A 56292-nucleotide genomic window follows, 5' to 3' on the forward strand; every position below is an offset into this window, starting at 1 on the left:
GACCGTGGTGGCCCACGACGGCGCGGAGCGGAGGGAGTTGATGACTGTGGGCGCCGGACACAGGGCCGCCCACCACCATCACCACCACGACGGTGTGGAACACACCCATGGAGACCACGCACACCCCCACGACCACGACCACGGTGGTCACAGCCATGGTGGCCACACGCACACCCACGGCGGCCACACCCACACCCACCCCACCGCGCCCACACTCCGCGGCACGATCCTGCTCGGGTTCGCCGGTGGGCTGGTGCCCAGCCCGTCCGCCGTGGTCGTGCTGGTCGGCGCCACCGCGCTCGGCAAGGCCTGGTTCGGACTGCTGCTCGTCGTGGCGTACGGGGCCGGTCTCGCGCTGACGCTCACCGCCGCCGGGTTCGCCGTCGTACGGCTGGGTGCGGGGGCGGTACGGGTTCTCCAGCGGCGCCCGCGCTGGAGCGCCCATCCGGTGGCCGTCCTGGCGCGCCGGACCCTGCCGCTCGGTTCGGCCCTGGTCGTGCTCGCGCTGGGCATGGGACTGGTGCTCAGGGGGGCCGCATCCGTGCTGGGCTGAGCTACCTTTGGGAAGGATTCGCACGAGATGCCTTGGGGGGCGCCCGTGTCCGAGGAGCCGGGCCCGGAACGTGTGATCGCGGGCCGCTACCGTCTGCTGTCCCCGCTGGGCGAGGGCGGCATGGGGACCGTGTGGCGCGCCCGGGACGAGGTGCTGCACCGCGAGGTGGCCGTCAAGGAGGTGCGGGCGCCGGCCGGGCTGCCCGGCGACGAGGTCGAGCGGTTGTACGCGCGCCTGGAGCGCGAGGCCTGGGCGGCGGCCCGGGTCGCGAACCGCAACGTGGTCACGGTGTACGACGTGGCGCTGGAGGGCGGCCGGCCGTGGATCGTGATGGAGCTGGTGCGCGGGCTGTCCCTCGCCGACCAGTTGGAGGCGGAGGGTCCGCTGCCACCGCCAAGGGCCGCGCACATCGGTGCCGAGGTGCTGTCCGCGCTGCGCGCCGCGCACGCCGCCGGGGTGCTGCACCGGGACGTGAAGCCGGCCAACGTGCTGCTGGCCAACGACGGCCGGGTGGTGCTCACCGACTTCGGGATCGCCACGGTGGAAGGCAGTTCGGCGCTGACGATGACCGGCGAGGTGATCGGTTCGCCCGAGTTCCTGGCGCCGGAGCGGGCGTTGGGGCGGACTCCGGGTCCCGCGTCGGACCTGTGGTCGCTGGGGGTGCTGCTGTACGCGGCCGTCGAGGGCGTCTCCCCGTTCCGGCAGGACACCCCGCTCAGCACGCTGCGGGCCGTGGTGGACGAGGAGTTGCCGCCGCCGCGGTGGGCCGGGCCGCTCGCGCCCGTCATCGAGGGGCTGCTGCGCAAGGACCCGGCCGAGCGGCTGCCGGCCGGACAGGCGGAGCGGGAGCTGCGGCTGGTCGCGGCGGGCGGGTCGGTGCCGGCGGACACCGCGCCCGGTGTGTCGCCGTACCCGCCGGCGGCCGTGGCCCCGCCCCCGGAGCCGTCGCGGACCGCGCCGCTGCCGCTGCCGCTGCCCACCGGTTACCCGGACCCGGGCACCACGGCCGCCGGGCCGGACCGGCGGCCGGAGCGCGACCGCCGGGCCGCCGTCGTGCTGGTGGCAGGTGTGCTCGCGGTCGTCCTGGCGCTGGCGGGGCTGACCTACGCGCTGCTGCATCGCGACGGCGGGGGCGGACACGGGACCGAGGGCGCGCACACCGGCCGGACGAGCGGCCCGGCGCACTCCCCCACGCCGAGCGGCAGCACGGACGCGGGCACCCCGACCCCCTCTCCCTCACGGAGCAGCGCGTCGGGGAGCGGACGGCCGGCGCAGTCGGTGCGGGTGACCCTGACCGGGGCGCACACGGAGTACTCCGGGACCTGTCCGCCGCCCGCCGCGCAGGCGCCCGCGTTCACGGCGGAGTTCACGGTGGGCCGGTTGCCCGCGCGAGTGGAGTACCGGTGGGTGTCGGCGCACGGGTCGGTGGCGGACCCCGGGTGGAAGACGCTGTCGTTCCCGGCGGGCGGTGCGCGCACGCGGGAGCAGCGGGTGACGGTGACGACGTACGCCGAGGGCGGGACGATCGAGAACGAGATCGGCGTCGAGGTGCGCGGTCCGGTGCGGACGACGTCGAACTCGGTGCCGTTCTCGGTGACCTGTACGACGGCGGCGGAGACCCCGTCGTCCGGGACCTCCGCCTCCGCCTCGCCGTCGGGCTCACCCTGAGAACGGCACCCTGAGAACAGCACTGGGGAACCTCACCCTGCCGGGCGAGCCCGTACGGGTCATGCCGCGTTGTTCAGCACGGGCAGGTAGCCGCCGGACTGGCCGGACGCGGTCGGGTGGTACGACTCGCCGATGTTGAGCCAGTTGACGCTGTGCAGCCAGGAGTTGCTGGAGCAGATCTCGTGGCCGGAGAACGTGGTGCGGACGTCGCCGAAGACGAAGTTGTGGGCGGTGGCGCGGGCCTTGATGGTGTTGTCCATGTAGTCGGCGGCGTCGTTGATCGCGGAGCGCTTGGTCTCGGAGAGGCCGAGGCAGGCCTGGCCGAGCAGGTAGAAGCGGGGGTAGCCGATGACGACCACCCGGGCGGACGGGGCTTTGGCGCTGATCGCGTTGTAGACGGTGTCCAGCTTGCCGGGGAGCGTGTTGGTGACGTACGCCTTCGCGGTGTTGATGCGGGACAGACAGGTGCTGTCCGAGCTGGTCACACAGGTGGTCATGACGTCGGCGAAACCGGCGTCGTTGCCGCCGATGGTGATGGACACCAGCGAGGTGGAGGAGTTCAGCGAGCCGAGCTGGCCCGCGAGCACGTCGTCCGTCTTCGCGCCGGAGCAGGCGTTGAAGGCGAACGAGGAAGGGCTGTGGGCGGCGTTCCACAGGTAGGGGTAGGCCTTCGTGCTGCGGTCGCAGTCGCCGCTCGAGCTGATGTAGCTGCCGGCGCCCACCCCGGAGGAGTAGGAGTCACCGAGTGCGACGTAGCCGCCGGCCGCGGCGGTCGAGGACGCCTGTGCCGAAGCGGCCCCGGTGAGACCGAGGCCGACGGCGAGGAGGAGCGAGGTCACGAATCCGGTAAGTCGGGAACGTCTCATGGAACCTCCCTTTAGCAGGATCTCTGCCTCAACTGTGGTAGCAGCTACGCGTGTTGACAGGAAGTGTTCATGCCAAGACTTTTGTCATCTCGACAGGATCGGCCCAAGACGTTCACCGCTCATATATTGCGCATGCATGCCACATCTGTTGACGCCACGTCACCCTTCGACTCCTGGAGGCCCGGACACCGTCGAGCCGCGTGCCGGGCGCCTCTTGGGAACACCCGGGACAACAGGCGGAAATGCCGTGCGCGGAGTGCATCCGTGACGGATCATGGCGGCATGTCTGCCAACCCACACGACGCTCTGCCGATCCGGCTCCACGTCGACGACTCCGACTCGCCGTCCGACGTCGTCGACGCGCTGTTCCTCGGCCGCTTCGCGACGGGCGAGCAGCCGTACTCGCACGCCGCGAACATCGACCGGGTGCGCTCGGGCGCGACCCTGCTGCCGGAGGGCGCCCGCGTGCTGCGGATGGCCCGCGACGACGACCGCAGCGCGACCCTCGCCGAGGGGGACGGCTGGACGCTGCTGGTCTCCCGCTGGAACCGGGGCGCGGACGTCACGGTCACCGCGACCAGCGCCGAACTGGCCAAGCGGGTCCTCGACCAGGCCACGGACGGCGCGGCCGACGAGCCGGAACCGCAGCCGGAGAACGTGACGATGGGGTTCTGGTACGTCTCCCCCAGGCGCGGCCCGCACCGCACCACCCGGCAGATCTCCGCGGGCACGTGGGACGAGGTCCGGCCCAACTACACGGCGCCGGTGGCGGACGCGATGGACCGCCTGATGAAGACGACCCCGGAGGACATCGCGGGCCGGCTGTTGCTGCTCCACGGCCCGCCCGGTACCGGCAAGACCTCCGCCCTGCGCACCCTCGCCCGCTCCTGGCGCGACTGGTGCCAGGTCGACTGCGTCCTGGACCCGGAGCGCCTCTTCTCCGACGTCGGCTATCTCATGGACATCGCCATCGGGGAGGACGACGGCGCGGGCAAGGGCCGCTGGCGGCTGCTGCTGCTGGAGGACTGCGACGAGCTGATCCGGGGCGAGGCCCGGCACACGGCGGGCCAGGCCCTGTCCCGGCTGCTGAACCTCACCGACGGGCTGCTCGGCCAGGGCCGCAACGTCCTGGTCGGCGTCACCACCAACGAGGACCTGGAGCGGCTGCACCCGGCCGTGGTCCGCCCCGGCCGCTGCCTGGCCCGCATCGAGGTCGGCCCGCTGACCCGCCCGGAGGCGGTGAAGTGGCTCGGCACCGATGAGGGCGTCGCCCGGGACGGCGCGACCCTGGCCGAGCTGTACGCGCTGCGCCGGGGCACCGCGCCGACCTCGGTGCCGGGGGCCAGGGAGGGCGCGGACGCGGGCCTGTACCTCTAGTGCTTTGATGAGGGTATGACCCTGTTCGTCGGCACGTCGGGGTGGCAGTACAAGGACTGGCGGGACCACGTCTACCCGGCCGGGGTGCCGGCGCGGCTGTGGCTGGAGGAGTACACCCGGCTGTTCGCGACCGTGGAGATCAACAACGCGTTCTACCGGCTGCCGTCGTACGACACCTTCGCCGCCTGGCGCGACCGCGTCCCGCCGGACTTCGTGGTCACGGTCAAGGCCAGCCGGTACCTCACCCACATCAAGCGGCTCAAGGACCCCGAGGAGCCGGTGCACCGCCTGATGACCCACGCGGCGGGCCTCGGCGACCGCCTGGGCCCGGTCCTGCTCCAGCTCCCGCCCACCCTGCGCGCCGACCCGCTCCTGCTGGACGCCTGCCTGGCCTGTTTCCCGGCCGGTACGAGGGTCGCGGTGGAACCCCGCCACGACTCCTGGTGGACGGGCGAGGTCCGTGCGGTGCTGGCGTCACGTGGCGCGGCCCTGTGCTGGGCGGACGTCCTGGCCCGCCCGGTCACCCCGCTGTGGCGCACCGCCGACTGGGGCTACGTCCGCTTCCACCAGGGCCGCGCCCAGCCCTGGCCGCGCTACGGCCGCCGCTCCCTGGACACCTGGGTGGACCGTGTCGCGACGACCTGGTCGGACACGGAGGACGTGTACGCGTACTTCAACAACGACCCCGGGGGCGCGGCGGTCCAGGACGCGGTGACGTTCGGCCGGGCGGCGAGGAGGGCGGGCCTGACGGTGACCAGGACGCCGGAGCCGGCGAAACTCTGACACGTGTCCCGCTCGTCGTTCCCGCCGCGACGGCGCTCGGCCGCGGCGGCGGAGCGCCGCGGTGCCGGACTCGCTCAGGCCTCCCCGTAAGCCGCCCGCAGCGCGTCCCGCACAGCACCCAGTGCCTCGTCCTCGGCGAGCCCGAGCCGCCGCACCCGCTCGACGTACGCCTGGGCGGCCAGGGAGGCCTCCCGCACCGCGGCCGAGCCGGCGGCCGCCACGAACGTGCCGTTGCGCCCCCGCGTCTCGATCACCCCGTCGCCCTCCAGCGCCCGGTACGCCTTCGCCACCGTGTTCACCGCGAGCCCCAGGGACTCGGCCAGCCCCCGCACGGTCGGCAGCCGGTACCCGACCGGGAGCGCGCCGGACCGCGCCTGCTCGGAGATCTGCGCCCGCACCTGCTCGTACGGGGGCGCGCTGTCATCGATGCGGATCTTCAGGCTCACAGGGCCGATTGTCGCGCACCCGCCGGAAAATGAGAGGCACCCGGCCCTCCCGGCCCGTACGGTGCCTGATCATGACAGTCCTCGTGCGCGCTCTGCGCCCCGACGTCCCGGCGGACGCCGAGGGCTTCGCCCGTGTCCGCCGCCTCGCTCTGCCGTACATCCTGTTCACGCCGGACTCGGTCCGGCACACGGTGGCCCATACGCACCCGGACGCCCGGTTCCGGCCGCTCGTCGCGGAGGAGGACGGCGAGATCATCGGCACGGCGCAGGTGCATCTGATCCCCGAGAGCCCCGACCCGGGCCAGGGCGCCCTGAACGTCTACGTCCGTCCGGACCGGACGCACCGCGGTGCCGGCCGGCTGCTGGTCCGGGCCGCCGAGGAGTACCTCGCGGAGGCGGGCGCGACCAAGCTGTTCGCCTGGGCGCTGGACGAGCCGGCCAACCAGGCCTTCGCCGAGCGGCGCGGCTACCGGCGGGGCCGTACCGCGCACTTCCTCCGCCTCGGCCTGGCGGACGGCACGCTGCCGCCGCTCCCGGAGATCCCGCCCGGCGTCGAACTGCGCACGGCCGCCGACTTCGCGGACGACCCCCGGCCGCTGTTCGAGCTGGACGCGGAGACGGTGCTCGACGAACCGAGCGACGTGGAGTACGCGTTCACGGACTACGACGTCTGGCTCGCGGAGAACTGGAACCACCCGCTGCTGGACCGGGAGCTGACCACGGCCGCCTGTGTCGACGGCCGTCCGGTCGCCTTCACCGTGGCCTACACCGACGGCGAGGGCCGCTACTCCACGGCGATGACCGGCACCGCCCGGGCCCACCGCGGCCGTGGCCTGGCCAAGCTCGCCAAGGTCCACTCCCTGCACCGGGCCCGCGCCGCCGGTGTCACCGAGGCCTTCACGGGCAACGACACCGGCAACGCCCCCATGATCGCGATCAACAAGTGGCTCGGGTACGAGGTCTGCGCGACGGAGGTGCGCTATGTCCGTGGACTCGGCTGAGCCGGCCCGGCTGGAGGTCGTCCTGGTCAAGGCGGGCCGGACGAAGATCCGTTACCCGGCGGAGCTGCTCGGGGACGACGGCAACCGGATCGCCGTACGGGCGCCCTGGGCGGGCTCCGGGGTCCGGGACTTCGGGTTCGTGCGGTTCGAGCCCGGTGACGTGTTCACCGAGTACTACTGGCGGGACCGGTGGTACTCGGTGAAGGAGGTGCGCGCGGCGGACGGCTCGGTCAAGGGCTGGTACTGCGACGTCACGCGCCCCGCGCTGCGCTCCGGGACGGAGCTGGTCGTGGAGGACCTCGACCTGGACCTGTGGCGCTCCGCTGACGGGCGGGACGTACGGCGTCTGGACGAGGACGAGTTCGCCGAGAGCGGCCTCGCGGAGACGGACCCGCAGGCCGCGTCCGCCGCGGTGGCCGCACTCGACACGCTGGAGGCGCTGGCGATCCGCGCCGACGGCTTCGCGGAGTTGCTGGCCTGACCGGCCCCGGCGCCCCGGTGTCAGACGGTGGCCACCACCGCGTACCGCTCGTCGTCCACGTCCTTGCCCCACAACACGGAGTCGTCGGACAGTCGCTCCAGCCGCACGTCCCGGCTCAGCGGCTCCAGCAGGGCAGTGAGCCGGGCGGCCGGGACGCCGACCGGGCTGAGGGTCCCCCACACGCCCTCGATCAGCACGAATCCGCCTCCGGGGCGCAGCAGGCGCCGCCAGTGCCGCAGCGCCCCGGCCGGGTCCGGCAGCGCCCACAGCACATGCCGTACCAGGACCACGTCGAAGCGGCGCTCCCCCACCGGCGGGGCCACGGCGTCCCCGCACAGGATCGTCGCGGGGCGTCCGGCGAGCTTGGCCCGGGCCCGCTCGACCATCGCCGGGGACCGGTCGACACCCGTCACCCGGTGCCCCTGCTCGACGGCGAGGAGTGACAGGCTGCCGGTACCGCAGCCGAGGTCGAGGACGTCCGCGGGGTGGTCCGGGAGCCAGGTCCGCAGCCGGTCCGCCCAGGCCGCACGCACCTCCGGGTCGCGCAGGCCGTGGTCCGGCTCGTCGTCGAAGGCGGCGGCCTGCGCATCCCAGTCCGCTTCCGGGGCATCCGCAACCGTGTGCGCGTTCTCGCTCGTCATGCCCAGAGAGTGACACACGCCACTGACAGTGCGGACGTGACAGCCGCCACTGACAAACCGGCACCGATGAGGAACTCTCCCCGAAAGCGTCTACCTCCGTGACAACGCGGAACTCGGTGGGCACTGAAGGAGGCAGTTATGCGCCGTACGACCGTGCAGAGGCCCCTGAAGAGGACGGACAGCCGCCGGATCCGCGACGAGGCGGAGGAACGCCCGGCGGGACGCCCCGAGGTGCGCAAGGACATCGCCCGCACCTGGTGGCCCGAAGGCTGACACGACGACACCTCAGCGCAGCCGCTTGCGGTAGTGGATCCGGTCGTAGGGACCGTCGACCCGGCGCTCCACGACCTCGTAGCCGTACTTCGGATAGATCTTCTGGTTCTCCCACATCATCGCGTTCGTGTAGAGCCTGATCTCGTCGAGCCCCAGTTGACGCGCGCGTGCGTCGACGAAGCGCAGCAGCCGCCGTCCGACGCCCGTGCCGTGGGCGTCTGGGTGGACGGCGATGCTGTCCAGGAAGAGGTGGTCGGCGAACGCCTCGACCACCACCAGCCCGACGACGGGCTCACCGGTGACGAACACCTTGCCGGCGGCCACGTCCGCCATGTGGTCCGCCTCCATGGGCTGGGGCACCACACCGATGCGCGCGACATAGGGGTGGTAGGCCGCGTCCGTCACCGCTCCCACGGCCGGTACGTCGTCGGTGGCGGCGGGCCGGACCTGTTCCGTGTCGTTGTCGGTCATGTCCGCACGCTATCCACCTGAGCGCAGCCTGAGCGCTTCCTTAAGCGGACCATAAGGATCTCCTCCACCCGCTCCCAGCAGGCGATCCCACGGTTTGCTGGGGTTAGTTTCGGATCACCCCACGGGATCCGAAGCCCGCTGCGTCCAGCCACCCCACGGACCGTCCGGAGGAGTTCCGCATGCCCGCACGCCGCGTGCCCGCACCCCGTCAGGCCGCCGCCGTCACCGTCACCGCCCTCGGCATGACCGTGCTCGCCGCGTGGCCCGCGTCCGCGCACGGCTCGATGGGCGACCCGGTCAGCCGCGTCTCGCAGTGCTACGCGGAGGGACCGGAGAGCCCTGACTCTGCCGCGTGCAGGGCGGCCGTGGCGGCCGGCGGCACGCAGGCTCTGTACGACTGGAACGGCATCCGGATCGGCGACGCGGCCGGGCGGCACCAGCAGCTCGTCCCGGACGGCGAGCTGTGCAGCGCGGGCAACGAGGAGTTCAAGGGGCTCGACCTGGCCCGCGCCGACTGGCCGGCGACGAACGTGCACGGCGGGTCGTACACCTTCACGTACCGCGTGACCGCCCCGCACAAGGGCACCTTCCGGGTCTATCTCACCAGGCCCGGATACGACCCCGCGAAGCCGACGGCCTGGTCCGACCTGGATCTGGAGCACCCGGTGGCGACGGCCACCGACCCGGTCCCGTCGGGCGGTTTCTACACCTTCACCGGCACCCTGCCCGAGCGGTCCGGCCGGCACCTGCTGTACGCGGTCTGGCAGCGCTCGGACAGCCCGGAGGCGTTCTACTCCTGCTCGGACGTCGACTTCGGCGGCGGCAGCAGCAGTGACGGCGGCAACGGCGGTACGGCCCCCGCGCCGGGCGCCACCGCGCCCTCGGACGAGCAGATCGCGGCCGGTGCCGACAAGTCGACGATCGAGCACCACGGGCACGGCGACGACGACGCGAACACCTCGGCGGAGCCGTCCGCGCCCCCGGCCGCCGGCCGGCCCGTGGCGGCGGCGACCCCGGCCAACCGGCCGAAGGCGGCCGGGACTTCGGCGGATCTCGCCGAGACGGGCGCGTCCGCCGGCACCTCGTACCTCGCGGTCGGCGGCGCGGCGGCCCTGACGCTGGGTTCGGCCGCGCTGTTCCTGTCGGTGCGGCGGCGCGCGGCGGGTGGCGGTCACCGCCGGTGAGGGTTCCGGGGCCTGTCCGGCGGCTCAGGCCGGACGGGCCCCGGCGGCACGTCAGCTGAAGGCCGACGCGCAGGTGGTGGCGGTGGCGTGGGCCGAGTCGAGCGCGTTGGCCACCTCGTGGAAGGCGATCCGGTCGAACAGGCCGATGGCGAGGTGCTCGGAGAGGTCGAGCGGGCACAGGTCCTGGAGCAGGACGTTGCGGACGCCGGAACCGCTCAGGTACTGGGTGCGCCAGGGGGTGACCACCTCGTCGTACTTCGTGGCGATGACCGTGTAGCGCACCCCGGGGACGGTGTCGCCGCCCGCGTTGAGCTTGGTGAGGAAGGCCGAGCCGGTGATCTGGTCGGCGAGGCCGGGGGTGGTGGCCTTGAGCAGGTCCTCGGCGCCGGGGAAGTACGGCAGCAGGTGGGTGAGGCCGTCCAGGTCGGTGCCGTGGTTGTCGGGGGCGAGGCCGACGAGGGCGTCCACCTTGGCGGCTCCGCCGAGGAACTTCAGGTAGTAGCGGGGCATCATGCCGCCCTGGGAGTGGCCGACCAGGTCGGCCTTGGCGGCTCCGGTGGCGGCGAGCACCTTGTCGACGAAGACGGCAAGCTGTTCTGCCGACTTGTCGATGGGGCCGAGGCCGTGGAAGAGGGGGACGCCGGGCAGTTGGCCGTAGTCGAGGGAGTAGACGCAGTATCCGCGGCTCTTCAGGTAGGGGGCGAGGCCGAGCCAGTTGTCGACCGAGTTGCCGAGCGTGCCGTGGACGAGGACGACGGGGCGGGGGTGGGCGGCGGAGGGCTTGCAGGTGTAGTCGTTCCAGCCACTGCTGGGCGCAGTGGTGTCCGAGGCGCTGGCGGTGGCGGCCGGTACGACGGCGACGGCGGCGGTGAGCAGCAGCGCGGCGAGGGGTCTGAGCGCTCGTTTCCAGGGCAGCATCGTGTGATCTCCTTGCGGCTCACGGGAGGTGCACGGCCTAACCCTGTGATCCGGATCACGGGATGCTGTTCACTCGTCAAGTTACGAGCGAGTAGTGCAAGTGTGAAGTTACGCGTCAGTAAAAACTTCCAGTGATAACCGGGGCCTCACCGGGACGTTGACGAAGCGTCACCAGGCCGGTCGGATCGGGCCCCGGGGAGCGATCCGCACCAAGCGCTCCACAAGACCGCGCACTTCACCCTCACCCAGCAGTTCGGCCCACCCCCCGACCACCTCGGCGGCCGCCTCCTCCGCCGCCCTGGTGCAGGCCCACCCCCGCTCGGTCAGCACGACCAGCCGGGCCCGCGCGTCCTCGGGATGCGGCCTGCGCTCGGCGTACCCCTTGCGGACGATCTCGTCCACCAGCTGACTCGCCGCCTGCTTGGTCACCCCGAGGTGCGCGGCCAGGTCGGTGGCGGTGGCCCCGTCCGGGGCGAGCCGCGCGAAGGCGAAGCCGTGGGCGGGCCGGAGGTCCGCGAAGCCGCGGGCGACCACCCCGTCATGGATGCGCTGGGTCAGGTCGCCCGCCACGGCGAGCAGGGCGGCGGACAGGGCCAGGGCGTCGGAGTTCTGCACGGAGGCATTGAAACACCCTTGACAGCAAGGTCAAGCTGCTTGACCATGTAGTCAATCTACTTGACCATCTATGCGCACCCCCGGCCTGAACGGAGATCGTCACCATGCCCGTCGTCCGCTCCTCGGAAGCCGTCACCCACGAGATCCACGGCGCCCGCTTCGTCTCGTACGCCACCCCGCTCACCGGCAGCAGGGAACTGTGCGCCTGGCGCGGCGAGATCCCGCCCGGGACGAAGGCACCCGCCCACACCGTCAACCGGGAGGAGATCTTCCACCTGCTCGTCGGGGAGTTGCTGATGACACTCGACGGTCACACCGAACGGGTCGCGGCGGGCGACACGGTGATCGTCAATCCCGGTGCGACCCTGGCCGTCGAGAATCCCACCGACCACACCGCGATCTCCTGGGTCACCACCTCGATCGGCCTGGAGGCGCACCTGACCGACGGCACGCGCGTCACGCCGCCGTGGGCCAACTGAGCGCGCACACCATGGCCAGCGTCCCCGGTATCACCGCCCGTGGCCCGAACTTCGCCCGCGCGCGGTCCGCGACCTCCTCGACCCGGCGGACCTTCTCGTCCACGGGGTCGAAGGTGAGCTGGTGGGAGGCCTGGTCGGCGGGGGCCAGGCCCTCGGCGCGCAGGGCGAGCGCGCGGACCCGGGCGCGTTGCAGGCCGCGCCTCGTACAGGCCGTAGGCCGCCCTGGTCAGATCCGCGGAGTGCGCGGTCGGCTCCCGCAGGGTGCGGCTGCGGGTGGTCGAGGACCGGTCGGCGTAGCGCACGGTGAGGGTCAGGGTGCGGCAGACCCTCTCCACCGCGCGCAGCCGGGAGCCGATCTCCTCGGCGGCCGACAGCAGCGCCCGGCGGTGCCGGTCGGGGTCCAACTCGTCGATGCCGAAGGCCCGTTCCGTCACCAGCGACCGTGAGACGGCGTTCGGGACGACCCGGCCGCGGTCGAGGCCGCTCGCCTTCTCCCGCAGCTCCCGGCCCGCCTTCGCGCCGATCAGCCGCTGGAGCGTGGACAACGGCGCGGCGGCGACCCGGCCCAGGGTGTCCAGGCCGTACTCGTCCAGGGTGCGGGCGGTCGCCGCGCCGACGCCGGGCAGCACGGAGACCGGCTTGTCGGCGAGGAACTCGGCGACGGCGTCCTCGGGCACCGCGCAGGTCACCCCGGGCCGGGCGGCGCGCAGCGCCACGCGGGCCAGCATCGGGCCCGGCCCGGCACCGATCGCGCAGTCGACGCCGTACCGCGCGAGGGCGCGTACCCGGATCACCGAGGCCAGCTCCACCGCGCTGCGCCCGAAGTACCGCTCGGCACCGCGCAGATCGGCCAGCGCCCCGTCCGGCGGCAGCGCCTCCACGACCGGGGTGAACTCCTCCAGCAGCCCGAGCAGTTCCGGCAGGGCCGCCTCGTACACCGGCGGTAGCTGGAAACGTACGCAGAGAATGGTCATCCCGCACTCCCCGGACTCTGGTGCCACAACTTCCGTACCGCAGCAGGCCCTTGTGCGGCCTCCTGCCCCGCGGGCCGCAGATCGGCCCACGGATGCATCTCGTATCCGGTCGACAGCTGGATCCGCCGCCCACCGGTCGGGTCGCCGTCCGCGCCCCGCGCCACCGGCTCGGCGAGCCGCGCCGCCACCTCGTCCAGGCCGCCCCCGGCGCGCAGTTCGACCAGTTCGGCGAGGTTCCAGGCGGCGGAGCCGACCACGCTCAGGCTGCGCGGGCCGCGCCGCTGCACCACTCCGCGCACCAGCAGCAGCCAGGAGTGGAAGACGGTGTGCGCGCACGCGTCGTGCGAGTCGTCGAAGAACGCCAGGTCCACCAGTCCCGTCCCGTCGTCCAGGGTGGAGAAGATGACCCGCTTGCCGGAGCGGATCGGCGGGGTCTGGGTGGCCGCCTTGGCGCCCGCGACCAGCACGGTCTCGCCGTGCCGGGCCTCGCGCAGCCGGCGCGCGGAGACCACGCCCAGCTCGTCGAGGAACGTGCGGTAGTCGTCCATCAGATTGCGCGAGGCGTCCATGGACAGCACGCCCAGCTCGGCGCTGAGCTTCTCCGCCGAGGTCAGGTCCGGCAGCCCGGCCGGCGCGGTCTTCCGTCCGCCGGCCAGCGGGAGCTGACCACCGCCGCTGGTCCGGGCGCCCCGGTGCAGCTCGGTCAGATGCAGTTGCAGATCACGCCGGTTGGCGCCGAAGGCGTCCAACGCGCCCACCTGCGCGAGCCGCCCGGCGAGCGGCCGGCTGGGCCGGGCCCGCTCCCAGAAGTCCACCAGCGAGGAGTACGGCTGCCCGTCCGCGATCCGCTTCGCCTCGGCCTCGCTGATGCCGTGGACGTCGGAGAGGGCGAGCCGCAGTCCCCACACCGCCGGTGATTCAGACACCAGTTCGATCCTGTGTGCGACTCCGGAGACGTTCACGTCCAACGGCAGGATCGGCACCCCGCGTCGCCGCGCGTCGGCCAGCAGCAGCCGCTTCGGGTACATCCCGGGGTCGTGCGTGAGCAGCCCGGCGTAGAAGGCGGCCGGATGATGGGCCTTCAGCCACGCCGACTGGTAGGTGGGCACGGCGAAGGCGACGGCGTGCGCCTTGCAGAAGCCGTAGGAACCGAAGGCCTCCACGATCTCCCAGGTCCGCCGGATCGTCTCCGCGCCGTACCCCTTGGCCGCCGCCTGCTGGGCGAACCACACCCTGATCCGCCCCTGCGACTCGGGGTCGGACAGCCCGCGCCGCACCCGGTCGGCCTCTCCGCGCCCGCAGCCGGTCATGATGGAGACGATGTCGATGATCTGCTCGTGGAAGACGACGACCCCGTACGTCCCCTTCAGCGGCTCCTCCAGATCCGGGTGCGGGTAGCGCACCGGCGCCCGCCCGTGCCGCGCCTCGATGAACGGCCGCACCATGTCGGCGGCGACGGGACCGGGCCGGAACAGCGAGATGTCGACGACCAGGTCGTGGAAGGTGCTCGGCTGCAGCCGCCCCACCAGGTCCCGCTGACCGGGCGACTCGATCTGGAAGCAGCCCAGCGTCTCGCTGGACCGGATCAGCCGGTACGTCTCCGGGTCCCCCGGCTCCACCGCGTCCAGGTCGATCCGCTCCCCGCTCACCCGCTCCACCTCGGCGACCGCGTGCGCCATCGCCGACTGCATCCGCACGCCCAGCACGTCCAGCTTGAGCAGCCCGAGATCCTCCACGTCCTCCTTGTCGAACTGCGACATGGGCAGGCCCTCACCGCTGGTCGGCACCACCGGCGTACGGGCGAGCAGGGAGGCGTCCGACAGCAGCACCCCGCACGGGTGCATGGCGACCCCGCGCGGCAGGGCGTCGAGCGCCTCGACCAGCTCCCACAGCCTGCCGAACCGTTCCCCTTCCCGCTGAAGCTCGCTCGCGAGCCGCTTCAGCTCGGGCAGCTCCTCCAGCGCCGCGCGGGCGTCGCGCGCCCGGATGTGCGGGAAGGACTTGGCGACCCGGTCGATCTCGGCCGGGTCCATGGACAGCGCGGCGCCCACGTCCCGGATCGCGTGCCGGACCCGGTAGGTCTCCGGCATGGAGACGGTGGCGACCCGCTCGCTGCCGAACCGGCCGATGATCGCCCGGTAGACCTCCAGCCGGCGCGCGGACTCCACGTCGATGTCGATGTCCGGCAGCACCACGCGTTCCTTGGACAGGAAGCGCTCCATGAGCAGCCCGTGCTCGACCGGATCGGCGTGCGCGATCCCGAGCAGGTGGTTGACGAGCGACCCGGCCCCGGAGCCGCGGGCGGCCACCCGGATCCCCATCTCCCGTACGTCGTCGACCACCTGGGCCACCGTCAGGAAGTAGGAGGCGAAGCCGTGGTGGGCGATGATGTCCAGCTCGTCGTGCATCCGCTCCCAGTACGCGCGCCGCCCGCCGTACCCGAGCCGCAGCATTCCCTCCGCCGCCCGCGAGGCGAGCGCCCGCTGCGCGGTGCGCCGGCCTGCGCCGACGAGGTGCGCCTCGGGGAAGTGGACGGTACCGATGCCGAGGTCGCCCTCGGGATCGACCCGGCACTCGGCGGCCGTCGCCAGCGTCTGCTCCAGCAGCCGGTGGGCGGTGTCCCGCCGGAACCCGGCGGCCTCCACGACCCGCTCGGCGACGCCCAGCATGGTCTGCGCGTCCTTCAGCCACGCCTCGCCGGAGTCCAGCTCTCCCCGGGGGTCGATCGGCACCAGCCGTCGCGCGGCGTCCAGCACGTCGGCGACCGGCCCCATCCCGGGATCGGCGTACCGGACGGCGTTGCTGAGCACCGGCCGCACCCCCTGCTCGGCGGCGAACCCGACGGTGCGGGCCGCCAGCCGCAGGGAACCGGCACCCGTACCGGTACGGCCGTGCCAGACGGCCTCCAGCCGCAGCGCGTCACCGTGGATCTCGCGCCACGGCACGAGCAGCTCGGCCGCCCGGTCGGGCCGCCCGGCGGCGAGCGCACGCCCCACGTCCGACCCGGGCCCGAGCAGCACCACCAGACCGTCGCCGCGGTTGCCGGCCCAGGGAAGCAGCGCAGTACCCTCCCCCGCGTGCGCCGCGGTGACGAGCCGGCACAGATCGGCCCATCCACGGGCGCCGTCCCGGGCGAGGAAGGTCGCGCGAGGAGCCGACTCGTCCACGAAGGCGCCCCCGCGCACCGGCGTCCGCCGCCGGTCACGCCGTACGCCCTCGGGCGGCGCCACCGCGAGGTCCACCCCGAACAGCGGACGGACCCCCGCGCCGGCGCAGGCCTTGGCGAAGCGCACCGCCCCGGCGAGGGTGTCGCGATCGGTCAGGGCGAGGGCGTCCATCCCCCGCTCGGAGGCACGCTCGGCCAGCCGCTCCGGATGGGACGCCCCGTACCGCAAGGAGAACCCGGAGACGGTGCGCAGATGCGCGAAGCCCGGCACGCACACCTCCCGCACTCGTGAGCCCCGAACGGCTCTCGAACATCAGTTCCCAGTTTCCCCACCACCACCATACCCCCATTCCCGAACATGTGTACGACATCCGTTCGAGCGCCTCTCACCTGCGCAAACGCGCCACGAAGCCCCCGCACGCGGTGCGCGTGCGGGGGCTTCCCGGTGTCGTCCGTCAGCGGGGGCGAGGCGTCAGTAGACGTGCACCCCGTAGGCGCTCAGCGCCTCGGTGACGGGCTGGAAGAACGTCGTACCGCCCGAGGTGCAGTTGCCGCTGCCGCCCGAGGTCAGACCGTAGGCCGTGGTGCCGCCGTACAGCGGGCCGCCGGAGTCGCCGGGCTCGGCGCAGACGGTGGTCTGGATCAGGCCGGAGACGATGTCTCCGCCGCCGTAGTTCACCGTGGCGTTGAGCGCGGTGACGCGGCCGCTGTGCGTACCGGTCGTGGACCCGCGGCGGTAGACGGTCGTGCCCACGGAGGGCGTGGCCGCGCTGGTGATGTCCTGGCTGCCCACGGCACCGGACTTGGTCACCGAGCTGTTCGTGTACCGCACGATGCCGTAGTCGTTGCCGGGGAAGCTGGAGCCGGCCGTGGTGCCGAGCGTGGTCGTGTGCGAGGAGTTCGACCACCAGGTGCCCGCGCCGTCGGTGCAGTGCCCGGCGGTCAGGAAGTAGTAGTTGCCGCTGGAGTCCTGGACGTTGAAGCCCAGCGAGCAGCGCCAGCTGCTCGCGTAGATGGCGTCGCCGCCGGAGATCAGCTTGTTGAACTTGCCCGGTGTGCGCTTGACGACCAGGGCGTCGGCGTTGGCGCCGGCCTGCTTCTTGATCTTGGCGATCTCGGCCTGGGACACCGTGCTGTCGGCGGTGACGACGACGCGGCCGGACTTGCTGTCCACCGCCCAGGCGGTGCCGGGGACGTCGGCCTGGCGGACGGAGTCGCTCGCCTTGGTGAGCTGGGTGGCGCTGAACGTGTGGACGTCGCTGGCGTTCGCGGTGGGGGCGGCGAACGCGGCCGCGGCCAGGAAGCCGGTGGCCACGGCGGTCAGCCGGACCCGTCTCGCCGTACCGCCACGGGGAGTGGTGCGCTTGATCCTCACTTGTCGTTCCCTCCTGGGGAAGTCGGGGGCCCGCGTGGGGTCGGGGCCCGTGAGGCGCAGCCAGGGGCTCGACCGGATGTGAATATGCATGCCCCTGACAAGCGCTGAGGGGGAGTATTCGGCCGAACGGCCGGTCGGCACAAGGGTGCCTTTCGGCCGTCGGACCGGTCCCGCACGTTCGGCTGAGGCCGGCTACGCCGGCTGCGGCCCGCTCAAGTGGCGCTCCCCCGCCTCGATCGCCACGTCCAGCGTGTTGCCGGGGGGCGGGAAGGGGCAGATGAAGTGGTCGGCGAAGGCGCACGGCGGGAGTTGGGCGCGGTTGAAGTCGACGGTCGTGCGCCCCTCGGCGTCCGGGGCAGGCGAGAAGAGGAAGCGGAACCGGAAGCTCGTGGCACCGCTGGTGGCGTCGGCGAACACCGCCCACAGCAGCCCGTCGCCCTGCCGTGCGACCTTCAGCGTCCGTTCCTGTCCGGCCAGGGTGAAGGCGAGCTCGCCGGCGAGCTCGAAGGCCCGCTCGCGGCCGTCCGCGTTGCCGAGCCGGATGGTCCGCGTGCCGTCGTACGGCGTGAACCGCCCCGGCACCGACCAGCGGGGGTCGTAGGGCCCGGCCTCGATGCCCCGGAAGGCCTGCCGGGCGGCGGAGCCGGGGTCGTACACCCGTACCCCCCAGACGCCCTCGCGCACCAGCACGACCAGCCGCTTCGCGCCGAAAGCGACCCTCGCCGCCGCCTCCGGGCCACGGTCGGCGGCCAGCCTGGTCTCACCCGCGAAGGGCCGGTCGTCCACCGTCAGGCCGTCGGTCCCGGCGGCGGTGAGCACCACCCCGCCCTCGTCCGCCACCCACTTCCCGGGAATGTCCGGAATTCGACCATCCGGATAGTCCTCGATCCAGTGCGTCGCGGTCAGCGCGAGCGGCCCGTAGGGCGCCGAGACCCGCTCCACGCGCTGCTCGTGCCACCGCTTCCAGGCGTCGGACGCGTCGGTCGTCATGCCATCGGTTCCTTTCATCGATGATCAGCCTTCCCCCACCGGAGGTACCGGCGAGGACGGCCCGAGAGGGGAGCGGTGTGCGCCGCCCCGGTATTCCGCGCGGAACGCGCCGCGCCCGCGGGCGAGTTCGTACGGCCCGCCGAAGACGGCGTCCACAACGGGCCGCGCCCGGCGGCACGGGCGAGCCGCTGCGAGGAGGCGAACACGAGCCGCGACCCGGCGGGCGCACCGGCCCATACGGCGCCGTACCGGGCCCTGCGACCGGGCCGGCCCCGCAGGCGTCGTCGGCCCCGGGACGCACGACCCCCGATCGCACGCTCCCCGGATGCAGGTCCTCCGCTCGAACGGCCCCCCCCCCGGATGCGCGACCGTCAGATGCGTACGCCGCCGTACGGTCACGACGTTCCCCCCGTCACGGCCGTCGCCCCGGGCGCGGCGCACCGGTGGGCGGGCCGGGGCAGGCCCAGGTGCTCGCGCAGGGTGCTGCCCGGGTAGAAGGTGCGGAACAGACCGCGGTGCTGGAGCAGCGCCACCGTGCCGTTGACCAGCCGCTCCAGATCGCGGCGCGGTTCGACGGGGACGAGGTGGAAGCCGTCGGTGACCCCGTCGGCGTGCCAGGCGGCCACCAGCTCCGCGAGGTCGACCGGGCCACCCCGGTACAGCGGGCCCCGCCCGGTGGGCCGCGGACCGCCGCCCCCGTGTCCCGGCTCGGCCGCGTGCTCGCCGTCGCCCAGATCCACCAGCAGGCTCACCAGGACCCGCAGGGCGTCCGGGTTGCGCCCGGACGCCCGCGCCCGCTCCCGCAGTTCGTCCCGTACACCGGCGGCCTGGGCGGGGGCGGCGACGCGCACCAGGGCCACGTCCGCGTAGCGGGCGGCGACCGCGCGGGCGGGGCCGTCGGTGGCGTCGGCCACGCGGACGGGGTGCCCCCGCGGTGGCAGGGGCGCGGTCGACGGGCCCCGGACCGGGACGGCGGGGCCGGTGACGTCGGCGCGGTGCGGCCGGTCCCGGTCGAGGGAGGGGCCGTCGGCCACGTCCCGGATCTCGGCGTCGTCCTCCCAGCCGTCCCGCAACCTGGCCGCCACGTCGGCGACTTCGCCGTCCTCCTGCCACAGCGTCCCGGTAGGTGCGGCGTGCCGGCGGCCGAACAGCCGGGCCTCGCCCTCGGCGCCGGACACGTCGGCCCGCCAGCCGGCCCGGCCGCGGCTGACCCGGTCCAGGGTGGCCACGGCGGCCGGGACCCGGAAGGGCTCGGTGTGCGTGGTGGTGACCGTCGGCACGAGCCCGATCCGCCGGGTCGCGGACGCCACCCGGGACAGCACGCCGAGCGCGTCGGGCCCCGGCCGCGCGAAGGAGTCGTCCAGCGTCACGAAGTCCAGGCCCCCGCGTTCGGCGAGCCGGGCCAGCTCGACGTAGGCCCCGGCGTCGGCGTCGAGAACCCCTGGCAGATCGAGCGCGGCGGCAAGATGCGGCAGCCCGCTCATACCGGGCACCTCCGCACCGCCGGGCACCACCGCACCCCTGGTCGCCGCCCCAGCCTGTCGCACCACCGCACCCCTGGTCGCCGCCGGACCCCCGAGCACCACCGCACCCCCGGCCGCCGCAACTGCGAGCACCACCGCCCGCTTTGTCGTCGCCGCAACGGCGAGTCGCCACGGCGGCGCGGGCCGGCGGTGCCGGACCCACCGCGCCCGACGGCCACAGCCCGCACCTCAGAGCACCTTCGCCAGGAACGCCCGAGTCCGCTCCTCCCGCGGAGCGCCCAGCACCTCGTCCGGTGCCCCGCGCTCCACGATCCGCCCGTCGGCCATGAACACCACCGTGTCGGCGACCTCCCGGGCGAACGCGATCTCGTGCGTGACGACGATCATCGTCGTCCCCCGCGCCGCCAGGTCCCGGATGACGTCCAGCACCTCCCCCACCAGCTCAGGATCGAGCGCCGAGGTCGGCTCGTCGAACAGCAACAGCTTCGGCTCCAGCGCGAGCGCCCGCGCGATGGCCACCCGCTGCTGCTGCCCGCCGGACAGCTGCCGCGGATAGGCGTCGGCCTTGTCCCCGAGCCCGACCCGTTCCAGCAGCCGGTGCGCGCTCTCCAGCGCCGCCTTCCGGGGCCGCTTCAGCGCGGACACCGGCGCCTCGACGACGTTGTCCAGGACGGTGAGGTGCGGAAAGAGGTTGAAGTTCTGGAAGACGAACCCGATCCGGGTGCGCTGCCGGAGCACCTCGCGCTCGGGCAGCTCGTACAGCTTGTTCCCGGCCCGCCGGTACCCCATCAGCGCGCCGTCCACGCTGATCTCGCCCCGGTCCACCTTCTCCAGGTGGTTGACGGTGCGCAGCAGCGTGGACTTGCCGGAGCCGGAGGGGCCGAGCACGACGGTGACCTCACCGGCGCGCACCTGGAGGTCGATGCCCCGGAGCACGTCGAGCGAGCCGAAGCTCTTGTGCACCGACCTGATGTCGACCATGACACTCATCGCGCGAGTTCCTTTACGAGTGAGCCGCTGAGGAAGGCCAGCACCGCCCGGGCGGTCGCGTCGTTCTGCCGGAACGCGGGCCCGCCGGTGCGGGGGCGGGTGAAGGCGCCGGGGGCGCGGGTGTCGGTGTACGGGCCGAGCGCGAAGCGCCGGGGGTGCGGGCGCCCGGCACGGTCGAGGACGCGGCCGTCGCCGGGCTCGACGCGGAGCAGCCCGTCGGGGGTCTCGGCGGCACCGTCGGCGTGCAGTGCGCGCAACAGGCTGTCGCGGGCGCGCCGGACGGTGGGCGCGGGCAGCCGGGCCTCCACCAGCGCCCGGGCCTCTACGGAGAAGCCCGGCACGGTGGGGCTGGTGGCCCGGAACACCCCGTCCCCGGCGGTGACGGCCATGCCGGCCCCGACGAACCGCAGCAGTCCGGCCCGGGACAGGGCGAGCATCTGCCGCAGCCGGGGCCCGGGCGGCCCGGACGCCAGGTAGCTGAAGAACCCGTGCCACCAGGACCCGATGTCCCCGAGCCGCACCAGCTGCCCGTAGACGGAGAGCAGCCCGAGGAAGACGGCCAGGTCGGGGCTGTGGGCGGGATCGTGGCGGCGTCGCAGGTCGTCCTCGATGTAGCCCCTGAGCCCGTCCTGGAAGGCGTCGTGCGAGGCGTACCGCACGCCGTCCAGGGGGTGGTCGAGCGCGGTGAGGTCGAGCCGGTCGGCCGGGTCCGGTACGGCGGCGGCGACGAGCGCCCGGATTTCGGCGGGGTCGCCGGCCGCCGCGTACTTCTCCTCGAAGTCGGCCCAGGCCATCGCCGTACGCTTGGGGTGGGCGGTGAACAGCCGATGGTAGTGGGCGAAGCCCAGCTCCTTCTCGGCCAGGGGCCACACATCGCGCCGGAAGTCGAAGCCTTGGGGCCGGGCCAGCAGCTCCGCCACCTCGGCGGGACCGAGGAAGCGGGGCAGCGGGGGCCGGTCGCCGGTCCAGTCGTAGCCGATCTTCGAGTGGTACGGCACTCCGCGCCGCGAGCCGACGTACAGCACCGGTTCCCGCCCCGAGGGACGGTACGTCCCGCCCTCGTACCGTCCGCCGCGCCCCTCGGTGAGCAGCACCATCAGGTCCACGAAGGCCAGTCCGAAGCCGCGGACGAGGACGGGTTCGCCGGGCGCCAGCGCGGACAGGTCGCTGTCGGCGGTGAAGTCGGGCGGCAGGTGCACCAGGCCGTGCTCACGGGCGTACGCAGCCAACTCGCTCTGTTGTGCGTCGAGTTCGCTGTCAAGGTGGCCCAGGGCGAGGATCACCAGGTCGGCCGGGAGCGGGTGCCGGCGGCCCTCCAGCCACACCCGCTGGCGGCCCTTACGGGGGCCGTCGACCCGCAGCGCGCGGTGGGGGTGGTGGTGGACGGTGACGTTCGGGGGCAGGTCGGCGACGGCCCGTTCGTACACCCAGCGCAGATAGCGGCCCTGGAGCTGCCGGTCGGGGAAGGTACGGCCGTCCAGCCGGGCCCACTCGTGCAGGGTCGGACCCTCGCGCACCGGTCCGGCCATGGCCACCGTGTCGTCGGTGAACATGGTGACGTCCTCGGCCTGCGAGTTCATCCACAGCAGCGGCGACTGCGCCTGCCGCCATATGCGCCCGCCACCGGGCGGATGGGGGTCGACCAGGTGGATGTCGAGGCCCGGACCGGCGTACAGGTCGGGCGCGTTGGCGGCGAGGCGTTCGAGGAGGCCGGTCCCCCGCGGCCCGGCTCCGACGATGACGAGCTGCTGCCTCATCGCGCGTTCTCCGTGCCGCGCGCGTAGTGCTTCTCCACGTAGTGCTGGGCGATGCCCAGCAGGGAGGTGACGACGGCGTACCAGAGGGTGGCGACCATCAGCAGCGGGATCACCTGATAGGTGCGGTGGTAGATCAACTGGGCGGAGAACAGCAGGTCGTCGACGGCGATGACGCTGACGATCGAGGTGCCCTTGAGGGTGCCGATCAGCATGTTGCCGGCGGGCGGCACGATGGCGCGCATCGCCTGCGGCAGCACGATCCGCCGCCAGCGACGCCACCGGCTCAGACCGAGCGCCTGGGCGGCCTCGATCTGCCCGCGGTCGACGGAGAGGATGCCGCCGCGGACGACCTCGGCGGCGTAGGCGGCCTCGTGCAGGGTGAGGCCGATGATCGCGACGGCGACCGGGGTGAGCAGGTCGACGGTCCTCACGCCGAACACCCGCGGGTACAGCGCCCCGATGTTGAACCACAGCAGCAGCTGCACCAGGATCGGGATGGAGCGGAACAGCCACACGTATCCCCGGCTGACCGCCCGGAGCACGGGGTTGGCGGAGAGCCGGAACACGGCGAGCAGGGTGCCGAGGGCGAAGCCGAGGACCATCACGACCGCGGTCAGCCACAGCGTGAGCCACAGCCCGCGCAGGACGGAGTCCGAGGTGAAGTAGTCGCCGACGACGTCCCATTGGAACGCCTCGTTGTGGACGACGGAGTTGACGGCGAACCCGAGCAGCGCGAGGACGACGACGGCCGCCGCCCACTGGCCGTACCGGCGCTGCGGGACGATCCGCGGGGCGTCCGCGGGCTCGGGTGTGTCCGGGACCGCGGGGATTTTGGCGAGGGTGTCGGATGACATGCGAAGGCTCCGTGACGCGCGTCGCCGAGGACGCGCTGAGTCGTCAGAACGGGTGGTGCCTTCACACGGGGCGCGCCGTGCGGCGCGGTACGGCCGAGCCCCTCAGCAGGGCCGTGCGTCGAGAGTACGTGGGCGTTTCCGCCCGCTGTCAAGGTTGTCCAGACTGTGAGCCGTACATCTCAAGTCGGTTGACGCGGAACCGGATGCCTGTTCCACTTGGCCCATGCGTCCACAGCAGTGGCTGGTCACCCGCTCCCACATCGACTTCGGTCGCGTGTGGTCCTCGTCCTGTTGAGCTGACCCCCTGCTCCCGCCCGCCCACCGGGCGGGCCTGCTCGCGTTCTCCCGCCGGTTCCCGGCCTGTTCTCCGCCTTCACACGCGCACCCCTCCCCTCGCGTTTCCGCACACCCTTCCGCCTCAGGAGACCGCTACCCGATGCGCACGCCCACTTATCGCCATTTCATGCCCTTTGTCGCCATCACCTCGGCCGCGCTGCTCCTCACCGCCTGCGGCTCCGGGTCCGGCGGTACGGGCGGTACGGACGCCTCCGGGGTGGCGGCCGAGACCGACGAGGTGCCCACCACGGACGTCGTCTCCGCGGTGCGGAAGGACGACGCCGCGGCGAAGCTGCTGCCCGCCGGCACCACGAGCCTCACCGTCGCGGTCAGCGTCGGCGGCACCCCGCCCGGCACCACCTACCTCGCCGACGGCACGACCCTGACCGGCCAGGACGTCGACTTCGCCAAGGCGGTCGCCCGGGCGCTCGGCATCAGGCTGAGGATCGAGCAGGCGAGCTTCGAGGCGATCCTGCCCGCCCTGGACAGCGGCAAGTACGACTTCGGCGCGAGCAACTTCGGCGTCACGGACGAGCGCCGCAGGACCATCGACTTCGTCACCTACGTCAACGACGGCCAGGGCTTCGCCACCCGCGAGGACAGCAAGCTTGCGAAGATCACCGATCTGAAGCAGCTGTGCGGTCTGAACGTCGCGACCGGTGCCGGCACGACGTTCGAGGCCACGCTGGAGGCCGGCAAGCACGTGTGCGCCGACGCGGGCGAGAAGCCGTACCGGGTGCAGACGTACGCCGAGTCGAGCGCGATCTGGTCCTCGCTCCAGCAGGGCCGCAGCGACATCGTGATGTCCACGATCAACGGCCTGCGGTACGCCGTGGCGCACCAGCGGGGCCTGAAGTTCCTCAACGAGTACCACCGCCTGGACGTCGGTTTCGCCTTCAAGAAGGGCACGAAACTGGCGCCGGCGTTCCAGGCGGCGGTGAACAAGCTGCTGGCCGACGGCACCTACGACAGGATCCTCGAGAAGTGGGGCACCACGGGTTCAGCGATCGAGAAGTCGCGGATCAGCCCGCCGGAACTGAGGAACTGACGTCTCCCGCTCTCAGGCGTCGCACGATCAGGTCCTTTTAGGAGAAGCCGAGGCGCGGGCGGGCGACGGCCGGGGTGCACTGCCCCCGGTGGGCGTCGGCAGCGGTCTCAGCAACCGTCGCACGGGCAGCAGCAGTCACAGCCGTCGCAGGCACAGTCGCAGTTCCGGCAGCAGCCCTCCCGCTTCTTCCGGGACCACGGTCCTTCGTACTCCTCGGCGCAGCACATCTTGCAGGTGCAGCACAGCGCGAAGAACATCCCGCAGCCCGCCCAGAAACCGCGGCGGCCCTTGACCGGCTCGGGCGGCGGCCCGAAGCCGCCCCCGAAACCACCGCCGCCTCCGCCGAAGCCGCCGCCCCCGCCGGGAGAACCGCCGCCGGCATACGGATTGCCCGGGAGCGGGGCACCGGCGCCCTGCGGATTGCCGGCGCCGTACGGCTGTTGCGGTACTCCGGCACCGTACGGCCCCGGGGCGTACGGACCCTGCGGCGCGCCCGGCTGGTGCGCCGCGCACACCGGTGCCGTGCCGAAAGCGTGGTCCACCGAGCGGCGCAGTTCGTGGACGAGGAGGAGGTGGACGAGCCGGCCGTCGCGGAACTCGGCCTCCCGGAGGGCGAGCCGGATGCCGTGCAGGGCGTCGTCGGCGAGCCGGCGCGCCTCGGTGAGGGGCGTGCCGGTGGCGGTGAGCGGGTTCCAGGCACCCGACAGGGCGTCGGCCCGCTGGTCCTCCACCGCGTCCAGCAGGTGGGCGAGGCGGCCGAAGAGGCGTCCGGCCTCGGCCAGCGGCCCGGCGTTGTCCGGCCGCCCGGCCAGCACCGCGGTGTGGGCGAAGGCCGCGGCGGTCGCGGTCTCGGTCGGCTCGGTGACCGTCAGGACCGGAGTGCCGAGTCCGGCCAGGGCCTCCACGCCGGGCTGCCGGTCGACGGCGTCCACGAGGACGCCGGTGTCGAAGCCGACCGCCGCCCCGCCGCGCTCCCCGGCCCGGCCCCAGTTCGCGGCGACCCGGCGCGCGGCGGCGGCGACCGGCGCCCGGGCCAGCAGTCCGTCACGGTCGGCGACGTGGTCGCGCACCTTCGCGGAGGCGAGCACGAGGGAGACGGCGGCGGCGAGCCGAGCACCCTCACCCTGGGCGACGGACGCGGTCCGCATGCCACGCAGCGCACACGGCCCGGCCGTACGGCGGGTGCCGCTCAGCGGGCCCGTCTGAGCCTCTGTCAGGACCGATATGAGAAGCCCGTCGTAATTTGTCACGATTCGTGCGAGCTGACCGTGGTCGCGGCGCAGGGACAGGCACAGCCCGCACAAGTGCGCCATCCAGTCGGCCTTGAGCCGCTCACCGAGCCGGTGGGCGCAAGGCCTGACGATTCCGAACACATCATCCCCCGTACTGTGATACGACGTTGGCGTTCACCCGTACGCACCGTGCATCACCCGTCCGCCGCAGACAATCATATTTCACTCTCAGTCAGCAGCCGTATGAGTCTCGACCCTTGGGGCACAAGGACTCTCGACGGATCCGCTGTGCACCAGTACCGTCACAAACCCCCCGCGCGGCGTCTATCCACTTGGCGCGCCGTCCGCATCATGGATGACCATAGGGATGCGGAAAGCAAGAAAGACCGCTGTGAGAGGAGGCGTCCATGGGATCGGTACGCAAGGCGAGTGCGTGGCTCGGCCTCGTCGACGACAACGATGACGAGCGCTACTACGACGACGACTACTCCGAGGGCACCGAGTCCGGGGACGCCTGGGTCACCGACCCCCGGGTGAAGGTGGCCACGGACACGGCCGAGGAGAAGGGCCGCCGGATCGGCACGGTGACCCCGGACAGCTTCCGGGACGCCCGCGCCATCGGCGAGCTGTTCCGGGACGGGGTCCCGGTCATCATGAACCTCACCAACATGGAGCCCGGCGACGCCAAGCGGGTCGTGGACTTCGCGGCGGGGCTCATCTTCGGTCTGCGCGGCTCGATCGACCGCGTCTCGAACCGGGTGTTCCTGCTCACCCCGGCCGACACCGAGATCATCAGCGGCGATGCGTCCGCCCACCGCTCGGACGGCTTCTTCAACCAGAGCTGAGGCAGGGCCGCCGCACCGGCCCCGCCTCCCCACCGGGCCTCACCGGAAGGCGTCGAGCCCGGTGAGCGCCTTGCCCAGCACGAGCTGGTGCATCTCGACGGTGCCCTCATAGGTGAGGACCGACTCCAGGTTGGTCGCGTGCCGCATCACCGGGTACTCCAGGGAGATCCCGTTGGCACCGAGGATCGTCCGCGCCGTACGGCAGATCTCGATGGCCTCGCGGACGTTGTTGAGCTTGCCGAAGCTGACCTGCTCGGGACGCAGGCGGCCGGCGTCCATCCGCCGCCCCAGATGGTGGGCGAGCAGAATCCCCTTGTGCAGTTCGACCGCCATGTCGGCGAGCTTGGCCTGGGTGAGCTGGAAGCCGCCGATGGGCCGCCCGAACTGCTCCCGTGACCGCGCGTAGTCGAGGGCCGCCTCGAAGCTGCTGCGCGCGGCGCCCATCGCTCCCCAGACGATGCCGTAGCGGGCGTGCGACAGACAGCTGAGCGGTCCGCGCAGACCGGTGACCTCCGGCAGCACGGCCGTGGCGGGCAGCCGTACGTCGTCCAGGACGAGTTCGCTGGTGACGGAGGCGCGCAGGGACCACTTGTGCTTGATCTCCGGTGCCGAGAAGCCGGGACTGTCGGTGGGGACGACGAAGCCGCGGATGCCTTCCTCGGTCCGCGCCCAGACGACGGCGACCCCGGCGACCGAGCCGTTGGTGATCCACATCTTGCGGCCGTTCAGCACCCAGTCGTCGCCGTCCCGCTTGGCGTGGGTGCGCATCGAGGCGGGGTCGGAGCCGTGGTCGGGCTCGGTCAGCCCGAAGCAGCCGATCACCTCGCCGGCCGCCATGCGGGGCAGCCATTCGAGCTTCTGCTCCTCGCTGCCGAACCGGTGGATGGCGTACATCGCGAGGGAGCCCTGCACGGAGACCAGCGACCGGATGCCCGAGTCGGCCGCCTCCAGCTCGAGACAGGCCAGGCCGTACTGGACGGCGCTCGCGCCCGCGCAGCCGTAGCCGGTGAGGGACATGCCGAGGGCGCCGATCGAACCGAGTTCGCGGGCGAGGTCCCGGATGCCGGGCAGTTCGCCCTGCTCGTACCAGTCGGCGACGTACGGCAGCACACGGTCGGCCGCCCAGGTGCGGACGGTGTCCCGGACGGCCAGGTCCTCCGGCTCCAGCAGGTCGTCGATCCCGAGCGGGTCGGCGGCATCGAACGGGGGCAGCTTCGCGGACGCGGACATGGAACACCCTCCGGGACACGGAACGTCGGCAAAACTAGCAGCGCTAGTCACGGCTCTCCGGCCGACGTTACGGTGCAGTGTCCCGCACGTCCAGAGGAGGTCAGGCGGTGACCCGCGGCTTCCCGGCCGCGGTCTCCGCCTCGCGCGGCGAAGGCAGCGCGGGCTCGCCGGCCGCGGGTTCGCCGCCCGCCGACTCCCCGCCCGCCAGAGCCTCGTCCGTCGGAGCCTCGCCGCACTGCATGAGCCACGGCAGCCGCAGCGCCATCACCGCGCCCAGCAGCAACAGACCCGCGCTCACCAGCAGCGTGACATGCAGCCCGTGCACGAAGGAGTCCCGCGCCGCGCGGCGCAGCGCCGCCCCGGCCGTGCCGCCGAGCCGTCCGGCGACCTCGTAGGCCTCGCCGAGCGAGTGGCCCGCCGCATCCGAGGCGGGCCGTGGCACGCCCGGCACCGACCGCAGCCCCGGCGTGTAGGCCGCGTTCATCACGCTGCCCAGCAGCGCGATGCCGATACCGGCCCCGAGCTGGTACGACGTCTCGCCGATCGCCGCCGCGCCGCCGGCCTGATCGGGCGGGGCCTCGCTGAGCATCGACTCGTAGGCCCCGAAGAGCGTGGTCTCCAGACCGAAGCCCAGCAGCACGAAGCCGGCCAGGAGCAGCGTCGGGTCGTCGGTGCCGCCCATGCCCGTCAGCGTCAGCACCGCCGCGGCCGTCAGGCAGAAGCCGAAGCACACCATGCGGCGCGGACCGAAGCGGCGCAGCATGCGCGCCCCGGCGAGGCCGGCCGCCATCGCGGCGAGGGTGAGGGGCAGCAGTCTCAGGCCGGTCTGCAGCGGGGACAGGCCGAGCACCAGTTGCAGGTACTGGGCGGCGATCAGCTCCAGGCCGACCAGCGCGAGCATGGCCAGCACGATGCAGCCCACCGAGGTGCTGAACGCGGGCCGGCGGAACATGCACAGGTCCACCAGCGGATGCGGGAGCCGCTGCTGGCGCCGTACGAAGAAGAAGAGGAGGGCGGCGCCGATCAGCAGGGGCAGCACGGTCAAGGGGCTCGCGACCGCCTCCCCGCCGCCGAGCCGCTTCACGCCGAAGACCACGCCGAACAGCCCGGCCGCCGCCATCAGTGCGCCGGTCACGTCCCAGGGGCCCGCGCCGTCGCCCCGGGACTCGGGCAGCAGCACCCGGCCGACCGGGAGGCTCACCAGCATCAGCGGGATGTTGACCAGGAAGACGGCGCCCCACCAGAAGTGCTCCAGCAGGAAGCCGCCGAGCAGCGGTCCGACCGCCGCGCCGACCGCCGCGACCGCGCTCCAGACGCCGATGGCGAGGGCGCGCTCGCGCCGGTCGGGGAAGACCTGGCGCAGGATCGACAGGGTGGCCGGCATGATCATGGCGCCGCCGACGCCGAGCAGCGCGCGGGCGACGATGAGCATCTCGGCGGTCGGCGCGAACGCGGCCACGGCGGAGGCGACCCCGAAGAGGGCGTAGCCGAGCAGCAGGACGCGTCTGCGGCCGACCCGGTCGCCGAGGGTGCCGAAGAGGATCAGCAGCGAGGCGCAGACCAGCGGATAGACGTCGACGATCCAGAGCAGTTCGATGGCGCCGGGCTTGAGGTCCTCGGTGACGGCGGGGACCGCCACGTGCAGCACGGTCGCGTCGAGCGCGACGAGCAGCAGGCTGACGCAGAGCACGACGAGGACGACCCAGCGGTTGGCACCTGCCCCGGGCGCCCGACGGCGCGGCCGTACGGCAGCCGTGGTCGTCCCGGACATGTACGTACCTCCCAGATGATCCCTCGTGTGGGGCGGACCGACGGGGGTGGGGACTCCCTGTCGTACGGCCGGAGAGGAGCGGTGTCTCCGGCCCGCGCGAACCCACGCGGGTGACTCGTCAGCGTACGCGAGTCCGCCCCGCGGTCACGTGGCGGACCTCTCACCCACCGGAGGGAACCCGTGTGGCGTACGCCACGTCGGCCCCTCTTGACCGTGAACCGGCGACCGGTCCGGTGGGGCACGCGGTCGATAATCGAGCCCGTGACCGATCTTGCGACGCGCGTGGCCCCGCCCCACGCCACACTTCCGCGCCGGGCGGCCCCGGCCCTCCTGGGCTATGCGGCGGTCCGCGCCCTGGGGCTGGTGGTGCTCGCGGTGTGGAGCGCCGCGCGCGGCAAGAACGCGTTCACCTTGCTGACCGCGCGCTGGGACTCGCTGTGGTACGCGCGGGTCGCCGAACTGGGGTACGGCTACGAGGTACGGCTGCCGAACGGGGACGTCCACTCCAACCTCGCGTTCTTCCCGTTGCTGCCGTGGCTGGAGCGGCTGCTGCACGCGGTCACCCCGCTGTCGTACGCGGGCGCCGGGTTCGTGGTGAGCCTGGTGGCCTCGCTCGCCGCCGCGGCCGGGATCTTCGCGGTCGCGGACCGGGTGTACGGCCCCCGGGTCGGGATGTGCGCGGTGTTGCTGTGGGCGGTGCTGCCGGTCGGGATCGTGCAGTCGATGGCGTACAGCGAGTCGCTGTTCACGGCCCTGGCAGCCTGGTCGCTGTACGCCGTGCTGACCGGGCGGTGGGTGGGCGCGGGCACGCTGGCGGCCCTGGCCGGGCTGACCCGGCCGGTGGGGGCGGCGGTGGTCGCGGCGGTGTGGGTCGCGGGCGCGGTCTCGTTCGGGCGAGAGCGCGGCACGAAGCACGCGCCGGGCGCGCACCACGACGAACACGCTCCCGCGCCCGGCCCCGGCGCGTCCGCCACTCCGTACGCCCCCGCTTGGCGGCGCGCGCTCGGCATGCTGCTCGCTCCGCTCGGGGCCGCGGGCTACGTCCTCTGGGTCGGCCATCGCACCGGCGGGGGCCCGCTCGGCTATCTGGACGTGCAAGCCGGATGGCGCAACGGCTTCGACGGCGGCTACGCCTTCGCCCGCTTCGTGGCCGACAAGTTCACGTCATTCCCGTCCGCCCTCGCCGGTCTCGGCCTGATCGCCGGGGTGGCCCTGCTGATCTGGCTGTACGTCACCGGCGTCCGCGCGCGCCAGCCGGTCGAACTGCTGGTCTACACGGGCGTCGTGCTCGCCCTCGCCCTGTGCGCGTCGAGCTACTTCGGCTCCAAGCCACGGCTGCTGATGCCCGCCTTCCCGCTGCTGCTGCCGCTCGCCCGTGCCCTGGCCCGGCCACGCACGCCCCGATCGGCCCTGCTCACGGCGGGGTTGGCGGTCGCGGCGGCGGTCTACGGGGCGTTCTGGCTGAACGGTTCCGGCCCCCCATGATCGACCGGGCCGTCCGATGACGCCCCGGAGAATTCCGCGCCATGACCGGGTTAACACATTCATAAGCGCCATATAAACAACACCCGGCATGATCAAAGGAATTGGCCCGATCGGACTCACCGGATTGCGGAATCCCGGGAATTCAGGCCCCCCTTGAGAGGTTTCCCACATCACATCGTCATCACAAAGACGCTGTTTCGACCGGGAACACCGCTCACTCGCTGTAACGTCGATTGGGTGCGTACCGAACGAAACCTCACCCGGCGTCTGGACCGGGTGTTCGCCAGGCTGGACCGTGAGCCGGAACGACCGGCCCACATCGATGTGCCGAGGATGAGCCGGCACCGGGTCGTTCTGTTCTCCGCGACCCTGGCTTTCTACCTGGCGATCGTGTGGGCCGTGGTGACGACCTCCTGGCTGGTCCGGCTGGACTGGCAGGTCATGTTCTTCCGGCCGTACCAGCAGTGGCCCGAGATCCACGCGTTCCTCGACTACTACGTGGTGCTGGGCCAGCGCGGCCCCACCGCCGTGATGGTCGCGGCCTGGCTCGGCTGGCGCTCCTGGCGGCAGCACACCCTGCGCCCGCTGCTCACCCTGGCCACCTCGCTGCTCCTGCTGAACATCACGGTCGGCGCCGCCAAGCTCGGGATGGGGCGGCTCGGTCCGCACTACGCGACCGTGATCGGCTCGAACGAGATGGGTCTGGGCGGCGATATATTCCCCAGCGGCCACACCGCCAACGCGGTGGTGACCTGGGGAATCCTGGCGTATCTGGCCTCCACCCCGACAGCGCGCCGCTGGCTGTCGGCCCTCTCCGCGGTCACCTCTCTCGGCGTCGGCCTCACCACCGTCTACCTCGGTACGCACTGGCTGAGCGACGTGCTGCTGGGCTGGGCCGCCGGTCTGCTGATCCTGCTCGCCCTGCCCTGGTTCGAGCCGCTGATCGCCAGGGCGGAGCTGTGGCTCTTCGACCTGCGCGACCGCTGGCGCGCCCGCCGTGGCCTGCCCGCGCCCGAACCGGTCGCGCCGGTCGCGCCGGTGCTGCTCAAGCCCCGCAACCTGCCCGCCGAGCAGCCGACGCCGGCCCGCGAGCCGGTGGCCTCCACCCGGACCTCCCGGGGCCTGGCGCACCTCGCGCCCGGACCGCACACGGCCCGTTCGGAACGCACCCCGGTCACCCCGGCGGGCAGCCGCCGCCCGCCGCACGCCGACCGCCTCCCGCGCGGCACGTCCCAGCCGGCCCGGCCCCTGACCGGCGGCTGACGGCCCACCCGGCACGGGGTTCGGTACGCACCACCACCCCGCACCACGACGAAGGCCCCGCTCCCGGACAGGAGCGGGGCCTTGCGCGTATCCACCCGGGGACCGGCGGTCAGCCCTTCCAAGCGCGGGCCACCCGGCCGTCCCGTACCTCGAAGTTCAGCCGTCCGGCCCGGTACTCCATGGTGATGATCGCGCCCGGCGGCAACGACCGCACCGTCGACCAGCCGCGCTGCCGCGCGAGCCGTTCGGCGTGCGCCGCGTCGAGGCCGACGTACCCGTCCGGGCTGTCCTGGGGCTCCGCTGACGGAGCGGGAATCGGTGCCATGCGGCCACGCTAGGCCGCAACCGGCGGTGACGGAAGCCGGGCACGGACGGGTAAGAGCCGTATCCGGCTCCCGTCACACTTCTGTCACAGCCACTCCGATCCCGTTTCGACCTCGGTCACATCATCCGCTGCCACGGCGCGTGTCACACGAACGGGGGTTTCCGTTCGGCTTACCGGGGTAATCGAACAGAATTCACGCGTGTCGGAGGGCCGCTCCGAATTACCCGGCGGAAAGTGCCGCAGTGGGGATCGGGGCGGGCCCGGGGCGCGATTCCCCGCGCAATCCGCGGTGGCGCCACGGCAGCTGACGCCACATAGGAAATTCACGGATTCAGCACATACCCGCCGGACGCCCCCTGACGGAGCGCACGCCCGGCGAGCATCAGGACGGACGGCTCGCGGGTGCGCGAGCCGCGGGCTGCCGCGGGCCCGGGCCCGACGATGCGAAGGGGCGAGCGAGCGATGGGGACCGAGACCGCAGGGGCGCCGGCGCGACCGGTGCGGCGGGCCAGGGCCGGCCGGCTGGTGGTGGACTGGCTCACCACCACCGACCACAAGAAGATCGGCCACCTGTACCTGATCACGGGCTTCGGGTTCTTCCTCGTGGGCGGGGTCATGGCGCTGCTGATGCGCGCGGAACTGGCCCGGCCGGGGCTCCAGCTCATGGGCAACAACCAGTACAACCAGCTGTTCACGCTGCACGGCACGATCATGCTGCTGCTGTTCGCGACCCCGAGCTTCGCGGGCTTCGCCAACGAGCTGATGCCGTTGCAGATCGGCTCCCCGGACGTGGCCTTCCCCCGGCTGAACATGCTGTCGTACTGGCTCTTCGCGTTCGGCGGGCTGATCGTGCTGAGCTCGCTGCTGGTGCCCACCGGGCCGGCCGCCTTCGGCTGGTTCGCCTACGCGCCGCTCAACGACGCCCGGCACTCCCCCGGCGTGGGCCCGGACCTGTGGATCATGGGCCTGGCGCTGGCCGGCTTCGGGACGATCCTCGGCGCGGTCAACTTCCTCGCCACCATCGTCGGGATGCGCGCGCCGGGCATGACGATGTTCCGGCTGCCGATCTTCACCTGGAACACCCTCTTCACGTCGATCATGATCCTGATGGCGTTCCCGGTGCTGGCGGCGGCGCTGCTGGCGCTGGAGTCGGACCGGCGCTTCGGCTCGCAGGTGTTCCAGGCGCCGAACGGCGGGGCGCTGCTGTGGCAGCACCTGTTCTGGTTCTTCGGGCACCCCGAGGTGTACATCATCGCGCTGCCGTTCTTCGGGATCATCACGGAGATCATCCCGGTGTTCAGCCGCAAGCCGATCTTCGGCTATCTGACGCTGGTCGGCGCGACGATGGCGATCACCGGCCTGTCCATGGTGGTGTGGGCGCACCACATGTTCGCCACGGGCGCGGTGCTGCTGCCGTTCTTCTCCTTCATGTCGTTCCTGATCGCGGTGCCGACGGGGGTGAAGTTCTTCAACTGGACCGGCACGATGATCAAGGGCTCGCTGTCCTTCGAGACGCCGATGCTGTGGGCGATGGGCTTCCTGGCGACGTTCCTGCTCGGCGGGCTGACCGGGGTGATCCTGGCGTCCCCGCCGATGGACTTCCACGTCACGGACTCGTACTTCGTCGTCGCCCACTTCCACTACGTGGTCTTCGGCACGGTCGTCTTCGCCGTCTTCGGCGGCTTCTACTTCTGGTGGCCGAAGTTCACGGGCAAGATGCTGGACGAGCGACTCGGGAAGATCCAGTTCTGGACCCTGTTCGTGGGCTTCCACGCCACGTTCCTGGTGCAGCACTGGCTGGGCGCCGAGGGGATGCCCCGCCGGTACGCCGACTATCTGGCCGCCGACGGCTTCACCACGCTCAACACGGTCTCGACCATCGGCTCGTTCCTGCTGGGCCTGTCGACGCTGCCGTTCCTCTACAACGTCTGGAAGACGGCCATGTACGGGGAGAAGGTGGAGACCGACGACCCCTGGGGCTACGGCCGTTCCCTGGAGTGGGCCACGTCCTGCCCGCCGCCCCGGCACAACTTCCTCACCCTGCCCCGGGTCCGCTCGGAGTCCCCCGCGTTCGACCTGCACCACCCGGAGTACGCGGCCCAGGCTCCGCAGCCCGAGCCGAAGCGCCATCAAGCCGGTCCCGAAGCCTCCTGACGGCGCCGGCCGGTCCGGCGGACCCGGCCGCCTCGTACGGCGGGCCCGGCACCAGGCGGTGAAGGGCCGGCACGCGGACAGCCGCCGTCCTCACCGGGACGGCGGCTGCCTGCCGGGTGTGCCGGGCTCAGAGCGCGAGGCGCTGGCCGGGCACGATCAGGTTCGGGTCGTCGCCGATGACGGCCTTGTTGGCGGCGTAGATCCGCTGCCAGGTGGTGCCGTGCCGGGCCGCGATGGTGCTCAGAGTGTCTCCCTGGCGGACGGTGTAGTCACCGTGCGAGGCACCACGGCGGGTGGTGGTCGCGGGACGTTCCGGCGCCTTCGCCGGGGTGGACCGGACGGGCGCGGACCTCGTCGTCGCGCCGCCGTCGTGGGTCGCCGTACCGGAGGAGCCGGTGCGGGCCGCCGCCGGAGCGGCGCCGGAGGCCCCGGCCCGGGCCGAACAGACCGGCCAGGCGCCCCAGCCCTGGGCCTGCTGGACCTTGGTGGCGACGGCGATCTGCGCGCTCCTGGAGGCCTGGTCGGCCGTCGGGGCGTAGGCGGTGCCGCCGTACGCGCGCCAGGTGCCGGCGGAGAACTGGAGCCCGCCGTAGTAGCCGTTGCCGGTGTTGATGTGCCAGTTGCCGCCGCTCTCGCACTGGGCGATGCGGTCCCACACCCCGTTGTCCGCCGCGGCGGCGTTGCCGGTGGCGGCCAGCAGTCCCAGCGGGGCCAGCAGGGCGGCTCCGGCGAGCGCGGCCGTCGTACGGCCCTTGCGGCCGCCGTCAGGTCGGGCGCCGTCGGGACGGGCGGTGTTGCGGGTGGTATCGGCACACTCGGACATGTAGTTCCCTCTCCACGAACCCGGGCTCCCCCAAGGCGGAGCGCGGCTCACCGCGTAGGACCGCGGTTCCTCGCGCCCGCCCCGTCCGCCGTGACCGGTGTCGGCGATTCAGCGCTGCCTGGTGCCGGCCGGCGGACGTACCCGAGCGGTGCTCGTTGCACACGGCGGAGGAATGTAAGGAGGGTGAGCGGCGGGAATCAACCAACTCACCGTCCGTCCAGGCCAGTTACGTGTTACTGCGGGTATCGGCGATTTTCGGCCACCCACTACATGCGCTGATTTCCTGATTTGTCGACCACCGGCCGACGCGATCTGTGACCCACTTCACCTGCCCAAGTTCCTTGACGGCGAGCGGAGTTGACAGTGAGTGTTCGATTCCGCACCGGAGGTGACCGTGCGCGGTGGAAGGTGCGAACCGGTCGCCCCCGGGGCGTGACCACCACCACAGGACGCCCGTTGAGTTCTTCATGAGCCCGGAACCCCGGGGCTCATCGGCCGGGAGCCACCCGGCCGACCCAGCACCGCATCCCGAGGGAGCCACCCGTGCCGCGCATGCTCGACGTCAGCGACGCCGTACGCGCCGAGATCGGCGACGAAGAAGCCGACCGGCTGCTCGCCGGAGAGAACGCCCCGGGCAGTTACGACTGCACGTCCTGTCGCACCCCGGGCGACTCCGAGCAGGAGCGCACCAGCACCGTTCTGTTCGTCGGCGACGAGACCGCCGTCCTCGCCTTCGCCCACGCAAGCTGCCTGCCCTCGCAGGTCGTCCAGGTGACGGAGGAGCAGCTCCAGGGCGCCGTCCGCTCCATCGGCCCCGTCGGCGGCGACCCGGCCGGCGGTGAGCCGCGCACGTCCGTGCCCGAGCAGGCGGTGCTCGGCGTGACCAGCGGACTCGTCCTGGTCGACGGGGAACTGCACCCCGCGCTCGTCGTCGAGCCGACCTCACCGATCGTCCGTCCGGGCACCACCGGCACGGGTGACGACTTCCTGCCGCTGCTCATCGAGCAGGGCTTCATGCCGGTGTCCGAGCTGGCGTCCGTCCCTCCGGTGCTGCACGGCTGGTCCGTCCTGCTGGCCGTGGGCCAGCTGCACGCGGTGCTGCAGCCGTCGGCGGCCGGCGGGCAGCCGGTGGCCTGGTGGCAGGCGCACCAGCCGCTCCAGGTGACCGACAGCTGGCGGGCCGCGGCGAACAAGCACCAGCAGGTACTGATGTTCGCCGCGCCGGTCGGGTCCATCGGCCGCCAGCCCCGGGAGGACCTGCTGCGGGACGCGCTGGACAAGGCCGCCGCGGGCGGTCGGCTGGTCGCCGCCGCGCTTCCCCTCGCGGGCACCTGAGCCCCGGTGAGCCGTCCGGCCGCATCTCTTTCCGGTTACGGTCGTTTGGACATACGTGCACGCATACGACACTCCTCCCCGCCGGTCCTTCTCCTCCGTGCCGTCCGCCCGGACGGCGCACGAGCCGTCCGGCGGGTCCTCGGCCACGCCGATCTACGACTCGCTCTACGCGGAGTGGGTCAGGACCTTCCGCACACTGCCGGGGGACCGCAGCGGTGAGGAGGGGCTGCGGTTCAGCGCCTTCGGGGACTTCCCGGACGGCACGGGCGCGTACGGCGGGCACCGGGCGGGGACGTTCAGCAGCTCCTACAGCGCCTACAGCGCGGGGGCCTACAGCGCCCGGCAACAGTCGCAGTGGCAGCGGGTCGGCACGCTGGGCCGGCATCAGGAGACGGGCATGCACCACGTGCCGGCCGCGGCCGCCCTGCCGCCGGGGCCGCGCCGGAGCGCGTGACGGGCACACGGACGAGGAGGGCGGCCCTGGGATCCCAGGGCCGCCCTCCTCGTCGTACCGACGTTACTTCTTCTTCGCGCCGCGCTTCTCGCGCACCCGCACCGAGATGTGGATCGGGGTGCCCTCGAAGCCGAACTCCTCGCGCAGGCGGCGCTCGATGAAGCGCCGGTAGCCCGCCTCGATGAAGCCGGACGCGAAGAGCACGAACCGCGGGGGCTTGGTGCCGGCCTGGGTGCCGAACAGGATGCGCGGCTGCTTGCCGCCCCGGATCGGGTGCGGGTGGGCCGAGACCAGCTCACCGAGGAAGGCGTTCAGCCGGCCCGTGGGGACGCGCGTCTCCCAGCCGGCCAGCGCCGTCTCGATCGCCGGGACCAGCTTCTCCATGTGCCGGCCGGTGCGCGCGGAGACGTTGACCCGGGGCGCCCAGGCGACCTGGCCCAGCTCGGTCTCGATCTCCCGCTCCAGGTAGTAGCGGCGCTCCTCGTCCAGCGTGTCCCACTTGTTGAAGGCGATGACCATCGCGCGGCCCGCCTCGACGGCCATGCTGATGATCCGCTGGTCCTGCACGGAGATGGACTCGGAGGCGTCGATCAGCACGACGGCGACCTCCGCCTTCTCCACGGCGGCGGCCGTGCGCAGCGAGGCGTAGTAGTCCGCGCCCTGCTGGAGGTGGACGCGCTTGCGGATACCGGCGGTGTCCACGAACTTCCAGGTCTTGCCGCCGAGTTCGATGATCTCGTCGACCGGGTCGCGGGTGGTGCCCGCCAGCTCGTTGACGACGACGCGCTCCTCCCCGGCCACCTTGTTCAGCAGCGAGGACTTGCCGACGTTCGGGCGGCCGATGAGGGCGATGCGCCGCGGGCCGCCGATCGCGGTGCCGAAGGACTGCTCGGGGGCGTTCGGCAGGACCTCCAGCACGGCGTCGAGCATGTCGCCCGTGCCGCGGCCGTGCAGGGCCGAGACCGGGTGGGGCTCGCCGAGGCCCAGGCTCCACAGGTAGGCCGCGTCGGCCTCGCCGCTCGGGCCGTCGACCTTGTTGGCGCACAGCACGACCGGCTTGCCGGCCTTGCGCAGCAGCCGGACGACCGCCTCGTCGGTGTCGGTCGCGCCGACCTTGGCGTCGACCACGAAGACGACCGCGTCGGCCGCCTCGATCGCGTACTCGGCCTGGGCGGCGACGGAGGCGTCGATGCCGAGGACGTCCTGCTCCCAGCCGCCGGTGTCCACGACCTTGAAGCGGCGGCCGGCCCACTCGGCCTCGTAGGTGACCCGGTCGCGGGTGACGCCCGGCCGGTCCTCCACGACCGCCTCGCGGCGGCCGATCATCCGGTTCACCAGTGTCGACTTGCCGACATTGGGGCGGCCGACGACGGCGAGCACGGGCAGCGGGCCGTGGCCCGCCGCCTCGATGGCGCCCTCGACGTCCTCGATGTCGAAGCCCTCTTCCGCGGCGAGCTCCATGAACTCCGCGTACTCGGCGTCGCCGAGAGCCCCGTGCTCGAACTCGTGCTCGGCCGAGCCGTCGGGCTGGATGTCGTCGTTCATGAAGTCCGTACCTCGTCGTTCATTCGTGGTGATCGGTGGAGCGAGCCCCTCGCGGGGGCTGATCCACTACTCAAGTGTCGCCCGGCGCCCGGTCAGGCGCCTGGCGTTTTCCAGGTGGCTGGTGAGCTGCTTCTGGATGCGCTCGGTCGCCTCGTCCAGCGCCTTGCGCGTACGCCGCCCGCTGCCGTCGCCCGCCGGGAACGGGTCGCCGAAGACGACGTCGACGCGGGAGCGCAGCGGGGGCAGCGCCTTTATCAACCGGCCGGGCCGCTCCGCGCTTCCCAGGACGGCCACGGGGACGATCGGCGCCCCGCTGCGGACCGCGAAGTAGGCCAGCCCGGCGCGCAGCGAGGCGAAGTCCCCCTCGCCCCGGGTGCCCTCCGGGAAGATGCCCAGCACTCCCCCGGCCGCCAGCACGTCGAGGGCCTGGCCGATCGCGGTGCGGTCGGCGGCGGCCCGGTCGACCTTGAGCTGGCCGATGCCGGTCAGGAAGGGGTCCAGCGGACCGATGAAGGCTTCCTTCTTGATCAGGAAGTGCGTCGGCCGGGGTGCCACGCCCATGACCATCGGGCCGTCGATGTTGTGGGAGTGGTTCACCGCGAGGATCACCGGGCCGCCGGCCGGCACCTTCCAGGCGCCGAGCACACGCGGCCGCCACAGCCCGTACATCAGGCCGACGCCGATGCGCCGCCCGACCTCGGCGCCCCGCTCCGACGCGACCGGCGGACGGCTCACTTCCCGGCCCGCTTCTCCTCGACCAGGGTGACGACGCACTCGATGACCTGGGCGAGGGTGAGCTCGGTGGTGTCCACCTCGACCGCGTCGTCGGCCTTGGCGAGCGGCGAGGTCTTGCGGCTGGAGTCGGCCGCGTCCCTCTTGATCAGGGCCTCGCGGGTGGCGTGGACGTCGGCGCCCTTCAGCTCGCCGCTGCGGCGCGCCGCACGGGCCTCCGGGGAGGCGGTGAGGAATATCTTCAGGTCGGCGTCCGGCAGGACGGTCGTACCGATGTCCCGGCCCTCGACCACGATGCCGTTCTCCGCGCCGGCGGCCAGGGAGCGCTGCAGCTCGGTGATCCGGGCGCGCACCTCGGGCACCGCGCTGACCGCGCTGACCTTGGAGGTGACCTCCTGGGTGCGGATCGGGCCGGCCACGTCGACGCCGTCGACCGTGATGGCCGGGGCGGCCGGGTCGGTGCCGGAGACGATCTCGGGCTTGCCGGCGACGGCGGCGATCGCGGTCGGGTCGTCCAGGTCGATGCCGTTGGTCACCATCCACCAGGTGATCGCCCGGTACTGGGCACCGGTGTCCAGGTAGCTGAGGCCGAGCTGCGCGGCCACGGCCTTCGACGTGCTCGACTTGCCCGTGCCGGAGGGACCGTCGATCGCGACGATCACGGGCTTGGCGGTCGGGGCGGCGCCGTTTTCCACGGGAGGGCACCTTCCTGGTGAAGGGTGGTGAGCGGGGTCCGGGGCGCGAGGGCGCCCCGCACAAGGTTACTGGCTCGCGGGAGGCGCCCTCACCGGGTGTTACTGGCGCAGCGCCCAGCCCCGCTCGCGCAGTGCTTCTTCCAGCACGGGCACCGCCTTCGGTTCGACGCTGAGCTGGACCAGACCGGCCTGCTGCCCGGTCGCGTGCTCGATCCTGACGTCCTCGACGTTGACCCCGGCCCGGCCCGCGTCGGCGAAGATGCGGGCGAGCTGGCCGGGCTGGTCGTCGATGAGGACGGCGACGGTCTCGTACGCGCGCGGGGCGCTGCCGTGCTTGCCGGGTACCCGCACCTGGCCCGCGTTCCCGCGGCGCAGCACGTCCTCGATGCCGGCGGCGCCCTCGCCCCGCTTGGCCTCGTCGGAGGACTGCAGGGCGCGCAGCGCGCGGACCGTCCCGTCCAGGTCGGCGGCGACGTCGGAGAGCAGGTCGGCGACCGGTCCCGGGTTCGCGGACAGGATGTCGATCCACATGCCCGGGTCGGAGGCGGCGATCCGGGTCACGTCCCGGATGCCCTGTCCGCACAGCCGTACGGCGGCCTCCTCGGCGTGCTCCAGGCGCGCGGCGACCATGTTGGACACCAGGTGGGGCATGTGGGAGACGAGGGCGACGGCGCGGTCGTGGGCGTCGGCGTCCATGACGACCGGCACGGCCCGGCAGTGCGAGACCAGCTCCAGGGCGAGGTTGAGCACCTCGGTGTCGGTGTCCCGGGTCGGGGTGAGCACCCAGGGGCGGCCCTCGAAGAGGTCGCCGGTGGCGGCCAGCGGGCCGGACTTCTCCCGGCCGGACATGGGGTGCGTGCCGATGTACGCGGTGAGGTCCAGGCCGAGCGCCTCCAGCTCGCGGCGGGGGCCGCCCTTGACGCTGGCGACGTCCACGTAACCGCGGGCCACGCCCCGGCGCATGGCGTCGGCGAGGACCCGGGCCACGTGGGCGGGCGGGGCGGCCACGATCGCCAGGTCGACCGGGCCGTCGGGGGCCTGGTCGGTGCCGGCGCCCAGCGCGGCGGCCGTGCGGGCCTGCTCGGGGTCGTGGTCGGCGAGGTGGACGGTGACGCCGCGCTGGGTGAGGGCCAGGGCGGCGGAGGTGCCGATGAGGCCGGTTCCGATGACGAGTGCGGTTCTCACTGGGCGATGTCCTTGCGCAGGGCCGCGGCGGCGCCGAGGTAGACGTGGGTGATGTCGGCGCGGGGCTTGTCCGACTCGACGTGCGCGAGGACGCGCACGACGCGGGGCATGGCGCCCTCGACGTCCAGTTCCTGGGCGCAGATGAGGGGGACGTCCACGATGCCGAGCTTGCGGGCGGCGGCGGCCGGGAAGTCGCTGTGCAGGTCGGGGGTGGCCGTGAACCAGATGCTGATCAGGTCGTCGGCGGTCAGCCCGTTCCGCTCCAGGACGGCGGTGAGCAGGGCCCCGACCCGCTCCCCCATGTGACCGGCCTCGTCCCGCTCCAGTTGGACGGCCCCCCGGACCGCTCGTACCGCCACGGCGCTGCTCCTCGCTGACATGCGTGTTCCGTTCTTGGTCCGTCCAGCGTAGTCAGCCCGCGCGGGACGGGCGCGGGCCGCTCGCTCGCTGAGACGATGCGAACGTCCCGGTATCCACCGATACGCATATCTTCTGTACGGAGGTCTGACATGCCCCAGCCAGCGACACGGCGGACAGTTCTCGCCACGGGCGCCGGTGCACTCGCCCTGGGATGTGTGGGGTGCGGTGCCAAGGACGGCGGTGAGGCGACGTCGGCGGCGACGGAGTCGGCGTCCGCGTCCCCGGCCGCGAAGGAGGCGGCCGACAACGGGAAGGCGCTGGCGAAGACGAGCGACATCCCGGAGGGCGGCGGCAAGGTGTTCAAGAAGGAGAAGGTGGTGGTCACCCAGCCGAAGAAGGGTGACTTCAAGGCCTTCTCGGCGATCTGCACGCACCAGGGCTGCGTGGTGGACCGGGTGGCGGACGGCACCATCGACTGTCCGTGTCACGGCAGCAGGTTCCGCGTCACCGACGGCTCGGTGGCGCACGGCCCGGCGGTCAGGCCGCTGCCCCAGCGGTCGATCACGGTGGACGGAAAGTCGATCCGCCTGACCTGAGGGTGCCGCGTACGCTCCGGGGATGCAGCCGCACGACCTCGTACGCGACCACACGATCTACGCCTGTGTCATGGGCTCCCGCGCCTTCGGTCTGGCCACGGACGCCAGCGACACCGACCGGCGCGGGGTGTTCCTCGCCCCGACCCCTCTGTTCTGGCGGTTCGAGAAGCCGCCGACGCATGTGGAGGGGCCGGGCGAGGAGCGGTTCTCCTGGGAGCTGGAACGCTTCTGCGAGCTGGCGCTGCGCGGCAACCCGAACATCCTGGAGTGCCTGCACTCCCCGCTGGTGGAGCACGTGGACGACACCGGCCGCGAGCTGCTGTCCCTGCGCGGCGCCTTCCTGTCCCGGCAGGCGTACGACACCTTCACGCGGTACGCCCTCGGCCAGCGCCGGAAGCTCGACGCCGACATCCGCACGACGGGCGCCCCGCGCTGGAAGCACGCGATGCACCTGCTGCGCCTGCTGACGAGCGCCCGGGACCTGCTGCGCACCGGCGAGCTGCGGATCGACGTCGGTGAGCAGCGCGGGCACCTGCTGGCGGTGAAGCACGGCGAGGTGCCGTGGGCGCGGGTGGAGGCGTGGATGGTCCGGCTGGCGGCCGAGGCCGAGGAGGCCCTGCGGGACAGCCCGCTGCCGCCGGGGCCGGACCACGCGCGCGTGGCCGCGTTCCTGTACCGGGTGCGCCGGGCCTCAGCCCTCCAGGCGGAGCCGGACCACGAGGTCCTCCAGGGCGTCGTGGGCACCGGCGGCGTCGGGCAGGGCTGAGCCGGCCTGCGCGTCGTCCAGCACGGTGTGCAGCCGCTCCACGTCGGCCTCCACGCGCGCGTGGTCGACGTCGGCCTTGCCGTGTTCCCGGTCCCGCTTGGCGGCGATCAGCTCGGGCAGGTAGCCGGGAGCGCCGACCTCGTCCAGCAGCGTGGGCAGATGGGCCTGGACCTCGCCGCTGCGCATCAGGTGGATGCCGGTGAGCAGCACGCGGAAGGTGTAGAGCAGCGGCTTGAGTTCGCCGGTCTTCTCGAACAGCCGCCACTGGGTCACCGCGAACCCCCGGTAGTGGTGGGCGTGGTGGCTGGTGAGGACGCCGGGGGCCAGGGCGGCCAGCTCCCGGTGTGCCGCGGAGGTGTGCACGACCAGGGGCGAGAGCAGCTGCTCCAGCACATAGCCGTTGCGACGGAGCATCAGCCGTACGAACTTGCGCAGGTCGTGGGTGACGAGGTCCAGCTCGACGCCGTACCGGACCCAGGTCCGTGAGCGGGTCTCCTCCGGCTCTCGCAGTCCGACGAGGTCGGCGGCGGGGAGCAGGTGGACGCCGCGCAGGTCCACGTCGGAGTCCTGCGAGGGGAAGCCGTACAGGTGGGCTCCCGAGACGGTGGCGAACAGCAGCGGGTCGGGCTGTTCCGCGACCACCGGGGCCAGGTCTATGTCGAGGTCGTCGATCATGGACCTAAGCGTCCCAGAGCGCTCCCAGGGCCAACAGGTCGCCTCGGTACTCGATCCGCTCCGCCCAGTCGGCGGGCCAGGCATCAGCGCCCAGCCAGGCGCCCGCGAAGGCGCCGGTGAGGCAGGCGATGGAGTCGGAGTCGCCGGCGGTGCAGGCGGCCCGGCGCAGGGCGGTGACGGGCTCGTCGGGGAAGAGCAGGAAGCACAGCAGCCCGGTCGCGAGGGCCTCCTCGGCGATCCAGCCCTCGCCGGTGGCGAGGCAGGGGTCGGTCTCCGGGGAGACGGTCCGCGCGGCCTCCTGGAGCCGGCCGAGGATCTCCAGGCACTCGTCCCAGCCGCGCGCGATGAAGTGCTCGGGGCCGGGGTCCTGCGAGCGGGTCCACAGGTCGCCGAGCCAGGTGTGGTCGTAGCGGGTGCGGTTCTGGAGGGCGTAGGAGCGCAGGTGCCCGACCAGTCCGGCCGGGTCGGTGCCCTGGGCGAGCAGGTGGACGGCGTGGGCGGTGAGGTCGGAGGCGGCCAGCGCGGTGGGGTGGCCGTGGGTGAGCGCGGCCTGCAACTGGGCGGCGCCGGACCGCTGTTCGCCGCTCAGGCCGGGGGCGAGCCCGATCGGGGCGACCCGCATGTTGGCGCCGCAGCCCTTGGAGTCGATCCGGCTGGCGTCCTGCCAGGCCCGGCCCTCCGCCTTGAGCAGCTCGCAGGCCCGCAGACAGGTGGTGCCGGGGGCGCGGTTGTTCTCGGGCGACTCGTACCAGTCCACGAACTCCTCGCGCAGGGGCCGCTCCAGCCGCTTGGGGGCGAGGAATCCGCGCTCCATGGCCGTGCGCAGGGCTCGCCCGAGGGCGAGGGTCATCTGGGTGTCGTCGGAGACGAAGGCCCGCTTCGGCAGCTCCATCTCCCGCCAGGGCCCGCACTTGGCGAGGATCGACGGCACGTCGTTGAATTCGGTCGGGAAGCCGAGGGCGTCCCCGAGGGCGAGGCCGAGAAGCGCTCCGGTCGCCGGCTGCTTGGGCATATACGCCATCCCCCTTTATCGTCACCATGACAATAAAGGGGGATGGTGAGCACGGCAAGGCGCTTTAGAGGTCGACTTCCTTCATCAGCATGCCGACCTCGGTGTTCGACAGGCGGCGCAGCCAGCCCGACTTCTGGTCGCCCAGGGTGATCGGGCCGAAGGCGGTGCGCACCAGCTTGTCGACCGGGAAGCCCGCCTCCGCCAGCATGCGGCGCACGATGTGCTTGCGGCCCTCGTGCAGGGTCACCTCGACCAGGTAGTTCTTGCCGGTCTGCTCGACCACCCGGAAGTGGTCCGCGCGCGCGTAGCCGTCCTCGAGCTGGATGCCGTCCTTCAGGCGCTTGCCCAGGTCGCGCGGGATCGGGCCGACGATGTGCGCGAGGTAGGTCTTCTTAACGCCGTACTTGGGGTGGGTGAGGCGGTGGGCCAGCTCGCCGTGGTTGGTGAGCAGGATGACGCCCTCGGTCTCGGTGTCCAGCCGGCCGACGTGGAAGAGCCGCGTCTCGCGGTTGGTGACGTAGTCACCGAGGCACTGCCGGCCCTCCGGGTCCTCCATCGTGGAGACCACGCCCGCGGGCTTGTTCAGCGAGAAGAACTGGTACGACTGGGTCGCGACCGTCAGGCCGTCGACCTTGACCTCGTCCCGCTCGGGGTCGACCCGCTTGCCCTGCTCGGTGACGATCTCGCCGTTCACCTCGACCCGGGCCTGGTCGATCAGCTCCTCGCAGGCCCGCCGGGAGCCGTAGCCCGCGCGCGCGAGGACCTTCTGCAGCCGCTCGCCCTCCTGCTCGGCGCCCGGGAAGGTCTTGGGCAGCTTGATGTCCTTCTTGCCCGCGTACCGCTCCCGGTTGCGCTCCTCGACCCGCGTCTCGTACTCGCGCGAGCGCGCCGGGGCCGTACGGCCGCCCTGCCGGGGCTGCTTCGGGCCGCCCTTGGTTCCTCCTCGCGCGGCACCGCCGCGCCCGGCCTTGGGACCGTCCTTGGTGGCCCCAGGGCCCACGTCGTAGCGGCGCTCCTCGGGGCGGGGCTTGCGGGGCCGTCCCTGCCCCTGCTTCTGGTCCCTGTCGTTGCCGGCACCGCGGTAGTTACCGCGCCCGCCGCTCTTGCCGCTGCCGCTGCTTCGCATCAAGGTTTCCGTCTTAGTCGTCTGCGTCCTGACCGCCGGGCGCGTCGGGCGCGTCCGGGTCGAACGACGGGACTCCCTCCTGGGTCTCGGCCTCGATCGCCTCCGCCTCCGGGAGGAAGGGCGCGAGCTCCGGAAGCTCGTCCAGGCCACGCAGGCCCATCCGCTCCAGGAAGTAGTTCGTCGTCCTGTACAGGATCGCACCTGTTTCGGGTTCCGTGCCCGCCTCCTCGACCAGACCGCGTTGGAGGAGGGTGCGCATCACGCCGTCGCAGTTGACTCCGCGTACGGCGGAGACCCGGCTGCGGCTGACCGGCTGGCGGTAGGCGACGACCGCCAGGGTCTCCAGCGCGGCCTGGGTGAGGCGGGCGGTCTGGCCGTCCAGGACCAGCCGTTCGACGGCGGGCGCGTAGGCGGCGCGGGTGTAGAAGCGCCAGCCGCCCGCGACGAACCGCAGCTCGAAGCCGCGGCCCTGCACGGTGTACTCGTCGGCCAGCTCGCGCAGGGCGTCCGCGACCTGCCGCCTGGGCCGCTCCAGGATCTTCGCCAGATGCTCCTCGGTCGCGGGCTCGTCCACGACCATGAGCATCGCCTCCAGGGCGGGCTTGAGGTCGAGGTCGGCGACGGCCGGCGGCCCGGCCGGGACCTCGGCGGTCTGCTCACTCACGGCTTCTTCTCCTCCTTGGGCGGCTCGGGCGGCCGGTCGAACTCGTCCGTGACCAAGGGCGCCCCGTCCGCGTCCCCGCCGGTCCAGCGCACGGTCAGCTCCCCGAGCGCGGCCTCCTGCTCCAGGGCGACGGCCTTCTCCCGGTACAGCTCCAGCAGGGCGAGGAACCGCGCCACGACGGTGAGCGTGTCGTCGGTGTCCTCGATCAGCGCCCGGAAGCTGGCCTCGCCCAGCTCGCGCAGCCGGGCGACCACGATGCCGGCCTGCTCCTGCACGCTGACCAGCGGGGCGTGGATGTGGTCGACGTAGACCTGCGGCTTGGGCTTGGGCTGCATGGCCTTGACCGCCAGCTCGGCGAAGCCCTCGGGGCCGATGCTGATGACGACCTCGGGCAGCAGCTCGGCGTGCTGCGGTTCCAGGCCGACGGTACGGGGGTGGCGCCGGGCCTCGTCGTCGAGCCGCCGGTCGAAGATGTCGGCGATCTGCTTGTAGGCGCGGTACTGGAGCAGCCGGGCGAACAGCAGGTCCCGGGCCTCCAGCAGGGCGAGGTCGGCCTCGTCCTCCACCTCGGCGGCGGGCAGCAGCCGGGCGGCCTTGAGGTCGAGCAGCGTGGCCGCGACCACCAGGAACTCCGTGGTCTGGTCCAGGTCCCAGTCGGGTCCCATGGCCCGGATGTGCGCCATGAACTCGTCGGTGACCTTGGACAGGGCGACCTCGGTGACGTCCAGCTTGTGCTTGGAGATGAGCTGGAGGAGCAGGTCGAAGGGGCCCTCGAAGTTGGCGAGGCGAACCTTGAAGACGCCGTCGGCAGCGGGCTCCGCTTCAGCGGGCTTCGATTCGACGGGCTCGGGCGTCTCCGGCTCGGCGAGCTCCGGCTCGGCCCCGGACAGCTCCGGCTCAGGCAGCTCGGACTCCGGCAGCTCCAGCTCGGTGGGCTCGAACCCAGCGGGCTCCAGCTCGGTTCCGGACAGCTCCGGCTCAGGCAGCTCGGCCCCGGACAGCTCCGGCTCAGGCAGCGCGGATTCCGGCAGCTCCGGCTCGGCAGGCTCGGACCCAGCGGGCTCCGGCTCGGGCTCAGGCAACTCCGGCTCGGGCAGCTGCGGCTCGGGAGCCTCCGCGGGTACGGCGGCGGGCTCGTCCGGTGTCGCTCCCGGTCCTCGCCCCAGCGCACGCCGACGGCCGGCGGATGCGCCGGGGGCAGGGGCTTCGTTCGAGGTCATGGCCCCCGCAGGCTACCGCTAGCGCCCGCGCAGCCGTCGTACGAGGATGCTCGCGTCCCCGCGGGACTCCAGGTCGGCCAGGACCACGGCCACGGCCTCGCGGACGATCCGCCCGCGGTCCACCGCGAGCCCGTGCTCGCCGCGGAGCACCAGCCGCGCGTGCTCCAGATCCATCAGCTCCTCGGCGGAGACGTACACGGTGATCTTCTCGTCGTGCCGCTCGCGCCCGCTGGGCCGCCGGGCCGCCGACCGTCCGCGCTTGCGGGGCTGCGCGGCGGCAGAACCTTCCTGCGCCGCCTGCCGCCGGGCCGGCCGGGTACGGGACTCGCCGGCCTCGGCCGACTCGGCCTCCGCCGCCACGTGCTCGGCGCCCTCACCGTCGCCGCTCCGGACGGGCACCGACTGCGGTGCGTCCTCGGCGGCGGCCGCCTCGTCGCTCTCCCCCGCGGGAGCCGGCACCCGGGCCTCGCCGTTGGCCGCGCGGCGGGGCGTGGACGGCTGGAGCGCCATCCCCCCGGTCGTGCGGAACAGTTCGTCGGCCCCGGGCAGACTCACTCGGCGTGACACCGGGCGAGCACCTCCCTGGCGAGCTGGCGGTAGGCGGCGGCACCGACGGAGTTGGAGGCGTACGTGGTGATCGGCTCACCGGCGACCGTGGTCTCCGGGAAGCGGACCGTGCGGCCGATGACCGTGTGGTAGACGTGGTCGTCGAAGGCCTCGACCACGCGGGCCAGCACCTCGCGGCTGTGCACCGTGCGCGAGTCGTACATCGTGGCGAGGATGCCGTCGAGCTCCAGCTCCGGGTTGAGCCGTTCCTGGACCTTCTCGATGGTCTCGGTCAGCAGGGCCACACCGCGCAGGGCGAAGAACTCGCACTCCAGCGGCACGATCACCTTGTGCGCGGCCGTCAGCGCGTTGACGGTGAGCAGGCCGAGCGAGGGCTGACAGTCGATCACGATGTAGTCGTAGTCGGGCAGCAGCGGCTTCAGGGCCCGCTGGAGTGTCGACTCGCGCGCGACCTCGGAGACCAGCTGGACCTCGGCGGCCGACAGGTCGATGTTGGACGGCAGCAGGTCCATGTTGGGGACCGCCGTCTTCAGCAGGACCTCGTCCGCGGACATGCCCCGCTCCATGAGCAGGTTGTAGACGGTGAGGTCCAGCTCCATCGGGTTGACGCCGAGACCGACCGACAGCGCGCCCTGCGGGTCGAAGTCCACAAGCAGCACGCGCCGGCCGTACTCCGCGAGCGCGGCACCCAGGTTGATGGTCGACGTCGTCTTGCCGACGCCGCCCTTCTGGTTGCACATCGCGATGATCGTCGCGGGGCCGTGGTCGGTCAGCGGGCCCGGGATCGGGAAGTACGGCAGCGGGCGTCCGGTCGGGCCGATGCGCTCACGGCGCTGGCGGGCCGCGTCGGGCGCGAGCGTGGCCGCGTACTCGGGATCGGGCTCGTACTCGGCGTCGGGGTCGTAGAAGTGCCCCTCGGGCAGTTCGTCGTAGTCGGCGAAGTGGTTGTGGGGCGCGCCACTTCCGTCGCCGGCCATGGCGTTCACGTGATGGCCATCCATGCTCTGGTGTGCTGTCCCGGCCGCCTGCGGACCGGAACTCTGGTGGGCTGCGAAGGTGCGCACAGCTACGGAGCCGACAGCCTCGAATCCCGCGGGGCCCTGGCCCCGTGCAGGCATTCCTGGTTGACCACCCCCGGGAGAAAATGTCGACTCATTCACAAGTCGTCTTACCTCCTTGGTGACCAGGAAACTTCTAGACAAGGTCAGCGTGGCACCATGCCGACGGTTGGCGACTCTATGGCGTGTCGGCGGTCCGCAGCAACACAATCCGCCGGACCCGGCAGGATGTGTCGGCAATGAAACATCTCGCTGTCAAGGGCGTACGGCCGTCGCACAGCAGGTTTCACCGGTGTGCGAATCGGTCGAAGGGTTACGTTCGAGGCGAGTTGACCGAGAGCCGCAAAGTGACCATACACACACCCGGCCGGACCTTGTCGGGCAAGGTCCGGCCGGGTGCGCGCTGTTGACGAGCCGTGTTGACGAATCGCCTTTTGGGTCAGCCGAGAAGGCTCTCCAGCTCGACGTGGTCCAGGCCGTGGGCCTCGGCGACCTCCTTGTAAACGACCTTGCCGTCATGGGTGTTGAGACCCTTGGCAAGCGCGGGGTCGCGGCGCAGCGCCTCCACCCAGCCGTTGTTGGCCACGGAGACGATGTACGGCAGCGTCGCGTTGGTGAGGGCGTTGGTGGAGGTGTTGGGCACCGCGCCCGGCATGTTCGCGACGCAGTAGAAGACCGAGTTGTGGACCCGGAAGGTCGGCTCGGCGTGCGTGGTGGGACGGGAGTCCTCGAAGCAGCCGCCCTGGTCGATCGCGATGTCGACAAGGACACTTCCCGGCTTCATGCGGGACACCATCTCGTTGGTGACCAGCTTCGGGGCCTTGGCGCCCGGAATGAGGACCGCGCCGATGACGAGGTCGGCGTCGAGGACGGCCTTCTCCAGCTCGAAGGCGTTGGACATGATCGCCTTGACCTTCGTGCCGAAGATCCGGTCCGCCTCGCGCAGCTTGTTGATGTCACGGTCGAGCAGGGTCACCTCGAAGCCCATGCCGATGGCGACCTGGGTGGCGTTCCAGCCGGAGACACCGCCGCCGATGACCACGGCCTTGGCCGGGGTCACGCCCGGGACGCCGCCCGGCAGCACGCCGCGGCCGCCGGCCGCGCGCATCAGGTGGTAGGCGCCGACCTGCGGGGCCAGCCGGCCCGCGACCTCGGACATCGGGGCGAGCAGCGGCAGGGCGCGGTTCGGCAGCTCGACGGTCTCGTAGGCGATGGCCGTGGTGCCGGACTCGATCAGCGCGTCCGTGCACTCCTTGGAGGCGGCCAGGTGCAGGTAGGTGAAGAGGATCTGGTCCTTGCGCAGGCGGTGGTACTCCTCGGCGATGGGCTCCTTGACCTTCAGCAGCAGGTCGGCGGCGGCCCACACCTCGTCGGCCGTGTCGAGGATGGCGGCACCGGCCGAGACGTACTCCTCGTCCGTGATGGAGGAGCCGAGGCCGGCGCCCCGCTCGACGACGACCTGGTGGCCGTTGCGCACCAGCTCGTGCACACCGGCGGGGGTGATGGCCACCCGGAACTCGTTGTTCTTGACCTCGCGGGGGATGCCGACCTTCACGTCGATCACGGTCCTTGGCTCAGAGGGTATGGGGGTGCAATAGAGACGTACCCAGACATGCGGGGGCATACCGGGAGACACCGCAGGAGAACGAGCGGCAGAGCCAGTCTAATGAAGGCGTTCCGGCTGTCTAGCCTTTCATTGCATCAATCTCCACTGGACGCACTACGGATTTCGCAGGCGTTAGCGTCTTGTTCCGGCCTTGCGTCCTCTTCCGGTGGCTCCTCACCCAGCATGCGCTCCGCCGCAGCACGGTGCAGGCGGGCCGACGCGGGGTCGCCGAGCCGGTCCAGGGTGTCGGCGAGGCGCAGCTGGAGCGCGGCCTGCAACCGCGCGTCCTCGGCGCGCCGCGCCCACTCCACGGCCTCCTGGCAGGTGCGCAGCGACTCCTCGGGCCGCCCCGCGTACTCCTGCACCCGGGCGATCTCGCTCAACGCCCGCGCGCTGGCGGCGACATCGCCGCTCCTGCGGTAGCCGGCCAGGGCGGCCCGCCAGTTCCGCAGCGCCTCCCCGTAACGGCCGGCGTAGGTGTGGGCGGTGCCGATACGGCCGTACAGCCGGGCCGCCTCCGGGTGCTCCCCCCGCGCCAGCCGCTCGGCCAGCGCCCGGCCGAACCAGTCGGCGGCCCGGTCGTGGTCCCCCAGCTCCTGGTACGCGCCGCCTACGGATTCCATCGCGCGGCCGGTCGCGTACGGGTCGTTCGCCTCGCGTCCGGCGTCCAGGGCGGCCCGGTAGCGGGCCAGTGCCTCCAGGCTCCGGCCGGTCTGCGCGTCCAGATCGCCCAGGTTCAGCAGGGCCGCGGCCTTCTCCCGGGGCAGCCCCCGCCGCTCGGCGACGTCCAGCACGAGCCCGTGCAGCCCGTACAGGTCGGGTGCGGCGGCCTGCGTGCCGACATGCGCGGCCAGGGCCCTGACCAGCTGGGACATCAGCCGGCGGGCGAGGGTGTCCAGCTCGCCGTCGGCCACCGCGAGGCGCGCGGACGCCAGCAGGGCGGGCCGCCGGATGCGCAGCCAGTCGGCGGCGGCCCGCGGGGTCGGGAAGCGCAGCGCGGGGGGCAGGCCGCTCAGCTTCTCCCGGGCCTGCGGGCTGTCGGTCTCGGTGATCGCCCGGCAGGACTGCAGCAGCCGTACCGTCCGCTCCAGCATCCGGGCCCGGGCGAGCTGCAGCTCGGCGGGCCGCTCCTGGGTCTCGGCCAGGGCGCGCAGCAGCGGGTGCAGACAGCCGGGGACCTCGTACTGGGGCAGCGGGGAGTCCAGCGCCCGCAGCAGGCCGAGGGCGACCAGGTCGTCGAGGGTGGCGCGGGCGGCGTCGACAGAGCAGCCGGCGAGCGCGGAGGCGGTGTGCGGGTCGGCCAGTCCGGCCGGGGCGAGGCAGAGCAGTCGCAGTACGCGGGCGGCCGGGCCGGGCAGCTGGTCGTACACGAGCCGGAAGACGCGGGACAGCGGGGTGCCGTCCGCACCGCCGTCGGCGTGCAGCCGCTTGGCGAGGTCGGAGACGGCGGCCTGGGGGCGGGCGGCGAGCCAGCCGCCGGCCAGCACCAGCGCGGCCGGATGGCCCTGGCAGGCCTCGACCAGGCTCTCCGCGGAGCGCGGGTCGACGGTGACGCGGACGGAGCCGGCGTAGCCGGTGAGCAGTTCCACCGCGGACTTGGTGTCGAGGCCGCCGAGCGTGCACGGGCGGACGTCCGCGATGCCGGTGAGCGGGCCCCCGGAGACGGCCACCACCAGGCAGTCCGGGGCGTCCGGGAGCAGCGCGTCGACCTGCTCGGCGCCGGCCGCGTCGTCCAGCAGGAGCAGCATCCGCCGCCCGGCCAGGGCGGCGCGCAGGGCCGCGGCCAGGTCGTCCTCGGCGGCTCCGGCGGGGGCGGGCAGCTCCAGGGCGGCGAGCAGGTCGCGGGCGGCCTGCTCGACGGGCACCGGCGTGCCGCCGGGTTCGCTGAGCCGGGCCCGCAGCACTCCGTCGGGGTAGCGGCCGGCGACCTGCCGGACGAGTTGCTCGGCGAGGCGGGTCCGGCCGGAGCCGGGGCGGCCGGCGATGAGGAGCACGCGCGCGCGGGGGGCCTTGCGGCCGGAGAGGGTGTCCAGTCCGGCGCGCTCGATGTCGGCGCGCAGCTCCTTCAACTCCCGTGCACGGCCCAGGAATCGGTCCTCCCTGGCCGGGTGCGCGGTCCGCTCCGCACCGTCTGGGTCCACCGCCTGATCCGTCACGGGCCACACTCCCGTCCCACCGCACGCGCAAGCCCGCCGGTGTCTTCCGATGCGGGCGTTGAAGAGCCTAGTTCACGCTCTGCGACGTTCCGGGAAGAGCGCGGCGGAGGGATCGCCCGATCGGATCAGGCGATCGTCACACCGGTGGGCCGGACGGGTGCGGTCGGGTCCCGGACGGGCCGGGTCAGCTCTCGAAGGGGCGCGCGGGCCAGGGCGCGTCGGCGGGACGCAGCGCGTCCAGACCGTCCCCGCCCCGGGCGGCGACCAGGGAGAGCACGCCGACCACGAGGCAGTTGTTGTGCAGGTCCCCGGCCAGGACGCGGCGCACCAGTTCCTCGACCGGGACACGCGCGTGCTGCATGTCGGTCTCCTCGTGCTCCGCCGCGAAGCGCTCGCCCTCGGCCTCGGACAGGCCCCGGGCCAGGAAGATCCGTACGGCCTCGTCGCAGCCGCCCGGGGTGGTGTAGACGTCGGTCAGCACCCTCCAGTCCTCGGCCTTGACGTGCGCCTCCTCGTACAGCTCCCGCTGCGCCGCGTGCAGCGGGTTCTCGCCGGGCACGTCCAGCAGCCCGGCCGGGATCTCCCACAGCTTCTGCCGCACCGGGTGCCGGTACTGGTTGATCAGCAGCACCCGGTCCTCCTCGTCCAGGGCGAGGACGGCCACGGAGCCGGGGTGGACCTGGTAGTCACGGCGGGCCACCGATCCGTCGGGCATGACCACGTCGTCCGTGCGGACGGAGGTCTTGTTGCCCACGAAGGGGGTGTCCGTGGCCCGGATCTCCCACTCCTCGGGGGTGTCCTTGATCGTCATGCCCTGTCCTTCCACGCGCTTTTTGCGAAAACTCCGGCCGACGAAGAAAGCCGGGGCGCTCACCTGTGAAGGTTCGCACCCCGGCCACCGTACAACTGGTGTGTTACTTCGAGTTCTTCCGCTCGACCGCGGCCTTCACCAGGCCGGCGAAGAGCGGGTTCGCGCGGGTCGGCCGCGAGCGCAGCTCGGGGTGCGCCTGCGTGGCGACCAGGTACGGGTGGACGTCGCGCGGGTACTCCACGTACTCCACGAGCTTGCCGTCGGGGGAGGTGCCGGAGAAGACGATGCCGGCCTTCTTCTCCAGTTCCGCGCGGTAGGCGTTGTTGACCTCGTAGCGGTGCCGGTGACGCTCCTCGACGTACTCCTTGCCGTCGTAGACCTCGCGGACGATGGAGCCCTCGGCGAGCTTGGCCGGGTACATGCCGAGCCGCATCGTGCCGCCCATGTCGCCCTCACCGGCGACGATGTCCAGCTGCTCGGCCATGGTGGAGATCACCGGGTGGGCGGTGGCCGGGTCGAACTCGGTGGAGTTGGCGTCCGGGATGTCGGCCAGGTTGCGGGCGGCCTCGATCACGATGCACTGCAGGCCCAGGCACAGGCCGAGCAGCGGGATCTTGTTCTCGCGGGCGTAGCGGATCGCGCCGACCTTGCCGAGCACACCACGGTCGCCGAAGCCGCCGGGGATGCAGACGCCGTCCACGTCCGCGAGCTGGGCCTTGGCGCCGGCCGGGGTCTTGCAGTCGTCGGAGGTGACCCACTTGATCTTCACACGGGCCTTGTTGGCGAAGCCGCCCGCGCGCAGCGCCTCGGTGACCGACAGGTAGGCGTCGGGCAGGTCGATGTACTTGCCGACCAGCGCCAGGGTGACCTCGTGGTCGGGGTTGTGGACGCGGTCGAGCAGGTCGTCCCAGGTCGTCCAGTCCACGTCCCGGAAGGGCAGGTCGAGCTTGCGGACCACGTAGGCGTCCAGGCCCTCGGCGTGCACGACCTTGGGGATGTCGTAGATCGAGCGGGCGTCCGGGCAGGCGACGACGGCGGCCTCGTCGACGTCGCACATCAGGGAGATCTTCCGCTTGATCGCGGTCGGCACCTCCCGGTCGCAGCGCAGCACGATCGCGTCCGGCTGGATACCGATGTTCCTGAGCGCGGCCACCGAGTGCTGGGTCGGCTTGGTCTTCAGCTCACCGGACGGGCCGATGTAGGGCAGCAGCGAGATGTGCACGACGAAGACGTTGTCCCGGCCGACCTCGTGGCGGACCTGGCGGACGGTCTCCAGGAACGGCAGCGACTCGATGTCGCCGACCGTGCCGCCGACCTCGGTGATGACCACGTCGACCTCGTCGGTGGCCATGCGCCGGATGCGGTGCTTGATCTCGTTGGTGATGTGCGGGATGACCTGCACCGTGTCGCCCAGGTACTCGCCGCGGCGCTCCTTGGCGATCACGGTGGAGTAGACCTGGCCGGTGGTGACGTTGGCGGTGCCGTCCAGGTCGCGGTCGAGGAACCGCTCGTAGTGGCCGATGTCCAGGTCGGTCTCGGCACCGTCGTTGGTGACGAACACCTCACCGTGCTGGAAGGGGTTCATCGTGCCCGGGTCGACGTTCAGGTACGGGTCCAGCTTCTGCATCACGACACGCAGGCCCCGCGCCTTGAGCAGCATGCCCAGGCTGGAGGCGGTCAGACCCTTGCCGAGCGAGGAGGCGACACCCCCGGTCACGAAGATGTGCTTGGTCGTCGTGGTTTTGGGCGGCATGGCCAAGAGGGGGCTCCCGTGGTCGCGGTCTGGGGGTGCGATCCGGCGACCCTCCCGAGTGTTTCCGGGGGTGCCGTCGCTGCGGTTCGGGGGTTTTTCTCCCACCGGTCCACGGGCT

52 protein-coding genes and 1 pseudogene (1 of these 53 only partly in view) are annotated in these 56292 nt (G+C 72.5%); 18 read left to right on the forward strand and 35 right to left on the reverse strand.

From position 1 onward, the window contains the following. Both OO52_RS32220 and OO52_RS32225 read left to right on the forward strand, forming a co-directional pair. A protein-coding gene (locus tag OO52_RS32220; RefSeq protein WP_030650111.1) for a nickel transporter crosses the window boundary here: on the forward strand, positions 1–553 show its final stretch. The gene continues 1031 nt to the left of window position 1, outside the view; 553 of the gene's 1584 nt are visible here — the last part of the coding sequence; the start codon falls outside the window, past its left edge; it ends in the stop codon at positions 551–553. A 27-nt stretch (positions 554–580) separates the two neighbouring features. Beyond that, on the forward strand, positions 581–2221 hold the full coding sequence (locus tag OO52_RS32225; protein WP_030650116.1) for a serine/threonine-protein kinase: 1641 nt from the start codon (positions 581–583) through the stop codon (positions 2219–2221). Between the two features lie 59 nt (positions 2222–2280). On the opposite strand, the gene OO52_RS32230 is transcribed toward OO52_RS32225, so the two are convergent. Beyond that, positions 2281–3087 (reverse strand): SGNH/GDSL hydrolase family protein, encoded by an 807-nt coding sequence (locus OO52_RS32230; protein WP_030650119.1) that lies wholly within the window; start codon positions 3085–3087, stop codon positions 2281–2283. A gap of 282 nt (positions 3088–3369) precedes the next feature. On the opposite strand from OO52_RS32230, the gene OO52_RS32235 reads away from it, so the two are divergent. Together OO52_RS32235 and OO52_RS32240 are read left to right on the forward strand one after the other, a co-directional pair. After that, on the forward strand, positions 3370–4464 hold the full coding sequence (locus tag OO52_RS32235) for a DUF5925 domain-containing protein (RefSeq protein ID WP_030650122.1): 1095 nt from the start codon (positions 3370–3372) through the stop codon (positions 4462–4464). Between the two features lie 15 nt (positions 4465–4479). Next, positions 4480–5247 (forward strand): DUF72 domain-containing protein, encoded by a 768-nt coding sequence (locus OO52_RS32240; protein ID WP_030650126.1) that lies wholly within the window; start codon positions 4480–4482, stop codon positions 5245–5247. 74 nt (positions 5248–5321) lie between these two features. On the opposite strand, the gene OO52_RS32245 is transcribed toward OO52_RS32240, so the two are convergent. Further along, a complete protein-coding gene (locus tag OO52_RS32245; RefSeq protein ID WP_030650129.1) occupies positions 5322–5693 on the reverse strand; it encodes a GntR family transcriptional regulator in 372 nt (123 codons plus the stop codon). Positions 5694–5764: 71 nt separating this feature from the next. On the opposite strand from OO52_RS32245, the gene OO52_RS32250 reads away from it, so the two are divergent. Both OO52_RS32250 and OO52_RS32255 read left to right on the forward strand, forming a co-directional pair. Further along, complete coding sequence (locus tag OO52_RS32250; RefSeq protein WP_030650133.1) at positions 5765–6694, forward strand: GNAT family N-acetyltransferase; 930 nt, start codon at positions 5765–5767, stop codon at positions 6692–6694. Next, complete coding sequence (locus tag OO52_RS32255; protein WP_030650137.1) at positions 6675–7175, forward strand: DUF402 domain-containing protein; 501 nt, start codon at positions 6675–6677, stop codon at positions 7173–7175. The genes OO52_RS32250 and OO52_RS32255 overlap by 20 nt, the downstream gene beginning before the upstream one ends. 20 nt (positions 7176–7195) lie before the next feature. Here the strand turns inward: OO52_RS32255 and OO52_RS32260 are convergent, their stop codons facing one another. Further along, positions 7196–7816 (reverse strand): class I SAM-dependent methyltransferase, encoded by a 621-nt coding sequence (locus OO52_RS32260; RefSeq protein WP_030650141.1) that lies wholly within the window; start codon positions 7814–7816, stop codon positions 7196–7198. Positions 7817–7954: 138 nt separating this feature from the next. On the opposite strand from OO52_RS32260, the gene OO52_RS54040 reads away from it, so the two are divergent. Continuing rightward, positions 7955–8089 (forward strand): hypothetical protein, encoded by a 135-nt coding sequence (locus OO52_RS54040; protein ID WP_106972096.1) that lies wholly within the window; start codon positions 7955–7957, stop codon positions 8087–8089. Between the two features lie 12 nt (positions 8090–8101). Here OO52_RS54040 and OO52_RS32265 read toward each other — a convergent pair whose 3' ends face one another. Beyond that, positions 8102–8560 carry a GNAT family N-acetyltransferase gene (locus tag OO52_RS32265; RefSeq protein ID WP_030650144.1) on the reverse strand — a complete coding sequence of 153 codons (459 nt, stop codon included), beginning with the start codon at positions 8558–8560 and terminating at the stop codon, positions 8102–8104. Positions 8561–8739: 179 nt separating this feature from the next. Between OO52_RS32265 and OO52_RS32270 the strand changes: the two genes are divergently transcribed. Beyond that, the gene (locus tag OO52_RS32270) at positions 8740–9744 is read left to right on the forward strand and encodes a lytic polysaccharide monooxygenase (protein WP_030650147.1); all 1005 of its coding nucleotides are present in this window, start codon (positions 8740–8742) and stop codon (positions 9742–9744) included. A 51-nt stretch (positions 9745–9795) separates the two neighbouring features. Here the strand turns inward: OO52_RS32270 and OO52_RS32275 are convergent, their stop codons facing one another. Together OO52_RS32275 and OO52_RS32280 are read right to left on the reverse strand one after the other, a co-directional pair. Further along, on the reverse strand, positions 9796–10662 hold the full coding sequence (locus tag OO52_RS32275) for an esterase/lipase family protein (protein ID WP_030650149.1): 867 nt from the start codon (positions 10660–10662) through the stop codon (positions 9796–9798). 168 nt (positions 10663–10830) lie between these two features. Next, positions 10831–11277 carry a MarR family winged helix-turn-helix transcriptional regulator gene (locus OO52_RS32280; RefSeq protein ID WP_030650151.1) on the reverse strand — a complete coding sequence of 149 codons (447 nt, stop codon included), beginning with the start codon at positions 11275–11277 and terminating at the stop codon, positions 10831–10833. A 104-nt stretch (positions 11278–11381) separates the two neighbouring features. Between OO52_RS32280 and OO52_RS32285 the strand changes: the two genes are divergently transcribed. Then, the gene (locus tag OO52_RS32285; RefSeq protein WP_030650154.1) at positions 11382–11756 is read left to right on the forward strand and encodes a cupin domain-containing protein; all 375 of its coding nucleotides are present in this window, start codon (positions 11382–11384) and stop codon (positions 11754–11756) included. Here OO52_RS32285 and OO52_RS32290 read toward each other — a convergent pair. From OO52_RS32290 to OO52_RS32325, 8 genes and pseudogenes are all read right to left on the reverse strand, one after another. Then, positions 11734–12730, reverse strand: a pseudogene (locus OO52_RS32290) (DNA polymerase Y family protein). The gene OO52_RS32285 and the pseudogene OO52_RS32290 overlap by 23 nt on opposite strands. Further along, on the reverse strand, positions 12727–16167 hold the full coding sequence (locus OO52_RS32295; RefSeq protein WP_030650157.1) for a DNA polymerase III subunit alpha: 3441 nt from the start codon (positions 16165–16167) through the stop codon (positions 12727–12729). The pseudogene OO52_RS32290 and the gene OO52_RS32295 overlap by 4 nt, the downstream one beginning before the upstream one ends. Positions 16168–16368: 201 nt before the next feature. Beyond that, a complete protein-coding gene (locus OO52_RS32300; RefSeq protein WP_030650159.1) occupies positions 16369–17271 on the reverse strand; it encodes a S1 family peptidase in 903 nt (300 codons plus the stop codon). A 192-nt stretch (positions 17272–17463) separates the two neighbouring features. Continuing rightward, positions 17464–18261 carry a DUF1684 domain-containing protein gene (locus OO52_RS32305; protein WP_030650162.1) on the reverse strand — a complete coding sequence of 266 codons (798 nt, stop codon included), beginning with the start codon at positions 18259–18261 and terminating at the stop codon, positions 17464–17466. A gap of 395 nt (positions 18262–18656) precedes the next feature. After that, the gene (locus OO52_RS32310) at positions 18657–19745 is read right to left on the reverse strand and encodes an LLM class flavin-dependent oxidoreductase (protein ID WP_030650165.1); all 1089 of its coding nucleotides are present in this window, start codon (positions 19743–19745) and stop codon (positions 18657–18659) included. A 228-nt stretch (positions 19746–19973) separates the two neighbouring features. Continuing rightward, complete coding sequence (locus tag OO52_RS32315) at positions 19974–20735, reverse strand: amino acid ABC transporter ATP-binding protein (RefSeq protein ID WP_030650167.1); 762 nt, start codon at positions 20733–20735, stop codon at positions 19974–19976. Continuing rightward, positions 20732–22492, reverse strand: a complete 1761-nt coding sequence (locus OO52_RS32320) for an FAD/NAD(P)-binding protein (protein ID WP_030650170.1) — start codon at positions 22490–22492, stop codon at positions 20732–20734. The genes OO52_RS32315 and OO52_RS32320 overlap by 4 nt, the downstream gene beginning before the upstream one ends. Beyond that, positions 22489–23346, reverse strand: a complete 858-nt coding sequence (locus tag OO52_RS32325; RefSeq protein ID WP_030650172.1) for an amino acid ABC transporter permease — start codon at positions 23344–23346, stop codon at positions 22489–22491. The genes OO52_RS32320 and OO52_RS32325 overlap by 4 nt, the downstream gene beginning before the upstream one ends. Before the next feature lie 436 nt (positions 23347–23782). On the opposite strand from OO52_RS32325, the gene OO52_RS32330 reads away from it, so the two are divergent. Beyond that, positions 23783–24730 (forward strand): ABC transporter substrate-binding protein, encoded by a 948-nt coding sequence (locus OO52_RS32330; protein ID WP_420711432.1) that lies wholly within the window; start codon positions 23783–23785, stop codon positions 24728–24730. 107 nt (positions 24731–24837) lie between these two features. Here OO52_RS32330 and OO52_RS32335 read toward each other — a convergent pair whose 3' ends face one another. Then, positions 24838–26103: a DUF5685 family protein gene (locus OO52_RS32335; RefSeq protein WP_030650176.1), complete on the reverse strand. Its 1266-nt coding sequence runs from the start codon at positions 26101–26103 to the stop codon at positions 24838–24840. A 266-nt stretch (positions 26104–26369) separates the two neighbouring features. On the opposite strand from OO52_RS32335, the gene OO52_RS32340 reads away from it, so the two are divergent. Beyond that, a complete protein-coding gene (locus OO52_RS32340; protein ID WP_030650178.1) occupies positions 26370–26807 on the forward strand; it encodes a cell division protein SepF in 438 nt (145 codons plus the stop codon). Positions 26808–26846: 39 nt separating this feature from the next. Here OO52_RS32340 and OO52_RS32345 read toward each other — a convergent pair whose 3' ends face one another. Together OO52_RS32345 and OO52_RS32350 are read right to left on the reverse strand one after the other, a co-directional pair. After that, positions 26847–28037 (reverse strand): acyl-CoA dehydrogenase family protein, encoded by a 1191-nt coding sequence (locus tag OO52_RS32345; protein WP_030650180.1) that lies wholly within the window; start codon positions 28035–28037, stop codon positions 26847–26849. Between the two features lie 100 nt (positions 28038–28137). Next, positions 28138–29808, reverse strand: a complete 1671-nt coding sequence (locus OO52_RS32350) for an MFS transporter (protein ID WP_030650182.1) — start codon at positions 29806–29808, stop codon at positions 28138–28140. Between the two features lie 261 nt (positions 29809–30069). Between OO52_RS32350 and OO52_RS32355 the strand changes: the two genes are divergently transcribed. Further along, the gene (locus OO52_RS32355; protein WP_030650184.1) at positions 30070–31293 is read left to right on the forward strand and encodes a glycosyltransferase family 39 protein; all 1224 of its coding nucleotides are present in this window, start codon (positions 30070–30072) and stop codon (positions 31291–31293) included. A gap of 237 nt (positions 31294–31530) precedes the next feature. Further along, a complete protein-coding gene (locus tag OO52_RS32360) occupies positions 31531–32556 on the forward strand; it encodes a phosphatase PAP2 family protein (RefSeq protein ID WP_030650188.1) in 1026 nt (341 codons plus the stop codon). A gap of 109 nt (positions 32557–32665) precedes the next feature. Here OO52_RS32360 and OO52_RS32365 read toward each other — a convergent pair whose 3' ends face one another. Continuing rightward, positions 32666–32881 (reverse strand): I78 family peptidase inhibitor, encoded by a 216-nt coding sequence (locus OO52_RS32365; RefSeq protein WP_030650192.1) that lies wholly within the window; start codon positions 32879–32881, stop codon positions 32666–32668. Between the two features lie 462 nt (positions 32882–33343). Between OO52_RS32365 and ctaD the strand changes: the two genes are divergently transcribed. Beyond that, complete coding sequence (gene ctaD / locus OO52_RS32370) at positions 33344–35035, forward strand: aa3-type cytochrome oxidase subunit I (RefSeq protein WP_030650194.1); 1692 nt, start codon at positions 33344–33346, stop codon at positions 35033–35035. Positions 35036–35162: 127 nt separating this feature from the next. Here the strand turns inward: ctaD and OO52_RS32375 are convergent, their stop codons facing one another. Next, positions 35163–35858 (reverse strand): transglycosylase family protein, encoded by a 696-nt coding sequence (locus tag OO52_RS32375; RefSeq protein ID WP_030650196.1) that lies wholly within the window; start codon positions 35856–35858, stop codon positions 35163–35165. 543 nt (positions 35859–36401) lie between these two features. Between OO52_RS32375 and OO52_RS32380 the strand changes: the two genes are divergently transcribed. After that, positions 36402–37193: a hypothetical protein gene (locus tag OO52_RS32380; RefSeq protein ID WP_030650198.1), complete on the forward strand. Its 792-nt coding sequence runs from the start codon at positions 36402–36404 to the stop codon at positions 37191–37193. Positions 37194–37248: 55 nt separating this feature from the next. Beyond that, positions 37249–37647 (forward strand): hypothetical protein, encoded by a 399-nt coding sequence (locus tag OO52_RS32385; protein WP_030650200.1) that lies wholly within the window; start codon positions 37249–37251, stop codon positions 37645–37647. A gap of 63 nt (positions 37648–37710) precedes the next feature. Here OO52_RS32385 and der read toward each other — a convergent pair whose 3' ends face one another. The 5 genes from der to aroH form a co-directional block, all read right to left on the reverse strand. Beyond that, positions 37711–39192, reverse strand: coding sequence for a ribosome biogenesis GTPase Der (gene der, locus OO52_RS32390; RefSeq protein ID WP_030650202.1), 1482 nt, complete (start codon positions 39190–39192; stop codon positions 37711–37713). A 66-nt stretch (positions 39193–39258) separates the two neighbouring features. After that, positions 39259–39966 (reverse strand): lysophospholipid acyltransferase family protein, encoded by a 708-nt coding sequence (locus OO52_RS32395; RefSeq protein ID WP_374101866.1) that lies wholly within the window; start codon positions 39964–39966, stop codon positions 39259–39261. After that, complete coding sequence (gene cmk, locus OO52_RS32400) at positions 39924–40619, reverse strand: (d)CMP kinase (protein ID WP_030650206.1); 696 nt, start codon at positions 40617–40619, stop codon at positions 39924–39926. Before cmk ends, OO52_RS32395 begins: the two co-directional genes overlap by 43 nt. Positions 40620–40718: 99 nt before the next feature. Then, on the reverse strand, positions 40719–41804 hold the full coding sequence (locus OO52_RS32405; protein ID WP_030650209.1) for a prephenate dehydrogenase: 1086 nt from the start codon (positions 41802–41804) through the stop codon (positions 40719–40721). Continuing rightward, positions 41801–42163, reverse strand: coding sequence for a chorismate mutase (aroH, locus tag OO52_RS32410; RefSeq protein ID WP_030650211.1), 363 nt, complete (start codon positions 42161–42163; stop codon positions 41801–41803). The genes OO52_RS32405 and aroH overlap by 4 nt, the downstream gene beginning before the upstream one ends. A gap of 150 nt (positions 42164–42313) precedes the next feature. On the opposite strand from aroH, the gene OO52_RS32415 reads away from it, so the two are divergent. Together OO52_RS32415 and OO52_RS32420 are read left to right on the forward strand one after the other, a co-directional pair. Next, positions 42314–42760, forward strand: a complete 447-nt coding sequence (locus OO52_RS32415) for a Rieske (2Fe-2S) protein (RefSeq protein WP_030650214.1) — start codon at positions 42314–42316, stop codon at positions 42758–42760. A gap of 22 nt (positions 42761–42782) precedes the next feature. Beyond that, positions 42783–43526, forward strand: coding sequence for a nucleotidyltransferase domain-containing protein (locus tag OO52_RS32420; RefSeq protein ID WP_030650216.1), 744 nt, complete (start codon positions 42783–42785; stop codon positions 43524–43526). On the opposite strand, the gene OO52_RS32425 is transcribed toward OO52_RS32420, so the two are convergent. The 11 genes from OO52_RS32425 to OO52_RS32475 all read right to left on the reverse strand — a co-directional run bounded on the left by OO52_RS32425 (position 43452) and on the right by OO52_RS32475 (position 56174). Next, positions 43452–44201, reverse strand: a complete 750-nt coding sequence (locus OO52_RS32425; protein WP_030650218.1) for a nucleotidyltransferase domain-containing protein — start codon at positions 44199–44201, stop codon at positions 43452–43454. The genes OO52_RS32420 and OO52_RS32425 overlap by 75 nt on opposite strands. 4 nt (positions 44202–44205) lie before the next feature. After that, positions 44206–45213, reverse strand: a complete 1008-nt coding sequence (locus OO52_RS32430) for an ADP-ribosylglycohydrolase family protein (RefSeq protein WP_030650220.1) — start codon at positions 45211–45213, stop codon at positions 44206–44208. Positions 45214–45277: 64 nt separating this feature from the next. Then, positions 45278–46339: a pseudouridine synthase gene (locus OO52_RS32435; RefSeq protein WP_030650222.1), complete on the reverse strand. Its 1062-nt coding sequence runs from the start codon at positions 46337–46339 to the stop codon at positions 45278–45280. A gap of 13 nt (positions 46340–46352) precedes the next feature. After that, positions 46353–47003 carry an SMC-Scp complex subunit ScpB gene (gene scpB, locus OO52_RS32440; protein ID WP_030650225.1) on the reverse strand — a complete coding sequence of 217 codons (651 nt, stop codon included), beginning with the start codon at positions 47001–47003 and terminating at the stop codon, positions 46353–46355. Continuing rightward, positions 47000–48223, reverse strand: coding sequence for a segregation and condensation protein A (locus OO52_RS32445; protein ID WP_037629934.1), 1224 nt, complete (start codon positions 48221–48223; stop codon positions 47000–47002). Before OO52_RS32445 ends, scpB begins: the two co-directional genes overlap by 4 nt. An 18-nt stretch (positions 48224–48241) precedes the next feature. Continuing rightward, positions 48242–48790 carry a hypothetical protein gene (locus OO52_RS32450; protein WP_030650231.1) on the reverse strand — a complete coding sequence of 183 codons (549 nt, stop codon included), beginning with the start codon at positions 48788–48790 and terminating at the stop codon, positions 48242–48244. Continuing rightward, positions 48775–49908 (reverse strand): ParA family protein, encoded by a 1134-nt coding sequence (locus OO52_RS32455; protein ID WP_078629566.1) that lies wholly within the window; start codon positions 49906–49908, stop codon positions 48775–48777. The genes OO52_RS32450 and OO52_RS32455 overlap by 16 nt, the downstream gene beginning before the upstream one ends. Before the next feature lie 379 nt (positions 49909–50287). Next, positions 50288–51412, reverse strand: coding sequence for an alanine dehydrogenase (gene ald, locus OO52_RS32460; protein ID WP_030650237.1), 1125 nt, complete (start codon positions 51410–51412; stop codon positions 50288–50290). 137 nt (positions 51413–51549) lie between these two features. After that, entirely contained in the window at positions 51550–53610 is a 2061-nt protein-coding gene (locus OO52_RS32465; protein WP_030650240.1) for a tetratricopeptide repeat protein, read from the reverse strand. A gap of 184 nt (positions 53611–53794) precedes the next feature. Further along, complete coding sequence (locus OO52_RS32470; protein ID WP_030650243.1) at positions 53795–54421, reverse strand: NUDIX domain-containing protein; 627 nt, start codon at positions 54419–54421, stop codon at positions 53795–53797. A 103-nt stretch (positions 54422–54524) separates the two neighbouring features. Beyond that, positions 54525–56174 (reverse strand): CTP synthase, encoded by a 1650-nt coding sequence (locus OO52_RS32475; RefSeq protein WP_030650248.1) that lies wholly within the window; start codon positions 56172–56174, stop codon positions 54525–54527. Positions 56175–56292 lie beyond the last annotated feature (118 nt).

The organism is Streptomyces flaveolus (assembly GCF_000716535.1).
Classification (GTDB): domain Bacteria; phylum Actinomycetota; class Actinomycetes; order Streptomycetales; family Streptomycetaceae; genus Streptomyces; species Streptomyces flaveolus_A.

Bases quoted from the DNA above. Each gene is read 5' to 3' on its own strand.
- OO52_RS32225 (WP_030650116.1), top strand. From the start codon at position 581: ATGCCTTGGGGGGCGCCCGTGTCCGAGGAGCCGGGCCCGGAACGTGTG.
- OO52_RS32230 (WP_030650119.1), bottom strand. From the start codon at position 3,087: ATGAGACGTTCCCGACTTACCGGATTCGTGACCTCGCTCCTCCTCGCC.
- OO52_RS32235 (WP_030650122.1), top strand. From the start codon at position 3,370: ATGTCTGCCAACCCACACGACGCTCTGCCGATCCGGCTCCACGTCGAC.
- OO52_RS32240 (WP_030650126.1), top strand. From the start codon at position 4,480: ATGACCCTGTTCGTCGGCACGTCGGGGTGGCAGTACAAGGACTGGCGG.
- OO52_RS32250 (WP_030650133.1), top strand. From the start codon at position 5,765: ATGACAGTCCTCGTGCGCGCTCTGCGCCCCGACGTCCCGGCGGACGCC.
- OO52_RS32255 (WP_030650137.1), top strand. From the start codon at position 6,675: ATGTCCGTGGACTCGGCTGAGCCGGCCCGGCTGGAGGTCGTCCTGGTC.
- OO52_RS32260 (WP_030650141.1), bottom strand. From the start codon at position 7,816: ATGACGAGCGAGAACGCGCACACGGTTGCGGATGCCCCGGAAGCGGAC.
- OO52_RS54040 (WP_106972096.1), top strand. From the start codon at position 7,955: ATGCGCCGTACGACCGTGCAGAGGCCCCTGAAGAGGACGGACAGCCGC.
- OO52_RS32265 (WP_030650144.1), bottom strand. From the start codon at position 8,560: ATGACCGACAACGACACGGAACAGGTCCGGCCCGCCGCCACCGACGAC.
- OO52_RS32270 (WP_030650147.1), top strand. From the start codon at position 8,740: ATGCCCGCACGCCGCGTGCCCGCACCCCGTCAGGCCGCCGCCGTCACC.
- OO52_RS32275 (WP_030650149.1), bottom strand. From the start codon at position 10,662: ATGCTGCCCTGGAAACGAGCGCTCAGACCCCTCGCCGCGCTGCTGCTC.
- OO52_RS32285 (WP_030650154.1), top strand. From the start codon at position 11,382: ATGCCCGTCGTCCGCTCCTCGGAAGCCGTCACCCACGAGATCCACGGC.
- OO52_RS32305 (WP_030650162.1), bottom strand. From the start codon at position 18,261: ATGACGACCGACGCGTCCGACGCCTGGAAGCGGTGGCACGAGCAGCGC.
- OO52_RS32310 (WP_030650165.1), bottom strand. From the start codon at position 19,745: ATGAGCGGGCTGCCGCATCTTGCCGCCGCGCTCGATCTGCCAGGGGTT.
- OO52_RS32315 (WP_030650167.1), bottom strand. From the start codon at position 20,735: ATGAGTGTCATGGTCGACATCAGGTCGGTGCACAAGAGCTTCGGCTCG.
- OO52_RS32320 (WP_030650170.1), bottom strand. From the start codon at position 22,492: ATGAGGCAGCAGCTCGTCATCGTCGGAGCCGGGCCGCGGGGGACCGGC.
- OO52_RS32325 (WP_030650172.1), bottom strand. From the start codon at position 23,346: ATGTCATCCGACACCCTCGCCAAAATCCCCGCGGTCCCGGACACACCC.
- OO52_RS32330 (WP_420711432.1), top strand. From the start codon at position 23,783: ATGCGCACGCCCACTTATCGCCATTTCATGCCCTTTGTCGCCATCACC.
- OO52_RS32340 (WP_030650178.1), top strand. From the start codon at position 26,370: ATGGGATCGGTACGCAAGGCGAGTGCGTGGCTCGGCCTCGTCGACGAC.
- OO52_RS32345 (WP_030650180.1), bottom strand. From the start codon at position 28,037: ATGTCCGCGTCCGCGAAGCTGCCCCCGTTCGATGCCGCCGACCCGCTC.
- OO52_RS32350 (WP_030650182.1), bottom strand. From the start codon at position 29,808: ATGTCCGGGACGACCACGGCTGCCGTACGGCCGCGCCGTCGGGCGCCC.
- OO52_RS32365 (WP_030650192.1), bottom strand. From the start codon at position 32,881: ATGGCACCGATTCCCGCTCCGTCAGCGGAGCCCCAGGACAGCCCGGAC.
- ctaD (WP_030650194.1), top strand. From the start codon at position 33,344: ATGGGGACCGAGACCGCAGGGGCGCCGGCGCGACCGGTGCGGCGGGCC.
- OO52_RS32375 (WP_030650196.1), bottom strand. From the start codon at position 35,858: ATGTCCGAGTGTGCCGATACCACCCGCAACACCGCCCGTCCCGACGGC.
- der (WP_030650202.1), bottom strand. From the start codon at position 39,192: ATGAACGACGACATCCAGCCCGACGGCTCGGCCGAGCACGAGTTCGAG.
- OO52_RS32415 (WP_030650214.1), top strand. From the start codon at position 42,314: ATGCCCCAGCCAGCGACACGGCGGACAGTTCTCGCCACGGGCGCCGGT.
- OO52_RS32420 (WP_030650216.1), top strand. From the start codon at position 42,783: ATGCAGCCGCACGACCTCGTACGCGACCACACGATCTACGCCTGTGTC.
- OO52_RS32425 (WP_030650218.1), bottom strand. From the start codon at position 44,201: ATGATCGACGACCTCGACATAGACCTGGCCCCGGTGGTCGCGGAACAG.
- OO52_RS32430 (WP_030650220.1), bottom strand. From the start codon at position 45,213: ATGCCCAAGCAGCCGGCGACCGGAGCGCTTCTCGGCCTCGCCCTCGGG.
- OO52_RS32435 (WP_030650222.1), bottom strand. From the start codon at position 46,339: ATGCGAAGCAGCGGCAGCGGCAAGAGCGGCGGGCGCGGTAACTACCGC.
- OO52_RS32445 (WP_037629934.1), bottom strand. From the start codon at position 48,223: ATGACCTCGAACGAAGCCCCTGCCCCCGGCGCATCCGCCGGCCGTCGG.
- OO52_RS32455 (WP_078629566.1), bottom strand. From the start codon at position 49,908: ATGCCTGCACGGGGCCAGGGCCCCGCGGGATTCGAGGCTGTCGGCTCC.
- OO52_RS32470 (WP_030650243.1), bottom strand. From the start codon at position 54,421: ATGACGATCAAGGACACCCCCGAGGAGTGGGAGATCCGGGCCACGGAC.
- OO52_RS32475 (WP_030650248.1), bottom strand. From the start codon at position 56,174: ATGCCGCCCAAAACCACGACGACCAAGCACATCTTCGTGACCGGGGGT.